The sequence below is a fragment of the Rhodococcus sp. ACPA1 genome (assembly GCF_002300195.1).
Taxonomy (GTDB): domain Bacteria; phylum Actinomycetota; class Actinomycetes; order Mycobacteriales; family Mycobacteriaceae; genus Rhodococcus_F; species Rhodococcus_F opacus.
Window position 1 is genome coordinate 115344 of sequence record NZ_NSDX01000014.1, and the last position, 57671, is coordinate 173014.

The 57671-nt window shown below is 62.7% G+C and carries 50 protein-coding genes and 3 pseudogenes (2 of these 53 cut by a window edge); 36 read left to right on the forward strand and 17 right to left on the reverse strand.

Annotated features, from left to right (window positions below):
- From CJ177_RS43395 to CJ177_RS43410, 4 genes are all read right to left on the reverse strand, one after another.
- Positions 1 to 1781: the 5' portion of a bifunctional FO biosynthesis protein CofGH gene (locus tag CJ177_RS43395; RefSeq protein ID WP_257015000.1), read on the reverse strand. 751 nt of this gene lie to the left of the window's left edge; 1781 of the gene's 2532 nt are visible here — the first part of the coding sequence; its start codon is at positions 1779 to 1781; its stop codon lies beyond the left edge, outside the window.
- A 440-nt stretch (positions 1782 to 2221) separates the two neighbouring features.
- Positions 2222 to 3727 carry a class I adenylate-forming enzyme family protein gene (locus CJ177_RS43400; RefSeq protein WP_095870796.1) on the reverse strand — a complete coding sequence of 502 codons (1506 nt, stop codon included), beginning with the start codon at positions 3725 to 3727 and terminating at the stop codon, positions 2222 to 2224.
- 465 nt (positions 3728 to 4192) lie between these two features.
- The gene (npdG, locus tag CJ177_RS43405) at positions 4193 to 4855 is read right to left on the reverse strand and encodes an NADPH-dependent F420 reductase (RefSeq protein ID WP_095870797.1); all 663 of its coding nucleotides are present in this window, start codon (positions 4853 to 4855) and stop codon (positions 4193 to 4195) included.
- A gap of 55 nt (positions 4856 to 4910) precedes the next feature.
- Entirely contained in the window at positions 4911 to 5918 is a 1008-nt protein-coding gene (locus CJ177_RS43410) for an LLM class flavin-dependent oxidoreductase (protein ID WP_179443443.1), read from the reverse strand.
- Positions 5919 to 6380: 462 nt separating this feature from the next.
- Here CJ177_RS43410 and CJ177_RS43415 point away from each other — a divergent pair, with 462 nt between their 5' ends.
- From CJ177_RS43415 to CJ177_RS43440, 6 genes are all read left to right on the forward strand, one after another.
- Entirely contained in the window at positions 6381 to 7694 is a 1314-nt protein-coding gene (locus CJ177_RS43415; RefSeq protein WP_257015041.1) for an amidohydrolase family protein, read from the forward strand.
- A gap of 191 nt (positions 7695 to 7885) precedes the next feature.
- Positions 7886 to 8734, forward strand: a complete 849-nt coding sequence (locus CJ177_RS43420) for a fumarylacetoacetate hydrolase family protein (protein ID WP_095870800.1) — start codon at positions 7886 to 7888, stop codon at positions 8732 to 8734.
- Positions 8735 to 8886: 152 nt separating this feature from the next.
- On the forward strand, positions 8887 to 9552 hold the full coding sequence (locus CJ177_RS43425; RefSeq protein ID WP_095870801.1) for a GntR family transcriptional regulator: 666 nt from the start codon (positions 8887 to 8889) through the stop codon (positions 9550 to 9552).
- Positions 9553 to 9733: 181 nt separating this feature from the next.
- Positions 9734 to 10726, forward strand: coding sequence for a zinc-binding alcohol dehydrogenase family protein (locus tag CJ177_RS43430; RefSeq protein ID WP_095870802.1), 993 nt, complete (start codon positions 9734 to 9736; stop codon positions 10724 to 10726).
- Positions 10727 to 10963: 237 nt separating this feature from the next.
- The gene (locus CJ177_RS49645; RefSeq protein WP_095870803.1) at positions 10964 to 11269 is read left to right on the forward strand and encodes a Dabb family protein; all 306 of its coding nucleotides are present in this window, start codon (positions 10964 to 10966) and stop codon (positions 11267 to 11269) included.
- 232 nt (positions 11270 to 11501) lie between these two features.
- Positions 11502 to 11990, forward strand: a complete 489-nt coding sequence (locus CJ177_RS43440) for a hypothetical protein (RefSeq protein ID WP_095870804.1) — start codon at positions 11502 to 11504, stop codon at positions 11988 to 11990.
- 179 nt (positions 11991 to 12169) lie between these two features.
- On the opposite strand, the pseudogene CJ177_RS48955 reads toward CJ177_RS43440, so the two are convergent.
- The 8 genes and pseudogenes from CJ177_RS48955 to CJ177_RS43490 all read right to left on the reverse strand — a co-directional run.
- Positions 12170 to 12478 (reverse strand): annotated as a pseudogene (locus tag CJ177_RS48955) (transposase); the annotation flags it as partial.
- A 1132-nt stretch (positions 12479 to 13610) separates the two neighbouring features.
- Positions 13611 to 14261: a superoxide dismutase gene (locus CJ177_RS43465; protein ID WP_095870808.1), complete on the reverse strand. Its 651-nt coding sequence runs from the start codon at positions 14259 to 14261 to the stop codon at positions 13611 to 13613.
- A gap of 34 nt (positions 14262 to 14295) precedes the next feature.
- Positions 14296 to 14820 carry a flavin reductase family protein gene (locus tag CJ177_RS43470; RefSeq protein WP_095870809.1) on the reverse strand — a complete coding sequence of 175 codons (525 nt, stop codon included), beginning with the start codon at positions 14818 to 14820 and terminating at the stop codon, positions 14296 to 14298.
- 54 nt (positions 14821 to 14874) lie between these two features.
- Positions 14875 to 15327 (reverse strand): site-specific integrase, encoded by a 453-nt coding sequence (locus tag CJ177_RS48960; RefSeq protein ID WP_257015003.1) that lies wholly within the window; start codon positions 15325 to 15327, stop codon positions 14875 to 14877.
- Positions 15324 to 15761 (reverse strand): integrase, encoded by a 438-nt coding sequence (locus CJ177_RS48965; RefSeq protein ID WP_257015004.1) that lies wholly within the window; start codon positions 15759 to 15761, stop codon positions 15324 to 15326. Before CJ177_RS48965 ends, CJ177_RS48960 begins: the two co-directional genes overlap by 4 nt.
- Before the next feature lie 554 nt (positions 15762 to 16315).
- The gene (locus CJ177_RS43480; RefSeq protein WP_095870810.1) at positions 16316 to 16612 is read right to left on the reverse strand and encodes a hypothetical protein; all 297 of its coding nucleotides are present in this window, start codon (positions 16610 to 16612) and stop codon (positions 16316 to 16318) included.
- Between the two features lie 225 nt (positions 16613 to 16837).
- The gene (locus tag CJ177_RS43485) at positions 16838 to 17587 is read right to left on the reverse strand and encodes an IclR family transcriptional regulator (protein WP_095870811.1); all 750 of its coding nucleotides are present in this window, start codon (positions 17585 to 17587) and stop codon (positions 16838 to 16840) included.
- Positions 17584 to 19056: an APC family permease gene (locus CJ177_RS43490; protein WP_095870982.1), complete on the reverse strand. Its 1473-nt coding sequence runs from the start codon at positions 19054 to 19056 to the stop codon at positions 17584 to 17586. The genes CJ177_RS43485 and CJ177_RS43490 overlap by 4 nt, the downstream gene beginning before the upstream one ends.
- 457 nt (positions 19057 to 19513) lie before the next feature.
- On the opposite strand from CJ177_RS43490, the gene CJ177_RS43495 reads away from it, so the two are divergent.
- The 3 genes from CJ177_RS43495 (at position 19514) to CJ177_RS43505 (ending at position 23610) form a co-directional block, all read left to right on the forward strand.
- The gene (locus tag CJ177_RS43495) at positions 19514 to 21451 is read left to right on the forward strand and encodes a primary-amine oxidase (RefSeq protein WP_095870812.1); all 1938 of its coding nucleotides are present in this window, start codon (positions 19514 to 19516) and stop codon (positions 21449 to 21451) included.
- A gap of 2 nt (positions 21452 to 21453) precedes the next feature.
- A complete protein-coding gene (gene eat, locus CJ177_RS43500) occupies positions 21454 to 22941 on the forward strand; it encodes an ethanolamine permease (protein WP_095870813.1) in 1488 nt (495 codons plus the stop codon).
- A gap of 153 nt (positions 22942 to 23094) precedes the next feature.
- The gene (locus tag CJ177_RS43505; protein WP_095870814.1) at positions 23095 to 23610 is read left to right on the forward strand and encodes a hypothetical protein; all 516 of its coding nucleotides are present in this window, start codon (positions 23095 to 23097) and stop codon (positions 23608 to 23610) included.
- 982 nt (positions 23611 to 24592) lie between these two features.
- Here the strand turns inward: CJ177_RS43505 and CJ177_RS43510 are convergent.
- Complete coding sequence (locus CJ177_RS43510; RefSeq protein WP_095870815.1) at positions 24593 to 25525, reverse strand: LysR substrate-binding domain-containing protein; 933 nt, start codon at positions 25523 to 25525, stop codon at positions 24593 to 24595.
- A 544-nt stretch (positions 25526 to 26069) separates the two neighbouring features.
- Here CJ177_RS43510 and CJ177_RS43515 point away from each other — a divergent pair.
- From CJ177_RS43515 to CJ177_RS43545, 7 genes are all read left to right on the forward strand, one after another.
- Positions 26070 to 27509 (forward strand): APC family permease, encoded by a 1440-nt coding sequence (locus tag CJ177_RS43515; RefSeq protein ID WP_095870816.1) that lies wholly within the window; start codon positions 26070 to 26072, stop codon positions 27507 to 27509.
- 707 nt (positions 27510 to 28216) lie between these two features.
- Positions 28217 to 29023, forward strand: a complete 807-nt coding sequence (locus CJ177_RS43520; RefSeq protein WP_095870817.1) for an SDR family NAD(P)-dependent oxidoreductase — start codon at positions 28217 to 28219, stop codon at positions 29021 to 29023.
- 113 nt (positions 29024 to 29136) lie between these two features.
- Positions 29137 to 30291: an ATP-NAD kinase family protein gene (locus CJ177_RS43525; protein ID WP_095870818.1), complete on the forward strand. Its 1155-nt coding sequence runs from the start codon at positions 29137 to 29139 to the stop codon at positions 30289 to 30291.
- A 38-nt stretch (positions 30292 to 30329) separates the two neighbouring features.
- A complete protein-coding gene (gene gcvPA / locus CJ177_RS43530; protein WP_095870819.1) occupies positions 30330 to 31733 on the forward strand; it encodes an aminomethyl-transferring glycine dehydrogenase subunit GcvPA in 1404 nt (467 codons plus the stop codon).
- Complete coding sequence (gcvPB, locus tag CJ177_RS43535) at positions 31730 to 33286, forward strand: aminomethyl-transferring glycine dehydrogenase subunit GcvPB (RefSeq protein WP_095870820.1); 1557 nt, start codon at positions 31730 to 31732, stop codon at positions 33284 to 33286. The genes gcvPA and gcvPB overlap by 4 nt, the downstream gene beginning before the upstream one ends.
- Before the next feature lie 349 nt (positions 33287 to 33635).
- On the forward strand, positions 33636 to 35255 hold the full coding sequence (locus CJ177_RS43540) for an AMP-binding protein (protein WP_095870821.1): 1620 nt from the start codon (positions 33636 to 33638) through the stop codon (positions 35253 to 35255).
- Between the two features lie 125 nt (positions 35256 to 35380).
- The gene (locus CJ177_RS43545) at positions 35381 to 36688 is read left to right on the forward strand and encodes an ArgE/DapE family deacylase (protein WP_095870822.1); all 1308 of its coding nucleotides are present in this window, start codon (positions 35381 to 35383) and stop codon (positions 36686 to 36688) included.
- Between the two features lie 273 nt (positions 36689 to 36961).
- Here the strand turns inward: CJ177_RS43545 and CJ177_RS43555 are convergent, their stop codons facing one another.
- Positions 36962 to 37417: an N-formylglutamate amidohydrolase gene (locus CJ177_RS43555; RefSeq protein WP_095870983.1), complete on the reverse strand. Its 456-nt coding sequence runs from the start codon at positions 37415 to 37417 to the stop codon at positions 36962 to 36964.
- 161 nt (positions 37418 to 37578) lie between these two features.
- On the opposite strand from CJ177_RS43555, the gene CJ177_RS47805 reads away from it, so the two are divergent.
- The 11 genes and pseudogenes from CJ177_RS47805 to CJ177_RS43610 form a co-directional block, all read left to right on the forward strand.
- Positions 37579 to 37728 carry a hypothetical protein gene (locus tag CJ177_RS47805; protein WP_179443430.1) on the forward strand — a complete coding sequence of 50 codons (150 nt, stop codon included), beginning with the start codon at positions 37579 to 37581 and terminating at the stop codon, positions 37726 to 37728.
- Positions 37729 to 37972: 244 nt separating this feature from the next.
- Positions 37973 to 38437 carry a winged helix-turn-helix domain-containing protein gene (locus tag CJ177_RS48970; protein ID WP_257015006.1) on the forward strand — a complete coding sequence of 155 codons (465 nt, stop codon included), beginning with the start codon at positions 37973 to 37975 and terminating at the stop codon, positions 38435 to 38437.
- Positions 38438 to 38481: 44 nt separating this feature from the next.
- Positions 38482 to 39306, forward strand: coding sequence for a zeta toxin family protein (locus tag CJ177_RS43570; protein WP_179443445.1), 825 nt, complete (start codon positions 38482 to 38484; stop codon positions 39304 to 39306).
- Between the two features lie 389 nt (positions 39307 to 39695).
- Complete coding sequence (locus CJ177_RS43575) at positions 39696 to 40781, forward strand: serine/threonine protein kinase (RefSeq protein WP_179443446.1); 1086 nt, start codon at positions 39696 to 39698, stop codon at positions 40779 to 40781.
- Between the two features lie 53 nt (positions 40782 to 40834).
- Positions 40835 to 41404: an ABC-three component system middle component 2 gene (locus CJ177_RS43580; RefSeq protein ID WP_179443447.1), complete on the forward strand. Its 570-nt coding sequence runs from the start codon at positions 40835 to 40837 to the stop codon at positions 41402 to 41404.
- A complete protein-coding gene (locus tag CJ177_RS43585; protein WP_218835193.1) occupies positions 41389 to 43485 on the forward strand; it encodes a hypothetical protein in 2097 nt (698 codons plus the stop codon). The genes CJ177_RS43580 and CJ177_RS43585 overlap by 16 nt, the downstream gene beginning before the upstream one ends.
- Before the next feature lie 97 nt (positions 43486 to 43582).
- A complete protein-coding gene (locus tag CJ177_RS43590; protein WP_143548813.1) occupies positions 43583 to 43789 on the forward strand; it encodes a hypothetical protein in 207 nt (68 codons plus the stop codon).
- A gap of 148 nt (positions 43790 to 43937) precedes the next feature.
- Positions 43938 to 44594, forward strand: a complete 657-nt coding sequence (locus CJ177_RS43595; RefSeq protein WP_095869536.1) for a hypothetical protein — start codon at positions 43938 to 43940, stop codon at positions 44592 to 44594.
- Positions 44595 to 44648: 54 nt separating this feature from the next.
- Positions 44649 to 46142 (forward strand): DDE-type integrase/transposase/recombinase, encoded by a 1494-nt coding sequence (locus CJ177_RS43600; RefSeq protein WP_095869453.1) that lies wholly within the window; start codon positions 44649 to 44651, stop codon positions 46140 to 46142.
- Complete coding sequence (locus CJ177_RS43605; RefSeq protein WP_061700505.1) at positions 46139 to 46954, forward strand: ExeA family protein; 816 nt, start codon at positions 46139 to 46141, stop codon at positions 46952 to 46954. The genes CJ177_RS43600 and CJ177_RS43605 overlap by 4 nt, the downstream gene beginning before the upstream one ends.
- 172 nt (positions 46955 to 47126) lie before the next feature.
- Positions 47127 to 48122, forward strand: a pseudogene (locus CJ177_RS43610) (IS30 family transposase); the annotation flags it as partial.
- A 566-nt stretch (positions 48123 to 48688) separates the two neighbouring features.
- On the opposite strand, the gene CJ177_RS43615 reads toward CJ177_RS43610, so the two are convergent.
- Both CJ177_RS43615 and CJ177_RS47145 read right to left on the reverse strand, forming a co-directional pair.
- Positions 48689 to 49045, reverse strand: coding sequence for a hypothetical protein (locus CJ177_RS43615; protein WP_179443448.1), 357 nt, complete (start codon positions 49043 to 49045; stop codon positions 48689 to 48691).
- Between the two features lie 5 nt (positions 49046 to 49050).
- Positions 49051 to 49503: a hypothetical protein gene (locus CJ177_RS47145; protein WP_143548815.1), complete on the reverse strand. Its 453-nt coding sequence runs from the start codon at positions 49501 to 49503 to the stop codon at positions 49051 to 49053.
- Between the two features lie 931 nt (positions 49504 to 50434).
- Between CJ177_RS47145 and CJ177_RS43620 the strand changes: the two genes are divergently transcribed.
- The 9 genes and pseudogenes from CJ177_RS43620 (at position 50435) to phoU (ending at position 57497) form a co-directional block, all read left to right on the forward strand.
- Positions 50435 to 52768 (forward strand): SIR2 family protein, encoded by a 2334-nt coding sequence (locus CJ177_RS43620; protein WP_257015042.1) that lies wholly within the window; start codon positions 50435 to 50437, stop codon positions 52766 to 52768.
- Positions 52769 to 52872: 104 nt separating this feature from the next.
- Positions 52873 to 53020 (forward strand): annotated as a pseudogene (locus CJ177_RS43625) (phosphate transport system regulatory protein PhoU); the annotation flags it as partial.
- Positions 53006 to 53551 (forward strand): rhodanese-like domain-containing protein, encoded by a 546-nt coding sequence (locus CJ177_RS49650; protein ID WP_373560094.1) that lies wholly within the window; start codon positions 53006 to 53008, stop codon positions 53549 to 53551. The pseudogene CJ177_RS43625 and the gene CJ177_RS49650, both read left to right, overlap by 15 nt.
- 54 nt (positions 53552 to 53605) lie before the next feature.
- Positions 53606 to 53842 (forward strand): hypothetical protein, encoded by a 237-nt coding sequence (locus CJ177_RS49265; RefSeq protein WP_095870829.1) that lies wholly within the window; start codon positions 53606 to 53608, stop codon positions 53840 to 53842.
- A 208-nt stretch (positions 53843 to 54050) separates the two neighbouring features.
- The gene (locus CJ177_RS43645; protein ID WP_095870830.1) at positions 54051 to 54506 is read left to right on the forward strand and encodes an SRPBCC family protein; all 456 of its coding nucleotides are present in this window, start codon (positions 54051 to 54053) and stop codon (positions 54504 to 54506) included.
- Positions 54507 to 54764: 258 nt separating this feature from the next.
- On the forward strand, positions 54765 to 55466 hold the full coding sequence (locus tag CJ177_RS43650) for a hypothetical protein (protein WP_095870831.1): 702 nt from the start codon (positions 54765 to 54767) through the stop codon (positions 55464 to 55466).
- Positions 55453 to 56241 (forward strand): hypothetical protein, encoded by a 789-nt coding sequence (locus tag CJ177_RS43655; protein ID WP_257015008.1) that lies wholly within the window; start codon positions 55453 to 55455, stop codon positions 56239 to 56241. Before CJ177_RS43650 ends, CJ177_RS43655 begins: the two co-directional genes overlap by 14 nt.
- A gap of 474 nt (positions 56242 to 56715) precedes the next feature.
- On the forward strand, positions 56716 to 56844 hold the full coding sequence (locus CJ177_RS48975; RefSeq protein ID WP_257015043.1) for a hypothetical protein: 129 nt from the start codon (positions 56716 to 56718) through the stop codon (positions 56842 to 56844).
- A gap of 5 nt (positions 56845 to 56849) precedes the next feature.
- Positions 56850 to 57497, forward strand: a complete 648-nt coding sequence (phoU, locus tag CJ177_RS43660) for a phosphate signaling complex protein PhoU (protein WP_095870833.1) — start codon at positions 56850 to 56852, stop codon at positions 57495 to 57497.
- A gap of 172 nt (positions 57498 to 57669) precedes the next feature.
- Here phoU and CJ177_RS43665 read toward each other — a convergent pair whose 3' ends face one another.
- On the reverse strand, positions 57670 to 57671 hold a 2-nt sliver of the coding sequence (locus CJ177_RS43665; RefSeq protein WP_095870834.1) for an NADP-dependent malic enzyme. Its footprint extends 1192 nt past the window's final position; a 2-nt sliver of its 1194-nt coding sequence is all that appears in the window; its start codon lies off the right edge, out of view; its stop codon straddles the right edge of the window (only 2 of its three bases are visible, at positions 57670 to 57671).

Sequence of the window (57671 nt, forward strand, 5' to 3'; positions counted from 1 at the left end):
TACCCGGTGACCGGGAGCTCCGGGTCGATGCCCCCCTGCATGCAGACCTCGGTCGCGCCCGCGACGTGCGCCTCCCAGGCCCGGTCCGCGACCTCGCCGGTGGACAGGGTGAACGCGTCCGCATCGCCCTTGCGCTGCGCGAACGCGCAGAAACGGCAGCCGGTGTAGCAGATGTTGGTGAAGTTGATGTTCCGGTTCACCACATAGGTCACCTCGTCGCCGACGGCGTCCTTGCGGAGCGCATCGGCCAGCGCCACCATCGCCTCGAGCCCCGGACCCTCGGCCGTCGCCAACGCCAGGTATTCGTCGTCGGTGCAGCCCGCCGGGTCACGTTCGGCGCTGCGCAGCGCCGCGAGGACGTCCGTGTCCACCCGCACCGGGCCGCTCAACTCCAGCACCTGCTCGCGGACGGTCTCCCAGTCCCCGAACGCGCTGCCGAGGTCGCTGCGCGTCTCGGTGTTGCGGCCCTCGGTGTCGATCTCGGTGTTCAGATCCACCCGGCCCGCCGACTCCCAGGACTCGTCCGGCTCCTGCCACGGCAACCCGACCGGCGTGGTGTCGAGCTTCGCCAGCCCGGTGTGCGGGTCCGCGAGGGCCTGCACGTGCCCGGTGATCCGCGGATCGATCCAGGGCGAGCCGGCCAGCACGAACTGCGGCTGCGCCGCCGTGCGCTCGGTGAGCTCGAACCCGGCCTCCGCCGTGATCTCGGCCAGGGTGTCCAGGTTCGGCCACGGCCGCTCCGGGTTCACGTGGTCCGGGGTCAGCGGCGACACGCCGCCCCAGTCGTCGACACCCGCACCCAGCAGCGCCAGGCACTCGGTGTTCGACACCAGGTTGGGCGGCGACTGGATGCGCATCCCGGGGCCGAGCAGCAACCGGGACACGGCGATGGTCGCGGCGAATTCCTCGAGGCCCGCGTCCGGGGTGTCGCGCATCGCGGTGTCGGGCTTGGCGAGGAAGTTCTGGACGATCACTTCCTGGACGTGCCCGAACGCCTTGTGCGACTTGCGGATCGCCATGATCGATTCCGCCCGTTCCCGGACGGTCTCGCCGATACCCACCAGAATGCCCGTCGTGAACGGCACACTCAGCCGTCCGGCGTCGGTGAGCGTGCGCAACCGCACCGCCGGATCCTTGTCGGGGCTGCCGTAGTGGCACTCACCCTTGTCGGTGAACAACCGGGTGGACGTCGTCTCGAGCATCATGCCCATCGACGGGGCCACCGGCTTGAGGCGGGAGATCTCCTCCCAGCTCATCACACCCGGGTTCAGGTGTGGCAGCAGCCCGGTCTCCTCGAGGACCCGGATCGACATCGCACGCAGGTAGTCGAGCGTCGAATCGTAGCCGCGCTCGTCCAGCCACTGCTTGGCCTCCGGCCACCGATCCTCGGGACGGTCGCCCAGTGTGAAGAGGGCTTCCTTGCAGCCCAATTCGGCACCCTGCCGGGCGATCTCCAGCACCTCGTCCGGTTCCAGATACGCGCCGCGCCCCTCGGCCCGCAACTTGCCGGGCACGGTGACGAACGTGCAGTAATGGCACTTGTCCCGGCACAACCGCGTCAGCGGAATGAACACCTTACGCGAATACGTGACAGCCTTGGGTCTGCCCGCCGCCAGCAACCCGGCGTCCCGGACCTTCGCCGCCGACGAACACAGGTCGGTCAGGTCGTCGCCGCGGGCCTGCAGCAGGGTCGTCGCCTCGTCCACGTTCAGAGTGGCGCCGTCACGGGCACGTCGCAGCACCCGCCGCATCCCCGACGGGGGTCGAGCCTGGGTGGTCATCAAACGGTCTACTGTCAACTGGAGTCCTGTCATGTTCAGTTCGGATCGTAGGCAACTTCGTACGCCCGTTGTTACATCCGTTCGGATATCCACCGCCAGTGGCGAGATAGAGAACCGAAATGCGTAAGTTGTCTATCTTATGGATCGACCCGCTACTCAGTAGATCCGAACAGCCCCGTGGGTGGGTAGTCGAAGCTTGGAGACATATCGTGCTGGTCGACTTGTGGATAGAAGTCGTTGTACATGTCAATCCATTGGATTTGTCGCCAAGACGCCACGCTCGCTATGAGGTTCGTGATCGTTCGCAGAGGACCGCCTTGTACTAAGAACTTAATCCAGGAAAGGGGTGCGAGGAGAAGTATCAGAGGCACAGAACCATTTCCAATCTCGAGTGCCGGCGCCTCGAACCGCTGCGTCAAGTCCCGGTGGGACGCCCCCTATCAAACTTTGAGCTGTCGCTTGAGGATCTTGCCGGTGGCGTTCTTTGGCAACTCCGTGCGGAACTCTATGCTTCGGGGCTTCTTGAAGGAGGCGAGACGGTCGCGCACGTGCGCAATAAGTTCCTGTTCGTTCACCGTGATGCCGTCTTCCGGAACAACGAAGGCGCGAATGGACTCCCCCCACTCTGGATCCGGAGTTCCAATCACTGCGACCTCTCGTACCGCCGGATGGGTTAAGAGTGCCTCTTCGACCTCGCGTGGATACACGTTCGACCCGCCTGTGATGATGACGTCCTTCGCCCGATCGGTGAGATACAGGTACCCGTTTGCGTCGAGGTGCCCTATGTCGCCGGTACGGAGCCATCCGTCGTGCACAGTCTTGTGCGTCGCCTCCGGGTTTTCCCAGTATCCACGCATGACTACGTCACCCTGCACCCAAACCTCGCCGTCCTGATTTTCAGGTGCAGACTCGTCGCGGTCGTCGACTACACGCACTTGAACACCGGTGAAGGGACGTCCGCACGCCCCTCGTTCGGCACGCCCACGCCCTTCCTTACCGACTAGTTCCGATGCGGGCATTACCGTAATCGACATGGGAGCCTCACCCTGACCGTATATTTGGGTGATGATCGGGCCGAATGCCTCGATCGCGACAGATAGGTCAGCACGGTACATCGGCGCACCTCCGACGACGATGCTTCGCAGGGTAGAACCCTCACGCGGGGCACGACCCGAAGACGTAATCAATCGTCGCAGCATTGTCGGCGCCAAGAAGGCTGCGTGGGTCACCTTCTCACGTTCGATCAGGTCGAGAAACTTCGCCGCGTCGAAGCTCGGCTCGGAGTAGATCACATTAGTTGCTCCGCGTGCCAGCGCCGGGAGCATATACAATCCACTTCCGTGCGTCAGGGGAGCTGCATGCACGAAGACGCTTCCTCGCTCCACTGAGTCGACATCGGCCAGATAGTGCAAGGTCATGGCCAACAGGTTTCGGTGGGTAAGCGTGGCCCCCTTGGGGCGTCCGGTGGTTCCGGACGTATAGAATAACCAAGCCGGGTCAGTCGGGGCGGCCTCTGCCGGCATTTGCGGGTACCGGGGGAGAAGAAGCGATTCGATTAGCCCCTCCGCGTGCAGGACTGCGATACCGGCGTCGGTTGTATCAATATTGTCAAGGACGCTCGCGGTCTCCGACGAAACCAGGATGGCGCGTGCCCCGGAGTCGTTGAGCGCATACCTGACCTCGTCGCGGTGTAGATGCGAATTCAATGGGACAGTGACCATTCCCGCCCACAACGTGGCCCACAGAACGGTCAGCAGCTCGGGCCGATTCGGCACGCACAGGAGCACTCGATCTCCGGGTGTGAGTCCAAGTTCGCGCAACCGATCGGCGAGTGCACTGATCTGAAGGACGAACTGACTGTAGCTGGCTTCACGATCCGCGTACTTCCACGCGATGGCGTCGGGGTCCCGCCGCGCCGCATCTGCAAGCAGCTGCGCGATGCTCATGCGAGCACCCCTGTGGCGCTGTCGCAATCCATGAGACGAGCGTACGGACCATGCACCGTGGGGACGCGTTTGTTCGCTCGCGCATCTTCGTGTGCAGGAATTCGAACCGACGCTTTCCGCTCGATGAGCGCGTGCACGACGTGGGGTCGGGCAACACCTATGGGACCTATGCGAAGTACGGACATTGGCTTCTCCTGAACGAGTGAATCTATTGATACCCCGCAGCGGGGGCTACGGCCTCGAGACGTTTTGCGCAAGGTCGCGGATTGGTGAGATGGCCTGCGATGTTCGGCGACTCGCGACCAAATCTGGCTGCGCCCTGCGCCATTCGTGACCGCCTGATGGATTGGAGCCAGCATTCGGGGACGTGACCATGTGGGAGAGCCTTTTTCGGAAACTGGTTTACGGATCATCACCCATTACTTCGTATCCTCCTCCTGCGGTGCGAGTGGACCGGGGGATCGGTTAGGAGGCGACTCCCGAGATCGCGAGGCCGGAACGGATCTTGTACCGCTTGTTCACGCTGATCATCACCGCGGTCCATGGTTCTAGTTGGCGGGCCAACCGCAACGCTCCCACGTCGATTCCCGGCTTCCCGGTTACGGACGTTGCCAGATCCATCACCACGTGTTTTGCTGCGACATCATCACCACAAACGAGGACATCTTCATGCTCTAGAGGGCCCGCATGCTTCCACAGCGACATCGCCGCGACGTGGTGGAAAGCGCCCACGACGCGCGCTCCCGGAACTGAGCGCTGGAGCTCTTGCGCGGCGCTTTCGTCGAGTTCGAGTCCGAAAGGACCCTGGGCGTCGAAGCCAAGGGGGTTCACGCAAGAGATCACGATCTTGCCGGTCATGACGTCGGCGAGTTCAGCAACCAGATCCGTATGTGCGTCCCATGGAATGGCCAGCAGGATAATGTCTGCTCGGGAGGCAGCGTCAAGATTGTCTGTGCCTTCGACGTGGACGTCGGGTCCAGCGATCTCGCGTATAGAGGTGACACATTCTAGGGCGCGCACTGCGTTTCGGGACCCGAGCAGTACGGTATGGCCTGCGAGAGCGAATCGAAGAGCAAGGCCGCGGCCTTGAGGGCCGGTACCACCAATGACGGCAATGTTGTGTGTCATGAGTTCCTTTGCGGCAGTTGGAATCGAAGGTCTAGCGGCTGTGCCGAATAGTGCTTCAGTTGGTTTCGGGCATGACCTCGCGGGCGAAAGTCTCCATCATCTTGAGCAATTCGGGAATGCTGCGATAGATGGGCTTCATATCGAGAGTCGTGACGCCGCTTTCGCTGTACTCGCGGATTCGGGAGATCACATCAGCGGGATTGCCGATCAAATTCCGCGCGCCGAGCTCGGCGCCTAGCGATTCTTTGAGAACTCGAGGAAAAGCGTCCTCGGCCGCCGCGGTCGAGTCGTCGAGACGCATGAACAGGTCGAGGACAACGTCTCCGGAGAAGTTGGTGCCGTAGTCGTTGTGAAGTTGCTTGAGGGCGACAATCCCGCCGGCAATCTCCTCCGGCTTGGCATGGTTCGGAAGCCAGGTGAACCCACCGCGGGCGATTCGTTTGAGCGCCGCCGGCGAGTTTCCGGCGATGAGGATTGGGGGCCCGCCCGGTTGAGTCGGCTTGGGGTACATGGCGACGTCCGTGAAGGACAGAAACTCACCGACATAGGACGCCTCGTCCTCAGTCCACAGAGCCTGCATCGCCGCGATGCGCTCGTCGGTCAGCTTGCCGCGCCGGCGTACTGGAACGTCGAGTGCCGCCCATTCCCGGGTGGCGTTGGCAGACAGCACGCTGAGGAATGCGGGGTCGGAATCATTGCCGGCGAGACCAACACCGATCCCCAGGGAAACTCGGCCACCGCTGAGCTGATCGAGCGTAGCTAACTGTTTCGCCGTCATGATCGGCTCTCGGGCAGGTAGCAGCATGATCGAGAACAGAAACCTGACCCGCTTGGTGATTGCCGAGACGTGGGCGTAGGTGACCAGCGGCTCGTATACGTTCCGCAGGTCTTCGACTCCCTCGTCGTCGTCGGTGCCACACGCGATCCATTTGCCGTCGAAAGTGACGTGATCGTGCATCGAAAGCGCCCAGAAACCGAGTTCGTCCGCGGCTTGAGCCACGTCACGGATCGCAGCCGGGTCGCTCACACGATTGGACTGGGGTAGAGCAACGGTGTACTTCATGATTCTCCTCCGTGCAGGCCGCTGCGCGGGCCGTGTGGGCGGTGCGGGCATGCGCGTCTGGTCGTAGAGCGCAACGCTCGATGTCCACGGTGTCGGCGTCCCGTCGCTACGGCGTGGCCATCGTCACATCAAACGCCGATTTATTTAGGAATGTCAAGATGATTGTCGAGTATTTTTGGTTACCCGCGCTCCACCGGGGGCACCCGCGGTCCGGTCGGGACTCGCTGGCCGGGGGTTGTGGAGCGGACGCCCCGATCCTCGCTCGTGAAGATCTTGCGTCGGCGGTCGGATGATCGAACATTTGAAATATATTCGACAATCTATTGACCTAGAGCACGAGACCCGTCATCGTGTGAACAGGCACACATCACAGTCGGTCGGCTGCGACGGGCGATCGCCGAGTAGGAGAACTAGAGAAACATGTCTTCCAGAAAGCTCATCAAGGGTGGCTTCGTCGTCTCGATGGACGATTCGATCGGCAACCGTGCGGACACCGACATCCTCGTTGTCGACGGCCGAATCGTCCAGATCGACCGAGGGATCAGTCCGGACGGCTCCGAGGTCATCGATGCGACCGGATGCATTGTCATTCCTGGGTTCGTCGACACTCACCGCCACACGTGGGAGTCTGCTCTCAGGGGGAGCATGCCCTCCTGCACCCTCGACGACTATTTGGCCACCGTGATCGGCGCCTTCGGACCCGCTTACAGGCCTGAGGACGTCTATGTGGGCAATCTTCTGGGTTCGTTGGAGGCGCTCAACGCCGGCATTACGACTCTTGTTGATTGGTCGCACTGCAACAACACCCCGGATCACGCTGACGAGGGCATCCGAGCGCTCCGCGAATCCGGTATTCGCGCGATGTATGCCCACGGTGTGCCTGCAGGGGCCGAATGGTGGTTCGACAGCCAACTCAATCACCCGGACGACGCACGTCGCGTGCGCGAGCGCTACTTCGCCTCGGACGACGGACTGCTCACTTTCGCTCTCGCGGTGCGCGGCCCCGGAGTGAGCAGGCGTGAGGTTGTCGCTCACGATTGGGCGCTGGCTCGTGAGCTAGAGGCGAGGATCAGCGTTCACGTCGGTATGCGTATCACGGGTGTACACGGGCACGCGATCCGTGAGCTCGCCGACGCAGGTCTGCTCGGCGCCGACACCACGTACGTGCACGCAACCACTAATGCCGACGACGAACTGAAGTTGGTGGCTGAGAGCGGCGGTTCAGTGTCACTTGCCCCATATGTGGAGCTACTGATGGGTCATGGCCACCCGCCGATCGGAAGACTCCAGGATGTCGGCGTGGATCCGTCATTGAGTATCGATGTGGTGACCTCGGTGCCGGGAGACATGTTCACGCAGATGCGGACAGCTTTGGCGTATCAGCGCATCCAGGATTTCGGTGACGATATCGACACCGCATTCGCTCCCGCCCTCCAACATCGCGACGTTCTTCGATTCGCGACTATCTCTGGTGCGCAGGCGTGCGGCCTCGACTCCCGGACCGGCACACTTTCGCCGGGAAAGGATGCCGACATCGTTCTCGTTCGAGGTGATGCGATCAATACCATGCCGGTCATTGATCCAATCGCGACCGTCGTTACCAGCGCAGACGTATCCAACATCGACACCGTCCTGGTGCGTGGCGAGGTGCGCAAGCGTCACGGGGCACTCGTCGGTGTTGACTTGACGCGCCTGCGCAACCTCGCGGAATCGTCTCGGGATCGGATTCTGCACGCCTCGGGAATCGATCCGCAGCGCAACTCCGCGGGTCACTAACGACGCGCTTGTTCGAATATTGATAAAATACTCGAATAATCTTCGAGTAGAAGCCTCCACGCCGTGCTCTAGCTGCACCGTGGGCAGGTATTGCGCAATCCCCTCAGGCGACCATTCGTCGTCGCGAGCACAGAATCGTCCTCCGCAGGAACCGTGGGACCAGTGGAGCACCGAGCAAAGGAATCCAACGTATGCGAATCGCCAATATCGACGGCAGGGCAACGATCGTCGTCGACGATCATCGCGGAATCGACATCGCCCGCGCGAGCGCGGGCAGGTTCGGCCCTGGCCTTCCGCAGCTGTACACCGACTGGTCGGACTTTCTCGGATGGCAACAAACCGCGGTCTTGCCTGAAGCCGACGTGGCATTCGATGCAGCGGACCTCGGTTGCCCATCGCCGGCTCCGCAGCAAGTGATCGCAGTCGGCTTGAACTACAGCGCCCACGCCTCCGAGTCTGGGTTCGACCTACCAGAGGACCTCCCGCCAACCTTCACGAAATTTCGCAGCTGCCTCGCCGGCCCGGAAGCCACCGTCCAGCTGCCGAGGGGAGGAAATACGGACTGGGAAGTTGAGCTGGTCGTCGTCATGGGACGTGAGGCGCATCATGTGTCGGATGCAGATTCATGGGAGTACGTCGCGGGGCTCTCTGTCGGACAGGATATTTCGGAACGTATCTCGCAGCTGGCAGGCCCCGCACCCCAGTTCAGCCTCGGTAAGTCGTTCCCCAATTTCGGACCCGTGGGTCCCTGGCTTGTGACACCGGACGAGCTCGCCGATCGCGACAATCTCGAACTCGGCTGCGCAATCGACGGCGAAACAGTTCAATTGGGCAGGACGAAAGATCTCATCTTCCCTGTGTCGACGCTCATCGCACGGCTTTCGCAGACCATCACGCTGTACCCGGGCGATGTGATCTTCTCGGGGACCCCTGACGGCGTAGGTCTCGCTCGTACACCGCAACGTTTTCTTCGGCCAGGTGAGAAGTTGGTGAGCTGGATTGAGGGCATCGGGTCGATCCACCAAACGTTTGTCGAATAGCACACCAGCCTGGCCCGGCCGGTATCGAGTCATGCGACCAGGCGTCGGCGGGGCCTTCCTCGCTCGCGTCGAGGTGCAACTACAAAGGTCAACCGGGCGGCACACCAGCATCGGCTACCCATCAAGCGCCAATCACGGCTATTTTCGATGATATGACTGAAACTCGAGTAAAGGCGACGCGTGCCGACTTCGTGCACGAAAAGCTCCGGGCCGACATCCTGGCCGGACGTGTCGAGCCGGGGGAACGCCTCAAGTCGGCCGAGTTGTGCCGCCGGTACGAGACCAGCGTCGGTGCCGCGCGCGAAGCGCTGAATCGGCTCCAGGCGGAGGGGCTGGTCCAGTCGCGGCCACACGTTGGATACATCGTCACTCCGCTGTCGGAACGTGATCTCTCTGAACTCACCCAAGCGCGCGTCGAGATCGAGTCCCTCGTGCTCGGTCTATCGATCCAGAACGGGGACGTGGCTTGGGAGGGACAGGTCATCGCAGCTTTTCACGTCATGGAGCGGACGCCGTTCATGGACGCTGATGACCCCGGGCGCATAAGCGATCAGTGGGCCGCTGCCCATGCCGATTTTCACTTTGCCTTGCTTGCCGCTTGCCCGAACGCTCGTCTGGCCAAGCTCGCCCGCTCACTGCGTGAAGAATCCAGCCTGTACCAACTGTGGTCGGTTTCGTTCAAAAGGGAACCCGCTCGTGATGGGCTCGGCGAACATCGCGCCATCTTGAAGGCCGCCGTCGATCGCAACGTTCCGCTGGCTGGGGAACTGCTGCGCGATCACATCCAACACACAACCCGGCTACTCATCATCGAGTAGATGCTCGACTATTGTCTAAATATTCGATAATCCGCTAAAGTGAGAACCGTCCTGATGTGGGTTTCTCGGGGATGAACACAGACACCAGGCCGACACTGCTCGGCCAGCAAAACTCATGGAGCAAGAGTGAACTTCGGACGATCAGACGCAACAACCGCCTGGTGTCAGTCAAGGCCGCAGCATGGCTGACACGATGCGCGCCCTCCTGGCTCACAACGCCGGCGATCCGAAGGACCTAAGGATCGAAGAAGCGCCGATTCCGACCCCGGAGGCGGGTGAGGTGCTAATCCGGATCACGGCCGCGGCGGTGAACCGCAGCGACGCTCTCTCGTGTCGCGGAATCCTTCCAGGTCCGTTTCCGCGAATCCTCGGGCGCGATTTCGCCGGCGTCGTCGTGGCAGGCTCCACGGAATTGGAGGGCGTGCGTGTGTGGGGCAGCGGCGGCCGCGATCTCGGACTGGCAATGAATGGAAGCCACGCCGAATACATGGTTGCTCCGGTGAGTGGCGTAACCCCGATTCCCGATCGGCTTTCCGATATCGAAGCTGGAGCATCTGGTCTGGCATATTTCACTGCGGCAGAGGCGATCGCAAGGGCGGGCGGGATGCGACCGGGCAAGACATGCATCGTGACGGGCGCCGCTGGGGGTGTCGGCGGAGCGGTGGCAGCACTGGCTCACTGGCAAGGAATGCGAGTCGTCGGCGTCGTGAAGAGTGACGCCGAGTCGGAAAGGCTACGGCGTAGTCATTTCAGTGAGGTTGTGCCGGCGGACGCACCGAACTTCGTAACCCTACTCGCGGACGCCGCCGAGGAAGCGGTTCTGGCAGTCGATGTGGTCGGTGGCAGCATGATCGCTGCCATACTTCCTGCGCTCGCAGTGGGGGGTGGCCTGTGCATACTGGGAGCCCCTGCGGCCAACCCTCTGGCGGCAGTGGATACGCTCCACTTCTACCGGCAAGAACTGCGCCTGGTCGGGCTGCACACGGGCCGTCTGACGTCTACCGATTCGGCGCGAGTTCTGGCCTCGCTCGCCGACGGGTTCGCCTCTGGCGCATTGGTGGGTGCACCGATCTTCGCCACTTACCCATTGGATTCCGCGCAGCAGGCTTACCACGATGTCGAGAGCGGCGTTGCCGGCAGGCCCGTACTTGTACCGGCCGGAACGCTCCCATGATTGCCGCACCCTTGGTGACGCTCCCTATGCGCATGCGCGCTTTCAGTCGTCCCGCTCTCGGCCCACGGGAAGAGACGGCTTGATGAGGCCTACCACGCGCTCTCTGCAACCAGGCCATTCCGGCGGGATCAGTGATCGCTGATTTCCTTGACTGGCCCCACTTTGGGACTGGCCCCACTTTGGCCAGTGGTGACTCCACACTTGCCCACACGACGACGTGAAGGACGGATTCTCGAAATGATCGCACACATAGTCAACTTCACCTGGAAGCCTGCTACATCCGCCACAGATCTGAAGCAGATCGGCCGCGCGATCGACGCTCTGCCCGAACAAATTCCGGCCCTGCGGAGACTCATTCACGGACCCGACCTGCGGATGCGAAACGGCAACGGGGATTACGGCGTTATGGCTGTGATCGAAGGATCGGACCCGAGCGCATACCTCGACCATCCTGCGCACGTGGCAGTCGCGAGAGACATAGTAGCACCTCACGTTACGGCGAAACTCGCGGTCCAGTTCGAAATGAGCGACGACATGGCGTGATCCCTCCGCTCGCCGCATCGATGTTCGGCGCAGCAACCACAAATCCCTACGAACTCGCAAACAGCACCTTCCCTCCCAAACACAGCCCGAAGCACGATCGATGGCGTGAATCGGCTCTGAGCTGGGTCGGTGCCGATTCCTCCCCACAGCCGCACGCGAGGACTTCTACGGAGAACCTGGGAAGTGCGGATCATCTCAAAGTCAGTTCTCTCGAACTAGCAGGAGAATCCGCATGCCTGGCGACGTCGAACTCGAAAGCATCTCCCTCCGCCTGCTCTTCATCGAGCGCATTGTCGGAGTCCTCGTCACGGAACCACCATTCGAAGCAGGACGGCATGCGTCAAGTCCTCCGCTCGAATTGTCGCTGCAACTCCAGCTGATCACCTCGGCGCGTCAGCTGGCGGAGCTCCTGGTGCCCGCCGAAACCCTCGGACGACGAGGAGCCGTCCTGTTCGAAGCGGAGATGGCGTGCCGGCGATTGATAGATTGCGGTGGCGTCCGCAGCCTCTGCATCGACAGTGTCGACGACATGTGCCGCGACCTAGCCACGGCACTGCACACGGCCCCGACGGACGACCAAGTCCTGGAAGCCCTTCATCGCCATTTGGTGATTCTGAAGGAGATGTGCGTTCTTCCGGTTCCCATCGATGAACTGTTCTTGGAGCGAGTGCGTGCGTTCCTGTCCGAACAGCCGTTGTACCCGCCCGCGACGCTCAGATGACTAACCGCCACTGCGCGAGTATGCCCCAACAGGTCGCGGCATCAAGCCCTCGCCGCAGCAAAAGCAGCACTGTCCAGACAAACAGGTTGAAGATGCCGGGTCCCCCGCAGCACGGTTCGTACGAAAGGTTCTTGACCTACATCAACGACACGCCCCCGGCGGTGTCCCTATGGTTTCCGTCAAGCAGCGGCGGTTGCCGGAGTTTGGTGAAAGGGCTTGTCCTTGAGCTTGGTGTAGAGGACGTCGCGTCGGCGTCGGGCGAGGCAAATGAGTGCGGCGTTGCGCTTCTCGCCTTCGGCGCGCTATCGGTCGAAGTAGGCGCTGCCGGTCACGTCGTGCACTGCGGTGAACGCGGGCTGAAACGGGGCGCGTTTAAGTTTTCGGTTGCCCGACCGGGCGGGGTGTTCGCCGCGGATCGAGGAGCCGGATCAGTGGGTGACTGGGGCAATGCCCGCGGGAGCGGCGAGGAGCCCGACGGACTTGAAGGCCAGGAGATGCAGTGAGCGCGTCAGAACACGAAGACCAAACGTCGCGAGTAAGTTCCGTTTCATCCGACGATGCCCGACTCGTCGACTTCGCGCTGCGGTGGGCGGAGTATGGCGGAGTCGACGAATACATACTTCCCGAATTCGGGATCCAACCTGCAACGTATTACCGCAGGCTGCTGCGACTGCTGCAGCCGGTCCTCACGCCGCGGCTCGAATCTAGCGACCGGGCAAGGCTTGTCACCCTGTGCCGATCCAAGCTTGGCTATCCGCCGCACCGGCGCCATAAGCGATCGACCAAATGATCGAGTTCTGTGCACTACGTTTCGTTAGCTGTGGTCGCACACCGCATCGCTGAAACTCAATCTTCGCCCTCGACAACATCGACGAGGTGATTCTCGATGATCGATGCGGCTATCTGTGTTCGTGAGGTGAATCCGAGCTTGGAGAGAATGTGCTCGAGTGCCCCTCGGCCGTGCGCTGGGAGACGACCAGCTTTGCGGATTGCCGTGTTGGTGAGGCCTTTCGACGTGATCGGCGGCGTGCCGATCACGGCGGCTCAGGGTGGTCTCGGCTGAGGGGGTCGCGGGTGTGTGGGGTTGTTGACCGAGGGCGTCGCCGACGGCGTCGCTGAGGATCAATGCGGTGCCATGCTGGAACCGTTTCTCGAATTGACGGTCACCGAGTGCGTACCGGGTCTGTTTTTCGCATTCCTGATGGTAGATCGGCTGATCGAGGTAACTGGCGGTAGGGGCCACCTACCTCTCGCCAGGCGCCGGCGGTCGCAAGGATGGCGGCGCGGTCGGCGTGGCTCTGGTGGGCGGTCGGCTTCGATCCACGCCAGGGTTCGGATGTTGCGGCCGATGCCGACGGGGTCGTGCGCGCAGTTCGAACGTGTGATGCCGCCACGTGTCGAACGGTGTGGCCTGTCCGGGCAGGTCCTGGTGAGCGTTCACACGCCGCACGATCAGACGCCCGGGGATGTGGTCGGCCTGGCGGCGGCCGGTGAACGCGATGAAGGGTGTTCCGGCGCCCTCGGCGTCCGCTGATCCACCGGCGGCTGTCGGCGGGTGGATCAGCGGATCAGACGATCTTCCCACGCCGGATAGGTGATGTGGCTCGTGCCCACCCAGCCCTAGGTCCTTGCTGCCTCGTATCCGGCTGGGGTCACGAGGGCAGCAGTCTTGGCTGTGGCGTTCGCGAACCGTTCAGCGACGTCCTCCCAATTGACGACGTTCCAATACGCTTTGACGTAGTCCGCTTTCACATTCTTGTATTGCAGATAGAAGGCGTGCTCCCACATGTCGAGCATCAGTAGCGGGACAATTCCGAGGCTGATGTTCCCTTGCTGATCAGTGAGCTGCTCAATGACTAAGCGAAGTCCAACGGTGTCATAGGCGAGTACTGCCCAACCGGACCCCTGCAAGGTGGTCGCCACGGCGGAGAAGTGTCGGATGAAAGCGTCGAATGACCCGAAGTCGACGTCGATCGCCGCGGCAAGTTCGCCCGTGGGCTTGTCCCCGCCATTAGGGGACAGGTTCTTCCAGAAGATCGAATGATTAGTGTGTCCTCCCAGGTGGAAAGCCAGGTTCTTGCTGAGGGCAGTCGCGTTCGCCGTAATGGTGGCATTCTCCCGGGCCTCGGCGAGCTGCTCGATTGCGGCATTGGCTCCGGCGACGTAAGTGGCATGGTGCTTGCTGTGATGTAATTCCATAATTTCTCCGGAGATATGCGGCTCGAGCGCCGAATAGTCGTAGTCAAGCTCCGGTAGCACATAGATAGCCATCTGTAGGTCCTCTCATCATGCGTGCGGGTCGATTTCAGGCGGGGAGTGCGGACAGGGAAGACGTGGAGTGGAATGCTCGCTCGTGATAGACCAATGAACTCGCGGTGAACCCCGACGAGCGGACCGCGAGGATGCTCGCGGTCAGTACAACAGCGGTACCCGCGGGCGTAGCCGTCAGAGGCGTGCACCTAAGCACACGGTCTACGTCGTGAAGCAATGGTTCGCCCGTATCCGCTCGCGCCCAAGAAGTTCCATCCTTGAATCGGTTGACTCCATGTGCGAAGTTCTGTGCGAGTGTGAGATTCGGTGTGTCCAGGAGGTGAACCAGAAAGCTCGGTGCCGATCGGATGACGGCAGCTGCTCCCTCCTCTGATTGGAGTGAGAATCCAAGGATCGGAGGGCTAGCGGACACCGAGAACACAGATGAAATAGTCATGCCCACAGGACCGTCAATGCCCTGCGTCGTCACGATCGCAACGCCGGCCGGATGTCTGCGGAAGGCTCTGCGAAATTCATCGCTGAGGGCGAAACTTTCCGCTGCGATAGCTGAGGCTGTCATTGATGCTCCTTTCGTTTCCGGGGGTGCCCGATCCGCTACGGAAAACGTATGACCTCAACCACAGTTGAGGTCAATGTATGTGTCGATCATCACTGTTCGGGACGAAGTGTTTAGCGAAACGCGAAGAGCAGAAGCAGGACCAGCAGTCCTGATCACACACCGCCACGCAACGGCTGGGCTGATTGCGGCGGGACTCCGACAGGAACAGCGGTCCGCGAGCTCTGCTGAGTCTCGCCCGGCGCGGAGATAGCCCGACAGCAACACGCCGGTCGGAGTCGAGTAGGGCACGACCCACTCGAGCCGGTTCGTCGTCGTCTCCGCTCTGATCCGCAGGGTGCGGTGGGCGGGGTCGAGATCGTCGGTGCGCAGCGCGCGCAGCTCCTCACGGCGCAGCGCGGCATCGTAGGCCAGGGTGAGCATCAGGCGGTTGCGGACATGCTCCTCGGCGGCGACGGTCAGGATGTCCGCCCACTGCCGCTCGGTGGGGATCCAGGGCAGCCTCGTCAACCGGGGCACCAACTCGCGCTGATGCCCGCGACCGCGTCGGCCGGGCGTGAAGCGGCTCTCGGCCAACGGGATTGGACTCGCGCAGGCCCTCTTCCAATGAGGTGGTCGTAGAACAGCCGCACCGGCACCACCCGCTGCTGAATGGTGGCATTCGCGAGACCGGATCCGGAGTCGAGGGACACCACGCTCGCGCCTCGGCGGCTGGGCCGTTCGGTCAACTCCCGCACATAAATACCGATATGGGCACGGCTGGCGGTGAGCGGGTCGACACCCTCCCGCTCGCACATCTCCAGGTACTCGGCAAGCTCCCGGGCGTAGGCGTCGATGGCCCGAGGCGCCCTCCCGAGATCGGTCCACACCCGCAGCCACCCGGCCGCCTGCATATGCCGGTCCAGCACCGGCCACTTCTCTTCCAACACCACCGTGCCGCTCAAGCCATCTCCTCAGTTCGTGGTCAACACCGACGAGACATGATCATCTCCACGGCCAGATTCCACGTAACTTTTAAAGTGCTCAAACGTCAGATGTACGGACGCGCAAACCTGGACCTGCTCCGCAAGCGCGTCATCCACACCATCACGAAAGGTGCACCAGATCTGGTGGTCGGTGTGGCAGGGGAGTGCGCGACCGAAGCGGTGCGTTCGAGTTCTAGGATGGACAAGGCGTTCTCGTTTCGATGTCGGCTGGGCAGCCCGTGCTCGGTGCGCGGACGGCCAGCAGAAGAAGGCACGGTTGGGCGCGACGAGCGAAAGCGTCAGTGTCAGATAGCTTTCGGACGCGCCGCGGTTGGGAACGTCCCGAGGTGCGGTCGCCTACGGGCGAAGGAAGGACAGCGGGGTCAGGAGCCGCGCGGCCGCCTATGCGGCAGCGGTGTGGAGCAGGTCCTGCGGCGGTGGCGGGCCGCGGGTACTGGTCGCCTCGGTGAAGAGCCGCGGCGACAAGTTCGTATGGTAGTCGCATACCGGCTTCGTCTTCTCCGGTCCGATCTTCAGCGCAGGAGGGGGATCGGGGCGATCCGCGCCACGGCCGCCGCGGCGAGCATCGAACCCTCGGCGCCGTGAATGGCTGCCGCGGTCACCGCGATCGCGGTGATGTGGGCGGCCAGCATCGTCACGGACATGCTCGGGCCGTGATCGTGATCGGCTAGGATCGCCAGTGCAGTGTGTGCGATCGGTAGGCCCACGGAGAGCATCGCCATCAGAAACAGCGTTGTGTGGCGGGGCGTCGGGACGGCGCCGACGACGGCAGCCACGGCGGCACACGCGGCAATGAGTAGAACCATCATCAGCTCGCTCGGGTGTAGGCCACCACCGAGTGTGTGCGCGGCGATGGTGATCGCTCCGGGCCCGCCCCCACAGCAGCTCCGCGCATTCGAACCACCAGGTGATCCGGCCGCGGCCGGGACCCACCGCAGGAGCGTGACCTCCTCGTGGGCGGTCGCGCCGCTGGGATGGCTCGGTGCACGGTGGATGTCCTCATACGGTGGTGGGTGACGGCGACTAGGCTTCTCTCAGAAGAGCAAGGGCGCGAGCACACCCGCGCACTGTTGCAGCGAGTCGGCACGCCCGAGGAGAGCGTCAATGCGGGTGGACGGGCCGGCGAGGCAGAGGGCACCGGCGGTGTCGCCGTCCGGGTCGCGCAGCGGCACCGCCAGACAGGCCAGGTCCTGTTCGAGTTGGTCGACCTGAACAGCGAACTGCTGATCGCGGATGGTGCGCAGCTCGGTGTCGAGAGCGGCGAGATCAATGACGGTGGCCGAGGTCAGCTGCCGCAGCGGAGTCGAGGGCAACGCTGCCTGCCAGATGGTGCGGTCGGCGAGTAAGAGTTTTCCGGCGGCCGAGGCGTGCAGGTAACGCACCAGCTCACGTTCGGCGCGCACGGGGTGGTCGGGGTCGGCGTCGAGGACCCGCAGCGTCGTGTTGTGGAAGGCCATGACGTGGACGGCGAACCGCACGCTGTCGCGGAGGTCGTCGAGTTGCCGGCGCGCGGCGGTAGGAACGGTGGGGGAGACGGCGGCGGTGACCAGCCCGTTGAGGCGCGCGCCGAGCCCGAATCCGCGCAGATCCGAGGTCCGCACCAGATACTCCTCGGCGACGAGCGAGTTGATGAGCCGGTAGGCGGTGGCCTGGGGAAGGTGCAGGGCGCCGGCGATCTCCCTGGCGGTGACCCCGAGGCCGAGGGTGGCGACCACCTCCAGGATGTCGAGAGAGTTCGAGACGGTGCTGGGGTGGTGTCGGGACGGGTCGCTGCGTGGGCTCATCTGAACGCGGCCGTGGGCAGCAGGTCGGCGCGCTGGGTCTCGTCGTAGATACCGACCGAGGCGAGCCGGTGCGGGGCCAGACGCCGAAGCGCAAGGGTGTAGAGCACCGCCGCCGCCATGATGACGGCATAGACAGCGATGAGCACAATCCCGTCCGCAATGGCGAAGACCACGGCGTTGACGACCAGGAACAACAGGATGACGGTGGTCACGGTGCCGAGCACCCAGACCGCGGGGGTCGACTCTCCGATGCGCCGCAACAGGATCGGCGCGGACAAGCACCCGGCGAGATAACTGCCGATATAGCCGCAGGCGCTGAGGGTGAGGAAGATGCGCAAACCCTGATCGGGCGAGACACCGGCGAGTAAAGCCGCGATCGGCACAGCGGTCACCGCGACCATCGCCGCGGCAATGGCAGGGGCGGGCGTCTGAAAACGCGGGTGAGTGCGGCCGAGGGCGGACGGGGCGACGCCCTCGCGGCCCATGCAGAACAGCACGCGTACGAGCGCATTGACCGACGCCAGGGTGCAGGCGAAGAACGAGGCGGCGATTCCCAGGTCGAGGATCGCCGACAAACCGGTCGAGCCCTCCGAGACCAGCAGTGCCACCAGGGGTGTCGCGCTCTCGCGCACCGAGTCGGGGGCGTTGGCGAGGGCGATCGCCTGCACCGGCAGGGCGATCAGATACAACGCGGCGGCGGCGACCGGGGTCCACCGGATCACGCGAGGCACCGACAGGAATGGTTGGCGGGCCTCCCCGCTCAGTGTCGTGGAACTTTCGAAGCCGACGAAGGCGCTGACGGCGACGATGACGGATAGTGCCATGCTCTGCGCGTTGCCCTCCCAGCTCATGGCGGCGGCGACCGGGGCGCCGGTGCGAGTCGTGGTGACCAGCAACAAGATCAGCAGGGCACCGACGAGGCCGATGGAGACGCACTCGACGAGCAGGGTGATCCGGGCCGAGATCCGGATGCCGCGGATCATCACCAGGGTGGCCACCACGGCGGCCACCACCGTGACGGCGACGATCGCACCGGTGGGGGTGCCCCGCGCCAAACCGGTGGTGACGGCGATGTGCGAGAGGTAGGTGCCGACGGCGAGCAGGCCGGCCATGCCGACCGTCGCATATCCGACGATCGCGGACCAGCCGGTCGGCACGGCGGCGGTCGGACCGAGGCCGCGGGCGGTATAGCTGTAGATTCCGCCGACCGAGGCCATCCGCTGGGCCATCGGCCGCAAACACGCCGAGACGAGCAGGATGACCACGGCTGCGCACACGAACGCGGCGAGCGCGCCGCCCCCGCCGGCGGTGCCGATCACCAGCACCGGGATCACCGCTGCCGCACCCGACGGCGCGATCGCTGCGACGGACTGGGCGAACACCGGTATGAAAGGCAGCTGACGGCGCGGCAACCCCTGTACGGGGGACCGCGCCGCGACCAGCGCCCGCTTGTGCGGTGAAGTCGTCATGTTCCGCACGCTCATCTCTGAAAGAAGCAGCGAAGTCGCCTGGTCAGCAGGCTGCACGCGGCCCTGGGTGGTGATCGATGTCACGCCCAGCGTCGAATCCAACCATTTCCGATGCATGACGAGAATGTTTCATCCATGTTAACCAGGTCGAGAATTTTCCGGCGTGAAGTTCTCACCGTTGTTCCCTTCGACGTGTGCTCCCGATCACAAAGCAGCGTTACGGTTCTTGCTGTGAACGGTTGACCGCACCCCGTGAGGTTCCTCTTCAGGGACACCTCGAAAAGTGTCGACGGCCGATCACATCGCTAAGCGAAAAGCCCGTGATCTACGCAGACATCTCCACCGATCGATTCATGAACCGGCCCGGCCGCCGTGCCACCCGGAAAGCCCACCATCGAGGGCGCCACTTCGTGATGTCGACGCGTGGAAAGAACCATGCCCAAGGAGCGAGACACCCATGTCCATTCAGGAAATCGATCGCACGGTCGCCGCACCGGGAACACATCCCCTCGACCCCCTCAGCCGCGACGAAATCTCGAAGGCAGTGTCGGTGCTGAAGTGCACGCAGGCACAGGCGGACAGCTTCCGGTTCGTGCAGGTGGAGTTGAAGGAACCGTCGAAGAAGGCACTGCGCGGTGACCTCTCGCAGATTCGCCGCGAGGCCAGCGCCGTGCTGATCGACCGGTCCACCGGATACGGCTACGAGGCCACCGTCGACCTCGAGAACGAAAGCCTCGAGCGGTGGGTGGAGCTGCCGTCCGGCGCCCAGCCGCCGATCATGCTCGACGAGTTCGAGGAATGTGAGGTCAACTGCAAACGCGATCCCCGCGTCGTCGAAGCCCTGGCCACCCGCGGGCTGACCGACCTGGACCTGGTGTGCATCGAGCCGTGGTCGGCCGGCTACTTCGGCAAGGACGACCAGGGTCGCCGCCTGATGCGCGCCCTTGTCTTTACCCGGCTCGACCAGGACGACAGCCCCTACGCGCACCCGGCCGAGGGCCTGATCATCATCTACGACCTCAACAACGGTGAGGTCGTCGAGATCGAGGACAACGGCCTCATCCCCGTCCCTCAGCAAACCGGCAACTACCTGCCCCAGCACGTCGGTCCCGCCCGCACCGACATCAAGCCCCTCGAGATCACCTCACCCCAGGGCCGCTCCTTCCAGGTCGACGGCCAGCACGTGACCTGGGGTGACTGGAGCTTCCGCGTCGGCTTCACCCCTCGCGAGGGTCTGGTGTTGCATCAGCTGAAGTTCCGGGACGGCAACCGCGACCGGTCGGTGATCAACCGCGCCTCACTGGTGGAGATGGTGGTGCCCTACGGTGACCCGTCCCCGGTGCAGCACAAGAAGAACGCCTTCGACGCCGGCGAATACAACATCGGTGCCCTGGCGAACTCCCTGGCACTCGGCTGCGACTGCCTCGGCGAAATCCAGTACTTCGACGGCATCGTCAGCGACAGCCACGGCAACCCGATGACCATCAAGAACGCCGTCTGCATGCACGAAGAAGACGACTCGATCATGTGGAAGCACTACGACTACCGGCAGGACACCGCCGAGGTCCGGCGCTCACGCAAACTGATCATCTCCTTCATCGCCACCGTCGCCAACTACGAATACGGCTTCTACTGGCACCTCTACCTCGACGGCACCATCGAGTTCCTGGTCAAGGCCACCGGCATCCTCTCCACCGCAGGCCAGCAGCCGGGCACCAAGTCGCTGTACGGGCAGACCCTCAACAACGACGGCCTCTACGCCCCCATCCACCAGCACATCTTCAACGTGCGCATGGACTTCGAGCTCGACGGCACCAAAAACGCGGTCTACGAGGTCGACACCGAGGTGCCCGGCACCAACCCGACACAGAGCTGCTTCTACACCGTCGACCGCCTCCTCGAACGAGAACAGGACGCCGCCCGCCTCGCCGACGCCCGCAAACACCGATTCTGGAAGATCGTCAACCACGACCGCCGCAACATCGTCGACGAACCGGTCGCCTACCGGCTCCAGCCCACCGACGCGATCACCCTCTCCGCCACCCCCGACTCCTGGGTAGCCAAGCGAGCCGGGTTCGCCACCAACAACTTCTGGGTCACCGCCTACGACCAGACCGAGCGCTTCCCCGCAGGGGAGTACCCGAACCAGTCCCGCGGCGGCGACGGCCTTCCCGCCTACATCGAGGGCAACCGCAACATCGTCGACGAGGACATCGTGGTCTGGTACACCTTCGGCATGCACCACGTGGTGCGCCTCGAAGACTGGCCGGTCATGCCCCGCCAGCACGTCGGCTTCATCCTCCAACCCCACGGATTCTTCGACCAGAACCCCACCCTGAACCTGCCCCGCCCCGAGCGGCAGGCCGAGGGGTCGCACTGCGGATGCGAGGACTAGCCATGAGCACCGATCCGGTGGCGCCCCCCGCACGCCACACACACGCGGGCACCACCGGTGCCCACGCCGCGGGCGGAGTCGACTACGACAACGTCGCCGACGACTACATGCTCCGCCGTCAGCTGCGCCGCGGCACCGCAGGACCAGTCCTGCTGATCGGACTCGGCGTCGGCTACGTCGTCGCCGGTGACTACGCCGGCTGGAACTTCGGAATCGGCCACGCCGGCTGGGGTGGCATGCTCATCGCGGTCGGACTCATGGGCCTGATGTACACCGCGATGTGCCTGGCCCTGGCCGAGATGGCCTCGATCATCCCCACCGCCGGCGGCGGCTACGGCTTCGCCCGCCGCGCGATGGGACCGTGGGGCGGCTTCCTGACCGGCACCGCCGTGCTCCTCGAATTCGTCCTCGCCCCGGCCGCCGTGGTCACGTTCATCAGCGCCTATGTCGACAGCCTCTTCGGGATCAGCGGACCCTTGGTGTATGCGGTGTTCTACATCGCCTTCATCGGTCTGCACCTGTACGGCGTCTCGCAGGTGCTCAAGCTGATGTTCGGCATCGCCATCGTCGCCGTGATCGGGTTGCTGGCCTTCTCGATCGGAATGATCCCGCATTTCGATGTCAGCAACCTCATCGACATCGCCCCCACCAATGCTGTCGGCGCCAGCAGCTTCCTTCCATTCGGCATCGTCGGAGTCTGGGCCGCCCTGCCCTACGCGATGTGGTTCTTCCTCGCGGTCGAAGGCGTCCCCCTCGCCTCCGAGGAAGCCCGCAACCCGGTGCGCGACATCCCCAAGGGACTGATCGGTGGTGTGCTGGTGCTGCTCACCCTCGCCGCGCTGCTGCTGACCCTCGGACCCGGCGGATCGGGCGCATCGACCCTGCAGGACTCCGACAACCCGTTGATCGACGCCATGGAGGCCGCCAACGGCGGCACCACCTGGCTGAGCCAGTTCGTCAACGTCATCGGCCTGGTGGGTCTGGTGTCGAGCTTCTTCACCATCACCTACGCCTACTCGCGGCAGACGTTCGCGCTCTCGCGGGCCGGCTACCTGCCCAAGGTGCTGTCGCTGACCAACGGGCGCAAGACCCCGTTCCTGGCGCTGATCGTGCCCGGGGTGATCGGATTCATTCTGTCCCTCACCAGTTCCGGGGACCTGCTCATCCTGATCTCGGTGTTCGGGGCCACCGTCTCCTACATCTTGATGATGATCTCGCACATCGTCCTGCGGATCCGGGAGCCGCACCTGCACCGCCCCTACCGCACCCCCGGTGGGATGCTCACCTCCGGAATCGCCCTGGTCCTGGCCGTCGCCGCCCTGGCAGCCGGGTTCATGGTCGACCCCTCGGTGGTGTTGTACGCGGCCGCCGCGTACGCGGTGATGATCGCGTACTTCGCCTTCTACAGCCGACACCACCTCGTCGCGAAGGCACCCGAAGAAGAATTCGCCGCCCTCGAGGAGGCCGAATCCGAACTCGACAACAGATGACCGTGACCCGCGCCCAGCAGGGTGCGGGCCGGCCACATACTTCTGGCAAACCCGCCGCACTGCACCAGCGCCGAAAACCTGTGCGCCCCCTTTCCGTACCAGCTCAGGGCGCGTCCTTGCCGGGAACCACGAGTGAACCCAAGGAGAGAACTCATGGCCACCTCCGCCGCCGCCACCGTTTGGCGGCCCACCCTGCCGGTCAATCCCGTGCGGGCGACCGCCGCCGGGAAGGTCGCTGCCCTCTTGGTTCTGGCCTGCGTCGCAGCACACATTCCGGTGCTGCTCACCCACCTGCCCCACTTTCCCGGCACCAGCCTGCTGATGCTCGCCCTCTCCTGCGCCTGCCTGTTCTGCGTCGGGCATCTGTGGACCAAGCCGACCATCCGCGACTGGTCCACCACGGGGGCATTGGCAGCCGGGATGCTCGTCTTTCACGCGATGATGATGGTCTCGATGACGAACACCCTCACCGGCGCGGCGAACACCGCGCCCCCCGGACACCGTCACCGCTCGGCCCCCCACACCATGGACGCCGCCCCTACGCCGAGCGGTACGCTCGAGTTGCTGTTCTATGGTGCGAGCGCACTCGCACTGATCCAGGCTTTTCTGGCAGTCGTGATAGTCCTGCCCACCATGCTTCGGAGCCGAAGCCAGCGCACCGCCGTCTGATGCCTCGTGATGCTTGATGGCTCGTGATGTCGGAGAGTGTTCCGCGCTTTTCGGAGGTAGGGATGCGGCGCAACCTTAATTCACCCTCGGGCAGCAGCCGTGCGTTGTCGGCGTCGTTGCGGTGGAATTCTCGAGTGGCGCGTGTGCGGTGCTAATCGATGTAGGGCAGACCGGGGCCGGTCGCGGTGCCGATCGACCGGTGTGGCCGCCATCTGCCGCTGCCCGTCGCGGCGATGATTGGTGCCGAGATTCGGGCGGTCATCGCCGGGCACCGCACCGGCATTTGCGCCGCAGCACCCCCCGCGCCGTCGAATCAGGCGACTGCGCGACGACGACGCCGCGGATTACAGCACGACCGTCGCTGCACAGGAGACGCCGGCGATTGACCTCGGCTCCGAGTGCTACCGCACGGGGGTCGAGGCGCGTCGCCGCGCTCACGCCGCCTTGACCGACGTCCCCGACCTGGTCGAACAACGTCGAGGACCGGATCGAGCAGCTCTCGCAACGCACCCTCGACCTACTCGACGCCGAGAGCCGTGTCTGAGGTGCATCGAAGGGGAGCTGCGAGCTATTTGTCAAGATGTCTTGACGGTCCAGCTGGCATCGCACCGAATTATCGGTCGCAGCGGACGCGACCTGAGACGCCACCTGGGGGATCAACGACTCGGCCAGTAGATGGTCGAGGCCTTTCGGCATCGCTCTACGAAAAATTCTTGCTCACCGGTTCCGGCGAATCGGTGTTCCCGTCTTCTAGATGAGCTTCGAGGTCCGCCTACTGCGCATGAGGTGGTTCACGGGCTGTGCAGGTCGATGACGGCGGGTCGGTGCGCCGCGGCGGACGAGTGCGTCTCGTGTGGTTAGTCTAGCCGTGATCACGCGTATTCAGCAGTTCGGGAATAGCTGTGCCGGTGAGCTTTCCGGCGTGAACTGCGGCTCGAGTGGTTGCTACTGAGTCGGGTTCATTGCAAGTAAGAAGTACCCATCAGTCGGCGCTACCGCTTTCAATTCGGGCCACGAGGTCGCGGTGCTCGTCGCGGACTTTTCGCGAGACGGCTATGAATGCTTGGACCAGTGGAGTTGGTTGTCCGCGCCATCCGACGCATAGCGTCGATCCCGGTACTTGACCCAGCGTTCGGTACACCAGCGACGCCCGATGTGCGAATCGGTCCATGCTGGGCACAGACACCGACAAAGTGAGACCCGCCGCTACGTTGTCCAGCTCTTCATCCATCGTTGCGGTTTCCCTGCTGATGCGGGGCAGATTGTCATCGTCGACCCCGAGATCACGCAGTGTCCAAAACGCGCGCCAACGTGCGTCGTCGGTACGCGGTGCTGAAATTACCTGATCCTGCAAATCAGACAACAGCACCACCTTCTGCGCTGCAAGAGGGTGCGAGTTCGTCATCCCAATTGCAAGCGGTTCAGTGAACAAAACTTCAGAGTTCAGGTCGGCCAGATCGATCGGTAACCGCAAGAACGCCACATCCGTCTCTCCGGACCGCAGACCACAGGAGGGATCTGTGAGGTCGTAGCTTTCGATCCGAGGGCTGACGGACGGGTGACGAGTTCTGAACTCCGAAATAATCAACGGTGTCAGCTCCAGTGCTGACGCGGCAAAGAACCCGATGCGCAGAACACCGGACATTTTGGAATGCGCTCGGTGCGCGTCTGCCACGCCCGCGTCCAGAACTGCCAACGCCTCACGCGCTGAACGGAGAAAGGCCTTGCCAGCGTCGGTCAGTTCGACTGCTCTCGTTGTCCTTTTAAGCAGCGGTACGCCTACATCGTGTTCGAGTTCAGTGATGCTGCGACTCAAACCCTGCTGCGAAACGTACAGACTCTCTGCTGCACGGGTGAAGTGAAGGGTCTCTGCAACTGCCACGAAATGCCGTAGACGACGCGTATGAACGTCCATCGAACTCGCTCTCGGTATCTAAAAATGCAACGCCAACCATCATGGCCCCCGGATCTCCGATTCACAACAGATCAGCGTAAATAGAGTCAAAAATTTTGTTTCCCTCACCTCAGTCTCGTGCGGCACACTCGCAGATGGATGTGATGCGCGTCTCTGAGATCCGCCGATTCGACCGAAAGGAGCGAGTATGCAGCGAACGCTTCTGACGCTGGGACGCTCCTTGGTGAACTCCGCTGCGGGGCGATCACGTCGACGGCCATAAGTCCAAAGCCGTGAGGTCACAATCACCAGCAGACTGCAAACGAGCGGTGCGTCGACAACCGAGGCAATCGATACCCTAATCGGTCGTATTTCCAGGCTGACACGGCGGCCGATCTGCTGGTCCGCGACCCGTTATCAATCGTCGACCATCCGACAGGACGCGCCGAGGAATCAACGCAGCAAGACCGCTCACGGCGATGCAAAACCTAGCAAGAATCTCTACTTTCATCATCTCGCACTAGACCGATCGGCGAGATCGACCACCCACGTCAGGCAGGCAGGCATGTCTCAAAAATCGTCCTCGACATCCTCTGGTTCAGTCGTCAGTACTGAGACCGGCACCGCCACGGTCCCCATGGGTAAAGGCATCGGCGTCCGAGGCGTCGTATTTTTGGTAGCTGCCGGTGCTGCCCCGCTGGCGGCCGCAGTAGCGGTGTTTCCAGTTGTCGTCAGTGCCAGCGAAAGTCCCGTGTCACCCCTGTTCTTCGTTGTTGCAGCGCTGGCTTTGGCTGTATTCGCCGTCGGCTTCACTCGAATGGCCCATGAAGTCACAGACGCCGGCGCATTCTACGACTTCATTCGTGCCGGCCTGGGCCACGTCTGCGGACGTGGGGCAGCCACACTGGCGCTGGTGTCGTATGCGCTGCTGTTCGTCGCGCTCGTCGGATATTTGGGCGCTTCCACTGCAAGTGCCATTGAGTACTTCACCGGTGCCGTGATTCCGTGGTGGGCGTGGAGCACGGTGTCGCTCTTCATCACTGGGGTGTTGGCTTACCGCGACATCGCATTGAGCACCAAGGTTCTCGGTGTTTCGTTGGTCCTCGAACTTGCGATCATGCTGGTGCTCGATTTCGTCGTGGTGTTTCGTGGTGGGCCCGAGGGAACCACCGCATCGGCCCTGAACCCACTACACTTCACCGACGGCACGCCATCGCTCGGCCTGATGTTCGCCTTCTTCGGGTTCGTGGGCTTCGAGGCCACTGTGATTTTCCGGAGCGAGGCGCGTAATCCACATCGAACAATTCCCCGAGCGACATACGTGTCCATCGTCGCCATCGGATTGTTCTATGCATTCAGTCTTTTTGCCGTCGCAGTAGGTACCGGCCCCAACAGTCTCGTCGCGAAAGCAACCGAGAACCCTCAGACCCTGGTCACCGAACTGGCATGGACGTTCCTAGGCGTCTTCGGACAGGATGGCGTTCAGATACTTGTTCTGGTAAGTCTCTTCGGTTGCTTTCTGACCTTCCACAACGTGCTCGCCCGGTTCACCTTCAACTTCGGCGCGGCGGGTCTGCTTCCCTCGGCATTGGGTCGGGCCCATCCCCGTCATCACGCGCCGTCGCGGGCATCGCTGGCAGTCACCGCGTACTGCCTCCTCGCCATCGCAGGATCCGTCATGCTGGGATTGGATCCAGTGCTCGATCTGTACACGTGGTTCTCCGGCGCAGCCACTCTGGGAATCATCGTGTTGATGGCTTTGACCTCGTTGGCGGTCATCGTGTTCTTCCGCGGACACGAACGAGGATCCTGGCTGACGACGTTCATTGCGCCGACTGTGTCGCTCGTGGCGTTCGGGGCACTGGTATTTTTGGTGGTGAAGAATTTTCCGCTGCTGGTCGGCGGTTACGGCGTAGCAGTGGCTCTGATCGCAGTGCTGGCAATCGCATTGGCGGGTGGAGCAGCAAGCAGCTTTATCAGCAGGTCGTCGGCGAGAAATCTTTAGTGCCCTGTCCTGGGATTCTCGACTTGCTAGAGCCCCAAACGGCGCGCAGAGATCCGGGCAGTCGACGTCAACCCCGTCCTTGCTCCGCAATTAATAGACAGTCTTGGTGTCCGAGTCGCAGACGGCTAATGCCGTCCGCCCACAAGATTGTCGCAAAACCACACAACCTCACCAGACCTCGACGATCCGCCGATGTTGCGGCAAGCAATCGGGTCGCAGCGTCTCACTTCCACGCCAACCGACGCGCCAAAGTGCGTATGAGACACAGATCGATCGTCTCGTTCCGTACCGTCCCAACTCGCGGTGCTAGGAGACGACTATCTCCCACGCGCTGTGCACCGTAGGGAAATCGGCCTCGTTACTTCGATATCGACTTGGCGACCGAGGCCACTCTCACTCAACGGTGGGGGTCACGACAGCTCCCGCACTGGACGTCCAGTTGAAATGTGCGAGACCTGCCCCACGGACATCCGATCAAACAATCCACAACAGAAGTGCGTAAATCTGAATGGACTCGTTGTTTCTCTCGTCGGTAAAACTTCGGCAGAATCAGAGGCGACAACAGATGTGATGTGGACCTCTCGAAGGGTCTCGCGGCCGGGGAACCACACAGCAACCTCTGAGACTCTCCTCGCACACTCGCGCTTGCATGCCGTCTTCAGCTCGCCGCTTGGTGAGTGGCGCCGTTCTACAGAAAGAGAAACACCATGGCCGGCCAATTAGAGAACAGAAGTATCGTCATCACGGGGGTCGCCGATCCTCAGGGCATCGGCTTCGGGAGCGCCCGGGTGCTGGCGCAGAAAGGTGCATTGCTGACTCTGGTGGACATCTCCGAGCAGGTCCACGAGCGACGAGATGATCTCGAGCGGGAGGGGTTCGACGTCCGATCCAACACAGTGGATCTGACGAATCATTCGGATGTCGTCGACCTGATCGACCAGGTAGTGAAAGACGCCGGTGTCATCGACGGCCTGGTGAATCTCGCAGGAATCGCAGCGCGGGCGAAGAAGGGTGACGATGTCGATTTCGAGGTACCGATACTTGCCACGACTTCGATCGAATCATGGGAGCGCACTCTCGCCATTAACCTCACCACTCAATTCAATTGTGTGCGGGCTGTTTTACCGCACATGATTGAAAGGAGGTACGGCCGCATCGTCAACTTCTCCTCTGTGACCGGTCCTGTCGGCGCGATCGCTGGGTTGGGCGCCTACGCGGCAGCCAAAGCGGGTGTTGTCGGTCTCACCAAGTCCATCGCACTGGAGAACGGCCAGTTCGGAATCACAGCGAACGCGATCGCGCCCGGATACGTCAACACCGCAGCATTGACGCCCGGAATGCATATCGGTGGCGAAAACACCCCACTCAGGCGAAGTGGTGAACCTCGTGAAATTGGTGCTCTCGTTGGCTTTCTCGCATCGGAAGAGTCTTCGTACGTGACGGGTCAACTCATCACCATCGATGGTGGAAACATGATTCAGGAATACAAGGGCCCGGGTGAACTGGTTCTCTAATTGGCGGACCGGCACCAACCCACTCCATGCAATCGAGCAACTACCGTTCTCACCGCTCCCCGATTCGCACCGTAGCAGTCGAGTGCGGCCTGCCGCCCGGATAGGAGATAGACGTGCACGAGATCTCCGCACAGGCTGACGACGCGACGCTGCCCACACTAGGACTGATCGTCAATCCCGTGGCAGGGATGGGCGGCGCCGTGGGTCTTAAAGGCACCGACGGAGCCGACATACTCCGCGAAGCGCAATCGCGTGGCGCCCGGCCCACCTCGCAGGCCCGAGCCAGCCTCGCGTTGACACAACTCGCTGCTACCACAGCTTCTTTCCGACTCCTCACCGGTCCTGCCGAGATGGGCGAACGTTCTGCGCGCGCAGCAGGTCTGACGCCAGAAGTGGTGTACGAATTCGCGGCTGGTTGCTCAACCGCTGCCGACACCCGAGCGACCGCAGCCATCATGACCGCTCGACCGGTTGACCTGATCCTGTTCGTCGGCGGCGATGGCACTGCACGAGACATATTTTCGTCAGCAGGGGATCGTGTCCCCATCGTCGGAGTGCCCGCCGGTGTGAAGATGCACTCGGCACTGTTCGGCACGAACCCAGCGAACGCTGGCCGTCTAGCCGGTCTGTACTTGTCCCGAAATCCTGTGGCCAGGTTACGCGAGGCAGAGATCATGGATCTCGACGAGGCAGCGATCCGCAACGACACGATGTCCGCGCACCTCTACGGCTACGCGCGCAGCCCTTTCGAGCGTCATCTCGTCCAGAACGCAAAGTCCGGCTCGCGGCCGGGGAGCGAACAAGATCTGGACGCCGCCGCTCACCAGCTGGCACGCGGGATGAGTCCCGACTGCCTATATATCCTTGGCCCAGGAACGACTACACAACGCATAGCCAGTGCTTTGAATCTGCACTCGACCCTATTGGGCGTCGATGCCGTCCTCGACGGCAAAATGGTCGGAACCGACGTCGATGAAAGCACTCTACTTCGGCTGATGAGTGGTCGAGAGACTCGAATAGTCGTCGGCGTTCTTGGTGGCCAAGGCAGCCTCTTCGGGCGCGGCAACCAGCAAATCAGTCCAAGAGTAATTCGCGAAGCTGGGCTCGACCACATTATGGTGCTCTCATCTATCGAAAAACTGATTGCGCTCGGCAATGCGCCGCTCCGTGTCGACACCGGCGATCCCGAATTGGACGAGAGGCTTACCGGTTATATCCGTGTTCAGACGGGAAATGATCGCAGTGTGATTCATAAAGTCGCCTCATGAACAAACTTCAATTACAAAAGCATAAGGAGGCATCAATAATGAGTAACAGCACAGCGCATCCGTACATGGCAAATTCGGTGCCCGCGCTTCAGCAGGAGATGCTCGACGCAATAGGCGTCTCCACCATCGCGGAACTCTTCCAGCAAATTCCCACCGACCATCGCACCACTCGGACACTCGATCTGCCGCCGACCCTGGGTGAAGCCGAACTCCGACGGCATCTCGTGAACACCCTCGCGAAGAACCGCACGTGCGAGCAGAACTTGAACTTCCTCGGAGCCGGCCTGTGGCAACACCATGTCCCCGCAGCGTGCGACGAGGTGGTTCGCCGAAACGAATGGCTTACCTCAGTCTTTGGCGAGCCCAGCTCGGATCACGGCCGCAATCAGGCATGGTTTGAGTTCTGCAGCCAGCTGGGCGAGCTGCTGAAACTCGACCTGGTCGGACTACCCGTCCGAAGTTGGGGTTCCGCCGCGGGCCATGCCCTACGAATGGCTGCCCGCATTACACAACGCACGGAGGTCGCGGTTGTCCGCGCGATCGATCCCGAGCGGTTGTCCGTGATCCGCAACTATTGTGAGCCAACGGAGATGGAGAGCCACATCGCAGTCCGGCTGATCGACTATGATCCTGCCAGCGGGCGGATCGACCTGGACGATCTTCGGGCAGCGGTAGGTGAGCACACAGCGGCGGTGTACTTCGAAACGCCATCGTATCTTGGCGTAATAGAGCAGCAAGGAACCGAGATCGCGGCCATTGCGCGTGCCGCAGGTGCGGAAACCATCGTCGGTGTCGACCCCATTTCGCTCGGAATTCTCTCATCACCAGTGGATTTCGGCGCGGACATCGTTGTCGGAACGATCCAGCCGCTTGGCATCCATATGCACACCGGCGGGGGAGTCGGCGGTTTCATAGCCTCACGCGACGAGGATCGCTACGCTCATCAGTATCCCACCCTGTTCATCAGTATTGCCGAAACGATCAAGCCTGGGGAATACGGATTCGGTCTCAGTCTTTTCGAGCAATCGTCTTATGGTCTGCGAGACAAGGGAAATGACTGGACCGGCCATTCGGTGTACATGTGGGCCATCGCTGCAACCACATACATGGCGTTGATGGGGCCGCAAGGGTTCGAGGACGTCGGGGGCGTGATCCTGCAGCGCGCGCACTATGCGGCACAGTTGTTGTCGGAGATCGAGGGTGTCCGAGCCACCTTTCCATCGGGTTTTTTCAAAGAATTCGTCATCAACTTCGATAACACAGGTAAGACCGTCGAAGAGATCAACGCTGCATTATTGAATAACGGGATCTTCGGCGGGAAAGACTTGACGGGCGATTTCCCTGAATTAGGTGCCAGTGCACTCTATTGTGTCACCGAGATTCACACAAAAACCGATATTGACCGCCTGGTGGACGCTCTCATAGAGGTGACTGCAAAATGAGCACTAGGGTAAACGAAATCCAGGCGCCGGTTTGGAACGAACCGATCATCATGGAGATGGGCTACCCGGGCCGTCGAGGTGCAGTGGTCTGTCACGCCGAGGACGACATCGAAGCACGGGTCGGCGCAGCGGTCGACCTGATCCCCACCGCCGTCCGCCGACGCGACCGTCCCGCGTTGCCCGAGATGTCCGAGCCCGAGGTGCTGTACCACTACCTGCGCTTGTCACAACAAACGCTGGGAATGATGGGTGTCAGCCTTTTCGGAACATGCACGATGAAATACAATCCGCAAGTCAACGAAGCACTTGCCTGGCGGCCGGAAGTCACCGAAGTACATCCGCTGCAGCACGAGGGCACACTGCAGGGAACACTGGAAATTGTGCACGGGATGGATCTCATTCTGCGTGAGCTTTCCGGAATGGACCAGTTCGTGTTTCAAGCTGGTGGTGGGGCGGAAGCTGCATTCGTCAACGCCTCGGTGACCCGCGCCTACCATGCCTCCCGGGGCGAGCTGGAACAACGAAACGAAGTCATCACGACTATTCAAACTCACCCCTGCAACGCCGCGACAGCCGCCGCCGCGGGGTTCAAGGTGATTACGTTGATGCTCGACGAGAACGGATACCCATCCCTCGACGCACTCAAGGCTGCTGTGTCGAATCGGACCGCGGCCTTGATGGTCGGCAATCCCGACGACATGGGCGTCTACAACCCGGAGATGAAGGAGTGGGTGGAGATAGTCCACGAAGCGGGCGGCCTCTGTTTCTACGACAGCGCCAACTTCAACGGAACGATGTCGAAGATACGACCCCGTGAAATCGGCTTTGACGCATGTATGTTCATGCTTCACAAAACCTTCGGCGCACCTAAGAGCGGCGTCGGAGGACCCGCTACTGGCGCCTACGGGTGTTCGGCTGAGCTCGCCCCGTTCTTACCCGCTCCGCTTGTCACCTTCGACGGTGAGCGTTACCACCTCGATCACGACCGCCCCGACAGTGTCGGAAAAATACGCGAATTCTGGGGCAACGTGCCTGTCATCCTCAAAGCGTACGCATGGGTACGAGCAATGGGCGCTGAGGGTATCTCCCAGGCGTCCGACATTTCTGTATTGGGAAACAATTACATGGAAAAAGGGCTACTCGCAATCCGCGGCGTGACTCGGTCGCACCCTGAGAGTACGACCCCCCGCCTCGAAATGACGCGTTACAGCATGCAGACCCTCAAGGAAGACACCGGCGTCGACGTGCACGATGTGCAGAACCGTATGACTGACTTCGGTATTGACGCGATGTGGACCAGCCATGAACCGTGGCTAATTCCTGAGCCCTTCACACCAGAGGCCGGCGAGATGTACGGCAAGGAGTCCTTGGATCGATGGATCGCGGTACTCGCCCAGATTTCGGACGAGGCATATTCGAATCCCGATATTGTGAAATCCGCCCCACACAACCAGGCAATTCATCGATTGAAGCCCGGTGTTACCGATGACCCCAGTACTCGCGCTATGACCTGGCGCGCTTTCCAACGAACGCGCGCGCAGATCCGCTCGTAAGCACTCCCAGTCGGCGGCTATTGAACATACTAAAGTAGCGAGTCTGCAGTAGCGCTGGATGACACATCATGGATTGCGTAGGGAGCGCCACTCGCAAGGTTGCCAGCATGTTAGTTGGGGCAAGTCCAACATCTTCCTTCCCGATGTGGATTCAAGAAATCGGTGCGCTTTGTCGATCAATCTGACGCGCGGACAGCCCCACGCGTCGGGCACGTGTGAGATGCCACGCATGGAACTTCAGAAGCCTTGGAAGCGTGCACACGGGCGTTGACCTGGGAACAGCGATCGACTGAACACGCTGAACTCGCAACGACAATGACCAAACCGTTTCAAAATTGAAGGAGCCTTCGTGGCAGGACTGGACACACCGATAACGCCTTTGAAATTCCTCGAGCGCTCGGCCCAGGTACATCCGAACAAGACCGCGGTCGTAGACGGGGAGCGGCGCATATCGTATTCCGACCTCGCATCCATAGTCACACGCCTTGCGCACGGTCTTCGCCAGTCAGGAGTCGGATCCGGTGACCGAGTTGCCTATCTGGCAACCAACTCGGCTGAGCTATTGGCGGCCCACTATGCCGTCCCTCTTATCGGCGCGGCACTGGTCGCAATTAACACGCGATTGTCGCCACCGGAAATCGAGTACATATGTAACCACTCTGAGGCTGTCCTTCTCCTCGGCGAACCCGTCTTGCTCGAACAGCTGCATAATACGTCGCTACTGACAGTTAAGGAGACGGTACAACTACCGCAGCAGGACGGTAGCTACCCGGACACCGGGCGCTCACCCCTCACCTATGACGCACTCATGGCACGCGGATCGGAAGAGCCTCTGCCCTGGGAGGTCGACGACGAGACCCGAACCATCTCGATCAACTACACGTCGGGCACCACCGGTCGCCCAAAGGGGGTGATGTACACCCATCGCGGCGCGTACCTCAACTCTCTCAGTCAGATTCACCATCAGCGCTTCGACACTGACACCAAATACCTGTGGACACTGCCGATGTTCCACTGCAACGGCTGGTGCGGCCCCTGGGCAGTCACAGCCGCATCCGGAACTCACGTATGCATCCGTGCGGTTCGCGGTGACGCGATGTGGTCACTCATCGACAGCGAAAAGATCGACCACATGAGTGGTGCACCGACGGTCCTCGCGACGCTCGCCACTGCCGATGCAGCGCATCCGCTCGACCGCAGTATGACCATCACTACAGCAGGAGCTCCACCCAGCCCAACCACAATCCGGGCGGTTAGAGCACTCGGAGCCGAAATCGTGCATGTGTACGGCCTGACCGAGACGTACGGCCCGTGTGCAGTCTGCGAACCTCAGGCAGACTGGGCCGCGCTCGATGAGGACACACTAGCGAAGCTGCTGGCGCGTCAGGGAGTGGGAATGCTCGCCTCCGGCCCAGTGCGGGTAGTCCGCACTCAACGCGGTCCGCATGGCGAACTCGTCGACGTCGCCAGCAACGGTACCGAGATGGGCGAGATCGTCATGCGCGGAAATATAGTCATGAAAGGGTACTTCGGCGACGATTCGGCCACCGCGGAGGCCTTCTCCGGGGGCTGGTTCCACTCCGGCGACCTGGGAGTCATGCACCCAGATGGCTACATACAGCTCATGGACCGCGCCAAAGACATCGTCATATCCGGCGGTGAGAACATCTCGACAATCGAGGTCGAGCAAGTTCTCATGTCCCACCCATCGGTGTTGGACGTCGCGGTGATCGGCGTTCCGGACACGAAATGGGGAGAACGACCCAAAGCGTTCGTGGTTCTGAAGACGGATTCCACCGTCTCCGACTCCGACCTGACGCAGTTCGTACGAGACCACATTGCGGCGTTCAAGGCGCCACGAGAAATCGTGTTCCTACCCGAGCTACCGAAGACCTCGACCGGAAAGATTCGCAAGAACGAGTTACGCGACCGCGAATGGCATGGAGAGCGCGAGCGGATCCGGGGCTGATCGCTTCTGCACAAGCGGCATGCCCACCCAGACGACTGCAGATCGACGGTTCCGTCGACCAACCGGGCCAGGCTCCACTCAGCCAATGGCTCCAATGATCACGACAATCTCGAAAGGACGCGGACATGACAGAAGATGCAGTTCGGCGGGTACTCGCCGCGATCGAGGACTCGCGTCAACGAATTATCGACGACGTGAAACGTCTGGTCGAGGTGCCCAGCGTGAATCCGAACTATCCTGGCGTCCGGTCCGAAGACTATCTCGGTCAGGAATCCGAGGCGAACCTCTTGCTCCGCGACAGATTCGGCTATCTCTTCGACAGGTCCCAACTCGTCAAGAGCCAAGAAAAGCGCGAGAACCTCGCTGGTGTCGTGAAGGGCGGTGGCACAGGTCGGTCGCTGTTGCTCAACGGCCACATCGACGTCGTACCGGCGGGGAATCTCGATACATGGACAGGTGACCCCTTCGTCGCGAGCGAAGTGTCCGGCCGAATACATGGCCGAGGGGCAAGCGACATGAAGGGCGGGATGGTCGCTGCCTTCAGTGCGATCGAAGCGATCCGAACGTCAGGTATCGAGCTTGCCGGCGACCTGGTCGTTCATGCCGTGGCAGGTGAAGAATTGGGCGAGCATGAAGTCGGGACAGGTTGCGTGCTGCAGAACGGATACATTGCGGACGCGGCGATAGTCGTCGAGCCATCCGCTAGTTTCGATTCCCCGCTGACGATAAATCCAACTGCTGCGAGCTTGTTGTGGGGTCGAGTTCGAGTCGAGGGACTCGCCGGGCATCCAGGGCTTCGTCGTGAGCTGGTACGGGCCGGCGGGGCCGGTGCACGTGCGGGCGTGAACGCGATTGACAAAGGCTACTTGGTTCTGCAAGCGCTGTACGGGATCGAAGAGCAATGGGGGCTGAGCAAGCAACGCCCACTGTTCAAGGCGGGACATTTCGTCGTCATGCCCGGAACGATTCACGGACGTGGGAAGGACATCGACATTCCATTTGTCTTTGCTGAGTACTGTGAGATCGATTTCATCGTTTGGTATCCACCGGAGGACGACTCCGACGCAGTGAAGCTCGAGATCGAGAGTTTCGTCAATCGGTCGGTCTCCTTGGACCCTTGGTTGGCGGAGCACCCACCCACCTACGAGTGGCTGGTCGAGTTTCCGGGCTTCAACACCCGAGATGATCACGAAATCGTCCGCACTCTCGGTAACGCTCACGAACAGGGGACCGGCAGCACAGCAATAGTCGAAGCGTTCCCCGCCGCCTGTGACGCGACTTGGATTGCGCGAACAGATATTCCGGTTGTGAATTATGGGCCGGGCCATCTGGCAAACGCCCACAAGCCGAACGAATACTGTGACGTAGACGAAATCATCTCCGCAACCAAGAGTTTGGCGCTCACTGCACTCGATTGGTGCGGCGTGAAGTGACCGTTGCAGACATTTCTCGTCGAGCTGAACACGAAGAGGGAGGCCGAGTTCGACGGACTTCATCAAGTGGTTCTTGACGAGGAGGGCTGCGGTCGCCACACCTGGCTTTACTTCATGCTCCTGTCGTCAATGATCCGAGGGACGGGGTCGCCGGGTGCGGTGACGCTGGGAACCCTGAGCAACAACCGACCAGCCCAGTCAAGGCAACATCCGACCAGCCCAGTCAAGGCTTGTGTGGCGGCATTCACCTTCAACATCGACGGGCTTTTGTTTTCAGTTCTGCCGCGGGTCAGGCCGTGATGGTGATCTCGGCTCCGCCGTTGAGGCGTAGTGCGGGCAGGTGACCAGCTGCCGTGGCACGGGTACGACCTGTCGGTCGGTGTCGAGGTAGAGCTGGTAGGCGAGCTGCCCGCGTCGGTGGGTGCCGGTGTTCGGGTCGACGGCGCCGAGGAAGTATCCGTGCGTGGCGCCGGCGGTGGTGAAGAGCGCCCGCGCCCACTCGGCGGGTTCGGCGGGCGGCAAATACCGTAGGCTGCCGGTCGCCGCGTCGAGGGTGTGCACGATGGCCGTGAGAATGAAGCCGGCCGCATCGGGGAACCACTGTTCGGCGGTGACGTCGAACGGGGTGATGGATGTGTGGATCCGCATTTCGATGTCCGTTTCGGTACGGGCAGGCACCGCGAAGATGTGGGGATTCGCTGCGGTGTCGCCGGTGGCCAGGGACGGCAGCGCGGCGTCGGTGTTGAGGTTGGGCGGGGCATCTGACCCGCGGTGACAGCATGTCCCCCGAAGCAGAATTTGGCCCACAAATGCCGTGCTGCCGGCGTTCTTCTCGGCGCCATCCGGGTGGCGCGATTCTGATCGCTTCCGGCTCGGGGCGGGATGGGTTCGTGAGCGACCGCATCGCAGCCGACCTCGAGCGTGAACTCGCTATGCTCGTCTCCGTGCGCGACCGCCTCCGGGCATCGGAGATGCCGGCGGTTCCCGGCGTGGGTGGCAGGCCGTCCCGCTGCCGGTCCCGGGAGGGCGGCAGGTCGTAGTAGTTCGTCGCGGTTTCTCGCCTGGCGCGTCGAGGGCTGAGGCGCAATCGCGTGCGGACGGTGGCGTGCGTGCCGCATCGCGGACGTGTCCCGGTGGGCCGGGCTACCCGCCGCCGGCGTGCGAAACCGTGTGGCGAGCCGTCGCGGTCCGAATCGGACGGGGCGGTACCGCTCCGATCACCAGCAGGTCAGAGTTTCCACATTGGTGTTACAATTTGGGACAAGAGTTCGGGAAGGGGTGGATATGACCATCACCGATACCAGAAGTGCTCTCGCTGCCAATTCCGCGCGAGAACACCTCCTGCGGCTGGACCGACTGCGGCTGATCGACAAGGCGCAGAACGAGGGTTTCACGCTGCGCCAGATCGCTGATCTCCTGGAAATCTCGGCAACGCAGGTCCACCGGCTCGCGCAACGGGTCCTGCAGCAGCCCGGCGAACTCGAGCGAACCCCGCAGGAGGTGATTTACCAGCGCTCGGCCGGGGTGATCACCGATGACGAGATGATGGACACGCTGGTGCACTGGAACTACACCTACGGCTATGTACCCACCGTAGGCGACCAGCCGATGGACGCCTACGCCAAGGGCAGCTGGGACGACGTCCGGCGGGCATACCGGCGGGGCCTACTCAGCGACGACGAGTGGGACGTCCTGTTCGACAGCACCCGCACGCCACGGCAGGCGCACCGCGCCGCGGCCCGAGGGTGAGCGTGACCGGAGAACCACTGCGCGAGGCAGTTTCTCGGTAATTGGTGCACCTGGGTCAACACTGGCAGCCGCTGCACCCTGACAGCGGCCGGAGCACCCTCGACCTGTACGCGAATGATCGCCGGCGAGACCGGACGCTGCAGGAGGTCATCGAGTGGTACCTCGACCTCGCCGAGCCCGACCGCGACGGGCGCTGCGCCGCGATAATTTCTGCGGGGCCACCGGGGGCCGGCAAGTCGACGGCGCTGCGTGAGCGTCACCTGTTCGATACCAGCTACCGATATCTGGACGCGGACATCGTCAAGGACGAACTCCTGCGCCGCGCCATCGCGGACGGTCACTACGCGGACCTGCTGTCGACGACACTCGCCGATGCACACCCCATAGCCCCCCGGGAACTCGCGGCCCTGGTCCACGCCGAATCCACCGAAGTCATCGACGACGTCCGCGAGGTGTGCCTGCAACGACGCGAGAACGTCGTCATCGAAGGCACCCTGCAATGGGGTCCGCTCGGGGACATCCTCATGGCCCAGCTCAGTGAGCACGACTACACCGACGTGCGCATCGTCGACGTCGAAGTACCGGAGTCGATCGCCCATGAGCAGGCGGTGCGTCGGTGGTGGGAGGGCCGGCTCCGGGGGATCAGCGGGCAGGACCGGATGGGCGGGCGGTTCACACCGCCGGCGGCGATCGCGCGGCTCTATGAGAAGGGTTCGGTGAGCCGGTGCGCAGCCCACGCCCGCGCGGCGTTCGAAAGCTCGCTCGCAGCGGCGATCACCCAGGTCACCCTCATCCACATCGACCGCAGACTCGGCGCCGAGCCGTTGGTCTCGCGGCGTGTCGACGGCAAACTGGTCGAAGGACGATAACCACCGGCCCACACCGCAAGGCCGGGGCATGCGCCTGGACGCCGAGTGCGCGAGAAATGCTGTTGAGAGTGGCCGACGCGGAGTGAAGGAGTGAGTTTCCGTTCCAGGGACATGCATTACGACAGGCCTGCTCTTCCTATTCCCTTCGATCGAATGACATCGATCTGAGCGGACACGCGCCGGATGAGGTCGAGTGCGCGGAGGGCGTACGTGGACAACGGGGCCGTGGGTAAACCACCGGCGGTGCGGTGGATGTATGTCAGATGAACGACACCACGGTTTCCGGACACGCCCTGATTGCGTCTAGGTTCACGGAGTAGGACATCATTGACGCCAAGGTCCAGCAGGGATAGCGCTGTGCAAGGGCGGTTGTCGAGGGGGAGTGCGAGGTGACGCAGACAGCAGGCTCGGCAGGAGCGCGGGTGGGGGTGGAGGCGGGGGAGTCGCCTATCAGTTTTGCGACGCATATTGTGCGGGCGGGTGGCGAGATGGGTGCCCGCGACGACTTCGAAACTATGATCGGCCAACTCGTCACAGCTATCCATCCCGGAGCCAGAATGATCGCGGCCAATCCTGGGGACTGGGGGATTGACGCCTTCGCGGGTGACATGGGCGGGGAAATAGTTGTGTGGCAGTCGAAGTTCTTCTACCCAGTTGTGGCAGAGAAGCATCATCAAGAGATACGGGACTCGTTCAAATCGGTCTGTAGACAGGCCGGCAAGCAGGGGCATGTGCTGAAGCAGTGGATTCTGTGTGTCCCGTCCGATATGGATGGCCCGACCACAAAATGGTGGGATGGGTGGAAACTGCGCACTCAAAAGGCCCAGGGGCTGTCGATCGATCTGTGGGATGCCAATCGGTTGCGTTCGTATCTGATCTCCCCCGATGCGGCGAACGTGCAGCGACATTACTACGGCCGCGTCGGCCAGCTAGCGGGGACACGGGAGGTAGTGTCGCCGGCTGAGGAACGGGTCGAGGAGATGGAATCGGCCTTGTTCGTCCGTCAGCTCAAAGCTGCCGGGCACGTCGAGGTGGGATCGGCGAAGAGGCAGTTCTTCAATGCCGATCTGATGGCGCGGGAGATCGCTGACAAGGCGGTTCCGTCGGAGGTTGCTGCGCTGTCGGAGGCAGATGCCCACGTGCACATGCTGTGGGAGGACCGCTTCAACGATGCCTGTCTTGAGGCCGGGGACGCTGCCCTCGCTGGTCTGCATAAGTCGGTGATGAACGACATCCGCGACGCACACGACACGATCACAAGCAGGATCAAGGCCAGTCGTGTCCACGCCCGTGGTTTGATGCATCGCGTCGTAGATGACCGCCGAGCCGGATGGGTCAAGGATTGGCGTTCGGTCGCCGAGCAGCATCCCGCGAGTTCACAATCTCCGAGTGCTCCGCGCCCCAGCAACGCGGGCACCACGACAGCGGTCCCGCACCCGGCCTCCGATTCGTCTGACACATCGGTCGGGCCCTGATGCCGGCGAAAGACCGTACGAACGCGGAATCGCCCGCACTCCCACCGGTTGCCATGCCCGAAGACGACGTCGTTTTCCGTCTGGCCCAGCTCTTGCTACTTCTGGAATCGATGGCCGAGCAGGGCCGTCCGGACGTCACCATCGAGCGGTTGAGCTACTACGACTTCCTCGTTGCCAATCCTCTCCTTGTTGTTACAGAGGACGACCCCGACAGAATGGCCTTGCTGATGGCGGGCTTCGACCGCCGTGCCTTGCACTATGCAAGCCCGACACACCGATTCACCACACGACGTGAACGACTTCAACACGATCTGGCGCTTCTCGTTTCCTACGGGCTCGTGGTCCCGACGGTGGAAAAAGCGGTGCGGTACTCGGTCACCGCCTTTGGGCGTGAACTCGCCGGCCGATTCACGGCGATCTACGCTCGCGCGTATCGCACCTCCGCTGAGATCCTGATTCGGCGATTGCACAGGATGAGCGACACACGACTGCGTGAGCAGGCACGAACATGGACCACGCTCGCCGCAGCATCTGTGGGGGAGCCAGATGGTGCTCTTTTCGAGCTCGAATTGCTCGGAACAGACGACCCCGACAGCGATATCGACGAATGGCCGACACGATGACCTCTCCTGACCAGCGCGCAGTGGCCGCGGACGATTTCCAGATCGCAGACTCCGACCGCGGAATCCGGATCCGGAAACTCCGCCTGAACGGGGTCGACAGACCCTACGAAATCGACTTCACCGACACGAGTAACTACCCGCGAGCGTTGTCGGTTGTAGCGGGAGCGTTCAGCACCGGGAAGACATCGGTGCTCGAATTCATCGACTACTGCCTCGGCGCGAAGAACCATCCGCCTCATCCCGAAGTCAGGCGCAAGGTGCGCTCCGCTTCTCTTGAAGTGACCCTATCGGGCGCATCGCACGTCATCGAACGATCCGTCGGCGAGCAACCGTCAACCCACGCCTTTGTCCGCGCCGGCCAACTAGGTGACATCGACATTCCCCCAGTCGAACGCCGCATATTGAGGCCACCGGGCGACCCACGCAGTCTGTCGAGCCTGCTCTTGTCCCACTGCGGGCTCGAAGGGGTTGAACTACGTGAAGCCCCCACCCAAGCGGACTCTGCGACCGATCCACTGAGTTTCCGAGATCTGATGAGCCTCTGCTTCCTACCGAACGAGCGGCTTGACGACAAGAATCTTCTGTTCGAGAACACACATATGAAACGGCTCAAACTGGGCCAGGTAGTCGACGTCGTATTCGGCGTACATGACGACAAGGCCGTCGAACTTGGACGCCGCATAGGAGAACTCGAAAAGCGGCTCAGCCGTGCCCGCACGGAATACTCGTCGGCAGAGGAGTTCCTATTCGAGAACAGCTTCGGCAACCGAATCGACATTGAAGGTCAGTTTCATCAGGCCCGTGCGAGGATGCGCAGCATCGACATCGAACTGCGCGATCTCGATGGCCAAATCCTCGGCGCCTCCACCTTCGCCGAACGCTTACGGGTGCGCCATCGCGGTGCGAGCGAGCGCGCACGGCGGGCCTCGATGGTGTTGCGTGACCGAGAGACCCAGGTCCGCAGGCTGGTACCGCTCCGCGCGCAGTATGCCGACGACGTCTCCAAACTGATCATGCTCACCGAGGCGCACGAACTGTTTGACCCCCTGCGCGTGCAGGTGTGTCCCGCATGCATGAACACAATGAATAACGCGGTGAGCATCGACGACGGACACTGCTCGCTCTGCCGCAGCGCCATACCGACGCACTCGGCACACCGCAACCTAAATGTCGAGGACCAACCGGCACCGGATCGACCCGACCAGGACACCTCGACCGTGCACACCCACGGTCCAGTGACCGCCAAGTTCGACGTCTCCACCGAGTTGCGGGCCACCAAGGCGCGCCTGCGTGAGATCACCGGGTATATCGACGATCTCGAATTAGAGATCGAGGACCGACGAGCAGAACATGAGCAGGCGAAGGAACAAGAGAGGCAACTTGCGGCTCAGCTCGACGAGTCGACGCACCATGCCGTCACCCCGTTCCTCAGCCAACGGGACGACCTTATGCGGCGCAAGCAAGAGTCCGCCGCGGTGATCGAGCGCACCCAGACCGGCATTCGCATGCTCGACAGTTTGGATCGCCGTGGAACGGCAGTTACCAGGCTGCAGACGCAGGTCGAGGCGCTCCGCCGCGAGCGCGACGAATCGAGCATCGAACCCGACCGCGACCGACTGATACACCTGATCAGTGACCGGTATCGCGAGATTCTCACTGCGTGGCGCTACCCGAAGATCGACCAGGCATTCATCGATACCAAATTGGTGCCCCACATGCGAGGAACGAGCTACCGGGATGCGTCCTCGGGCGGCAGAACACTCATATCAATGGCATGGGCGCTTGCCATCTTCGAAATCGCATGGGAGACGGGCGCATCCCATCCAGGATTCATGATGATCGACAGCCCACAAAAGAACCTCGGTCAAGGCAAGGATCGAGATGCCGAGTTTGCGGACAGCGTCGCGGTCGACGGGGTATACAAACACCTCAACGCCTGGCTCAGCGGGTCCGGCGCCGGCGCGCAGATCCTCATCGTCGACAACGCGCCACCCACCATGGCGGACGGGGATGTGGTCATACGGTTCAGCGGCCGAGCCGAACATCCCCCGTACGGTCTCATCAGTGACGAGGTCTCGTGACTTAGTGTGAGAGTGCAGAAAGCGGCCTTCTGGTGTGCTACCGGTCGGCGTATTCAGTCGGTCGACGCAACATCCCTGGTAAGGAAGGGTGTTGTGGATGGTGTTCAAGGGGCGGCCGCCGATCGAGCGGCGAGTGCGGGAGCAGTTCTGGGAATGTTTGCGGGCGGGGCAGGACACAGTCAGCGCGGCGTGTGAGGTGCAGGTCTCGCTGACCCAGATGCGGCGGTGGCTGGTGCAGGTCGGTGGGGTGCGTCTGTTGAGCGTCGCTCGGGGTGCCGAGCAGCGGGTAGGTGTTCGTCAGTGACGTTGCCGATCTGGGTGGCGGCGTGAGTGTGGGGTTGATCTTGGTGGTCTGCACCGTCAGTGTGACGAGGAACTGATGGGTGCACGGCGCCCCCGCTGAATTCTTGGCGGAGCTCACGGGGGCACCGTGCGTAGTGCGGAAGGCACTGATGGTCACGGTAGAGGTCGATCCTGTCCGCGTCGAGTCCCGGCTGTCGAGCGGAGAGATGTCCTGCCCGTCGTGCTCGGACGGGGTGTTGGCGGGGTGGGGTTTCGCCCGGTCCCGCCCGGTGGTGGGCGTAGTCACCCCGGTGCGCCCGCGACGAGCTCGCTGCCGGGGGTGCGCGGTGACGCACGTGCTGCTGCCGGTGACGTTGTTGCTGCGCAGGGCGTATCTCGCGGAGTTGATCTGGACGGCGTTGGTGGCGAAGGCCCGCGGGAGCGGGCATCGCCCGATCGCGCAGCGGTTGGGCATCCCGGGGTCGACGGTGCGCGGCTGGTTGCGGGCGGCGGCGGCCCGCGCGGATGCGGTGCGCATCTGGTTCCTCACGGTCGCGGTCACGGCGGGTGTCGATGTCACGGTGCCGAGGGCATCGGATTCCGTGTGGGGCGACGTCCTCGCCGCGGTGGACGCGGCGCGGACCGCGATCACCGCGCGCTTCGGGAGTGCCGCGGTCCTCGGCGCGGTGACGGCCGCGCAGGTCGCGGTCGCGGCCAGTGCTGGTCGGCTTCTCTCACCAGGATGGCCGCCGGCCCCGAGATCGGATTCTGCAACACCAGTTGACCCTGCCACAGAGGAGGGTGATGCGTCATCGTCGCGGGTGTGACTGCCCGGCAACAGGTTCGGGCAGCATGAGCACCGGACGAAGGGGAGAAACTCGTTGCCTACCGACGATGAGAAACGACGTGATCGAAGCCATGCGGTCGGGTTGTTCCGCTACCAACTGATCTGCCCGGCCCTCGATACCGGGTTGTCGACGAAGGCCCGGGGCCGGCTGGTGCGAGAGATCGCAAGCCGCGAACACACCGACCCGTTCGGGGCGAAGGTGAGGTATTCGCGGGACACCCTCGACCGCTGGATCCGCCGCTACCGGGCCGGCGGCTTCGAAGAATTGATTCCCTCCCCGCGGGCGCGGTCGCCGCGGACCGACACCGCCACCCTCGAGTTGGCTGCCGCGCTGAAACGGGAGAACCCGGCCCGCACCGCCGCCCAGGTCGGGCGGATTATGCGGGCCTCGGCCGGCTGGGCGCCGTCGGAATCGACGCTGCTGCGCCACTTTCACCGGCTGGAGTTGATCGGCCCCGCCGCCGGGGACTCCCCGCCGGTGTTCGGGCGGTTCGAGGCGGAGAACCCGAACGATCGGTGGACAGGGGACGCGCTGCACGGACCGAGGATCGGCGGCCGCAAAACGTATCTGTTCGCGTTCCTCGACGATCATTCCCGGTTGATCACCGGCTACCGGTTCGGGTTCTCCGAGGACACCGTCCGTCTCGGGGTCGCGTTGGAACCGGCGCTGGCGGCGCGCGGTGTCCCGGCATCGGTCTACGTCGACAACGGATCGGCGTTCGTCGATGCGTGGCTGCTGCGGGCATGCGCGAAACTCGGCATCCGGTTGGTGCATTCGACCCCGCACCGCCCGCAGGGCCGCGGGAAGATCGAACGGTTCTTCCGCACCATCCGGGAGCAGTTCCTCGTCGAGGTCGCCGACACCACCGCCGAGGACCTCACCGCCGCGGGTATCAATCACCGAACCGCATTGTTGGAGCTCAATCGGTTGCTGACCGGGTGGATCGAAACCGAATACCACCGGCGGACGCACTCGGAAACCGGGCAGAGTCCACTCGTGCGGTGGGAGGCCGGCTGGTCCCGGCTGGGGCGGACACCGGCGATGCCGACGGCCGCCGATCTGACCGAGGCGTTCCTGTGGTCGGAATATCGGACGGTGACCAAAACGGCGACGGTGTCGTTGCACGGCAACACCTACCAGGTCGATCATGCCCTGGTCGGGCGGAAGGTGGAGTTGGTGTTCTCTCCGTTCGACATGGAGACCGTCGAGGTCCGCTACCGCGACGCCTCCCACGGGCGGGCGGTGCCGCACACCATCACCCGGCACGTGCACCCGAAAGCCCGGCCCGAAACACCGGAACCGCCGGCACCGGTTGTCACGGGTATCGACTATCTGGCGTTGACGGCGCACCTGCACCACGAGCAGGTGCGCAGCGATCGGCGGATCGGGTATCACGCCCTATACGGACCCACCGACAACGACAACGACAACGGTGGCGGTGGGCAGATTCCCGGGCAGCTGAGCATCGACGACCTCACCGATAGTCTCGCCGACGGGTCCACCGATCACCACGGGCGGCCGGCATGAGTATCCAACGCCTGCAGTCGTACTACGGGTTCACGAGGATGCCGTTCGGCCGCGGTCTGGCACCGGCGATGTTGCACCGGCACCCCGGCCACGCCGAAGCCGTCGCTCGCATCTCCTGGTGCGTCGATCAACACGCGCTCGGGGTGATCACCGGGGAGGTCGGCGCCGGGAAAACCGTCGCCATCCGCGCCGCGACCTCCGCGTTGGACCCGGCCCGACACGTCGTGATCTACCTGCCGAACCCGTCGGTGGGGGTGCGGGGAATGCTGCATCACATCGTCACCGCACTGGGCCGGGTGCCGAGTTTCTACACCGCGACACTTGCGCCGCAAGCCGCCGAAGCACTGGCCGCCGAATACGCCGAGCGGGGCCGCACGCCCGTGGTCGTGATAGACGAGGCACATCTGCTCGACAACGCGCAGATGGAAGCGATCCGGATGCTGACCAACCACGACATGGATTCGGGATCGCCGTTCGCGGCACTGCTGGTCGGGCAGCCGACGCTACGGCACCGACTGCGGCTCGGAGTACTCGCCGCGCTGGACCAGCGGATCGCGGTGCGCTACGCGCTGGCCGGGATGAGCCCGCCGGATTCGGCGGACTACATCACCCATCACTGCAAGATCGCCGGCCGCACGGATCCGTTGTTCTCCGACGACGCGGTCACCCTAATTCACAATGCGGCACGGGGATATCCGCGGGCGGTGAACAACCTGGCGGTGCAGGCATTGACGGCGGCGTTCGCCGCGAAAGCATCCATCGTCGACGAGAAGTCCGCACGGGTGGCCGTCACCGAAAGTGGCCACGATTGAGTCACTGATCGTGCGACGTCACCACGCCGACGATGCCGTCACCATTCCGACGAAGGCCCTCCCCGCAACCGCGGGCAGGGCCCTTCTCATATCGGCATCACCGTCGTCGACAGTGACGCCATCGTCGGCACGTTCAGCGACGGACAACATGCGTCCCCGCCGACCTGTTCCCCCGTCGGGGCGGTATCTGTCGCTGTCCGAGCGGGAGCAGATCGACGAATACCGCCGGGACGGGTGGACGATCCGGGCGATCGCCCACGCACTGGGCCGCAGCCCGTCCACGATCAGCCGGGAACTGCGGCGGGCGTTGTCCTATCGCGGGAAGTATCTGGCCTCACGGGCCCAGCGGGACGCCGAGGCCCGCGCCCGGCGCCCCAAGACCGCCAAGCTCGCCGCCCACGCCGAGTTGAGGGAGCAGGTGCAGGGGTGGCTGGGTGAGGACTTGTCACCGCAGCAGATCTCGCACAAGCTCAGGCGGGAGTATCCGAGCCGGCCGGAGATGTGGGTGTCACACGAATCGATCTATCAGGCGTTGTTCGTCCAGTCCCGGGGAGCGTTGACGCGGGAGCTGACCGCCCATCTGCGGACCGGCCGCTACCTGCGTAAACACCGAAGCACGGTCGGTGAGCGGCGGGGGAAGTTCCCGGACATGGTGATGATTTCCGAGCGTCCCGCCGAGGTCGAGGACCGGGCGGTGCCCGGGCACTGGGAGGGCGATCTGATCATCGGGGCGAACAACAAGTCGGCGATCGGGACGTTGGTGGAGCGGTCGACCCGGTTCGTGATGCTGTTGCACCTGCCGGATGGGCATTCCGCCGAGCAGGTGCGGTCGGCGATGACCCGCAAGATCACCGAGCTTCCCGAGCACCTTGCCAAGTCGATCACCTGGGATCAGGGTGCGGAGATGAGTCAGCACGCCCGGTTCACTGTCGAGACGGGGGTGCCGGTGTATTTCTGTGATCCGCGTTCGCCGTGGCAGCGCGGGACGAACGAGAACACCAACGGCTTGCTGCGCCAGTACTTCCCCAAGGGTATCGCGTTGGACGGGTTCGACGAGGTCTACCTCGACGTGGTGGCCGATAAACTCAATCGTCGTCCCCGTATGACGCTCGACTGGGACAGTCCAGCCGAGCGTCTCGGGAAACTCGTTGTTGCGACGGCCGCTTGAAAACGCCGTCCATCGCCGATTATGACCATCTCGCCCGACTCCGCGGACTTCCGCCGCTCGAGTTGGTGCAGGAGGCCTCCGACGACCTTGGCATGATCCGTCAAGGTGTGCGCTGAAGGCATCAAAGCCCAGGTGCTGCCGGCGACCCGCGGTACCTGGGTGCTACGAGTCGGTGATCGAGGGCGCCCGTACCCGCCGCGGCGCATAGCCAAGCACTGCGGTGTGTGTGGGACGGGCGGAAGGCGGCGCGGGCGTTCGACGCGCTCGGTGCGGGGCGTTCGGAGCGGTGACGTCGGTTCCTCCGTGGTGGTGGTGACGGCCCGCACGTTGTTGCCGATGGTACGTCTAGATCGGTACCGGCTTCGGCCGCTGGGGCATGAAGGACACCGCATGGCGGCATGCGGCGGAGGTGTATGCCGACCCGGAACTCGCCGCATTCTGTCGACGCCGTCCACGGGTGACTTCGGGGCCGTGCCGTTCCTGAGCCGTGAGCGTGAAGCGAGGCGAGCGGGTCGCGCCACCGGCTCATAGGCCACCAGCGTGTTCGCCAGCGTCTGTCGACACTGTTACTGGCTGCCGAGCGGATTCGCCGCCGCCAGCTCCTGGCGGTGCAGCTCCGCGGCAGCGGAGATCAGCTCCTCCATGGTTTCGGCCTGGACAGGAACAGGTTCCCAGGGTTTTCCGTGAACGAACAGAGGCTGGTGCCGACGTCCCTTGATGAATGCGGCGAAGGCACCGGGTGTGGTTCCGATTCCTGTCGCGAAGTGCTGGGTGAAGAATATCCCGTTTCCGGGCGTGGGCTCGAACGTGGCGGAGCCGTTGGGAACGTACCGGAATTCGTTGTCGACTGTCTGGACGTGGAGGACATGGCCTCCGACGGAAGGGTGCTGGGTTGACCACGGACCGTCGGTGAGGGCTTGCATGGAGCTCAGGAGGCGGAGGTCGACGGGGCAAGTGTCCGGCCACTCGGCGTAGAGTTCCATGAAGGTCTCGTACGGCTGTGAGTCCCTTCCCAAGTCTCGCCCCGTGCGGTCCGCTCGTAGACGACTCCGTTGGCGACTTTCCAGAGGCGTGCCGGGGAAAGGGCGGCGACCACGAACCCATTGTCGTTGCTGGTGGTGTAGTTCTTGAGCGCCTCGAGGACATCCTCAGCCGGTCCCTTGTGCCAATGCTTCGCGGCCGCAGTTAACGCTTCTGGTGGGGCGTCCCCGGCGACCCCGACCAGGAGGTCGGAGCGGACAATCGCCATTTTCAGAACCGGTGCGTCGTACTCGCGAAGGGACCGCCGGGATCCCGCCTCCCGAGTCGGGTGGACGGTTATTTTTGTGTCGGCGACGGCGGAGATCTTGTCTCCGTGCTTCCGGGCGACGATCAGGGTCATGCGACTCCTTCGGGCTAAAGGTGCGGTAGCCCGCATCCGGCGCCGAGGATGTCCCGGCGCGCCATCGAAGGTAAGCACAATCTTCAGTCTTCGCAACCCTTCAGGAAACTGGATTCTCACTGGTCAGGTCGTGTTTGACACTACGTCCGGCCCGTCTCAGCTACTCTGCGGCGCGACCTTTGGAGCAACTGAATAGTTGCAGTATGAGAGAACGTCGAGGAGTCCCTCAGCGCCGCCGCAGTCGCTCTCTGGGTTCGTTTGCGAGCCATCGACTCGATGTCGTTCGGGACGTCGGTGTGCTCCGTGCAGGAACCCTGTCGCCTGCCATGAGCATGGGACCGTCCTGACCTGATTCTTGCCACCTTCATGGGACCACTGGGATTGCCAGTTGTGGGACCACCCGGCGCGTCGCGCCGGAGTCCCGTCGGATCGCTCGTTTGATCGTCGTGTCGGTATCCCCGGTCGCGAAGGCGGACGGGCATGGCGTTTCGGTAGGTCAACGTGAACGAAGTCAAGGAAGTGCTCCGCGTCTGGCTCGGGGTGCCCGGGTCCCGGACACCGGGGTTACGCACGATCGCGGCGCACTGCGGGGTGGACCTGGCGCGACACCGCGTTGTCGATCGAATAGCCGACAGCCACACGCTTGAGACTCCAGTCCGCCTTGCCCGGGGATGAAAGATGTCCCTTCGAGCAACTCTGACTGCCGCGAACTTGTACGCCACGTGAATGCATTCGGGTCATGCTCTCCTCGAATCCGCATAAGAGACCGTATGGTACGACGGACAGATTGAGAGAGGGCAAGATGATCACACTAGACGACCTTGTGCATCAGATCCGGCCAGAAAGAGCAGTCTTGCTCCTGGGTGCAGGGGCGGCGATCACGTCGGGCGCTCCGAGTGGCGCCCAGTTGTCCTCACTCTTATTGTCTCGGATGAACCCGAAGCCCGACACCACGGACCTACAAGAGGTCTGCGGAATTTGGGAAGCGCGACAGGACCGTGCATCTCTCGTAGCAGAAATCCAAGCGATCTTGGGACACTTGTCACCCAGCAACGCCCTTCTCGCACTCCCGAAGTTTCGATGGCGCAATATATACTCGACAAATTTCGACCGCCTAATAGAAATGAGTTACCGAAATTCTGGGATTGAACTCAATATCGTAAGGTCGAACTTTGACTTTGCTGGAAAACGAGACGATGTCCCGACGTTGTACAAAATTCACGGATGCATAACCCAAGATATATCGACTGGTCACCAGGCTCGAATGATTCTGACCGAACGGGATTACGATGCGGTTGCAGACTATCGAGAAGCAGTTTTTAGGTCTCTATCGTTCGATCTCGTAACAGCGGACACTCTTGTAATCGGGCAATCTCTCAAAGATGCCCACCTCCGGCAGATGGCAAAAGACGCAGCGAAAAAAGCGATAAGCAGCGGCACGAGCGGCCGGGTGTACGTTCTATCGTTCGAACGTGACGACGACCGCGCGATGCTCATGGAGCAGTCGGGGATCCGTGTGTGCTTCGCCTCGCTAGAGGAATTCGTATACAAATTGAGCCTTGATTCGCCGGATCCGCTCGTCGCATCATCCACAAGCCCAATCAATGGTGTTTTGCCCACCAGGCTGGCAACGGCATGCGTAGACGTGTCGCACGCCTCCACGCTCCCCAGTAATCCTGTCCGCCTCTTCAATGGTGCCGCTGCTACATACTCAGATATAAAGTCGGGTTTCACGGCAGAGAGATCCGATGAAATCCGAGCCTTCAAGGCCCAGGACTCGGCGAAGGGTTTCTTCACAGTTTTCGCTGGAGTCGCTGGAGTTGGTAAGACGACCTTTGCTCGAAGAATCCTACATAAACGCGCGCAAGATGGATTCCTATGCTGGGAAGCCAACATGCAGTTCCCCCTCGACGTAGAGGGGTGGTTGACTGTGGACGAGAATCTGCGGGGATCCAACCGTCAAGGGTTTCTCCTAATTGACGATTGCACTACCCAGATGTCAGCGGTCAACGCGCTTGCGTCCAAGCTCGGGAGACTGGATCGGCCGCATTTGCGGCTGGTGCTCACAGCGAACTCCGGATTATGGCGAAGTCGTCAAAAATCGAGCGCCTTTTTCAAACGGGGTACGACTGTGTGGCTCTCACGTCTGAAGGAAGCAGATCTCGTCAACCTAATCAACCTGGTTGCATCGCAACCGAGAATTCACGAATTAGTCGATCCCGCTTTTCTGCTTCTGAGCGATAGGCAACGACTAGAACGCTTGAGGGACAGATGTAGCGCAGAGATGTTTGTATGTTTGAAGAATATCTTCGGGAATGATGAGCTTGATTATATTCTCTTGCACGAATACGCAGAGCTTGAGCAGGCTGAACAAGATGTCTACAGGCATGTTGCTGCTCTTCAAGCAATGGGTGCGCGGGTCCACCGTCAACTCGTACTGCGTTGTCTCGATATAGACGCTGGCCAACTCGAAGCAATGCTGGTGAAGCTCGACGGCATAGTCGAAGAATTTGATGTCAGTCGCGACAAGGGTTTGTATGGATGGTGCGTCCGTCACGACGTAGTCGCACACATAATTTCCTCATATAAGTTCGCGCGCGATGATGAGTTGTACGATCTTTTGGTTCGAATTATCGAGGGACTGAATCCTGGTGTGCACATGGAGATTGAAACTGCAAGAGCGATATGTGCGCAGGACTGGGGTATCGCAAAGCTCAACTCGGATACCGACCAGGTCGATTTGCTCCGACGGGTGATATCCGTACTCCCGGCGGAGCGGATACCCCGGCGTAGATTGGTAAAGAAGTTCTTGGACTCGGGCCACCTAGGTGAAGCTGCCCAAACCATAAAGTCGGCCCGTGCGGTATTTGCAAAAGACATGATTATCGATCGTTACGAAGTGAAGATGTTGCTTGCCCGAGCCCGAGCGGACAATTCGCTCCGGATAGAAGACCGCGAAGCGATACTGCAAGACGCGTTGAATAAGGCGCGGAAGCTCGTTGCAAATCATGATGTTGACGGACAAAATATCCGTACTCTGGCGGATGTAGCTGTCGAGCTTGCCCACATGACTGGAGAAGTCGACCTCCTCGGTGAGGCGCTTGGTCTATTCAGAGACGCTGAAGACGAACTGTTGGACCCCGAGATTGCGCGTTTGCGGATGCAGTACGAGCAGCAGGACCGCAACTTAAGGCGGGGGGATCCGCTGTCCACCCAAACATCAGACGAGCCGGACGATCAGACTATTGATCTTGCCCGGCATTAGTTCCTGGATAGACCGACCGAGCTGATGGCTCCTCGGGGGAGCCTTCTGACCGGGAAAGGTGACATATCCCGGTGTTGTCTTCGGCAGGCGGACGAGGATGATGCGTGCGGATGAAGTTTCACGAGCAGCTCGACGAGCTGACGGACCGTCTGGCGTTGATGTGTCACCTGGCCGGGGAGGCCGCCAGGGGCGGCGACCGACGCCTTGGTGCTGGCGGACCTGTCCCTTGCCGAGCGGGTGTTCGACCCGAACGCCCTCGACCCCGTTGGGGTCGGTCAGTGCCGTGGCGGCCACCTCGAGTTCGGCGGCGGTCCAGGCGGGGAGGCCACCGTCGAGTTCGCCGATCAGGTTGTCGTACCCGATTTTCACGCCCTGCCACACGATCTCGTTCACGTCCTGATCGGGGTCGCGGACAATGATCAGCGGCCGGTCGGTCGGGGCGAGCCAGCCCAGCCAGGTCCGGACACCGACCAGGTCAGCCGGGACCAGCTGTTCGAGCGGGCCCGGTTCGGGAAAGTGACGGTCCTCGACGTGCGTCCCCGCGAGGAATACGAGGCCGGGCACATCCCGGGCGCGGTGTCGGTTCCGTGGGACGAGTTGGCCGATCGTCTCGCGGACCTGCCCGAAGACCAGGAGATCGTCGCCTACTGCCGCGGCGCGTACTGCGTGCTCGCGCACGATGCGGTCCGGTTGCTGACCGACCACGGCCGCCGCGCCGCGCGGCTGGCCGACGGCATGCTCGAGTGGCGCCTGGCGGCCCTGCCGGTCGACTCCCTGGCCTGAGCCCAACCCGGCCGCGCCTGTGCGGGCCCACCCCCGAAACTTCCGAGGTGATCGATGAGTCCGCAGCAGATCCCGCAGCAGCGCCGCACACTGGCGGTCCTGGTCGGCGCCCGAATCCTCAGCGGTGCCGGGCCGGCCACCGGTATCGCGGTCGGGGCGATGCTGGAGAGGACCAGCCTCGCTGGTCTGCCCGGCGATGTTCACCCTTGGTGGCGCCCAGCCGCCGCGCAGACTGCGAATTGGAAGGCCCTGCACCGCGCACACCTGACCTCCCGGGCGACACGTCGCTGACGAGTACCGTCGTGATCTTCGTGCGGGAGCCCGCACACCAGCGACTGAGATCTCGGGTACGAACCGCGTCCACCGGTTGAGTCTGTCAATCACGTTGCGATACCACCGCCGGTTAATGTTGGGTGTTCGAGCTCATCGGACGCATTCGGCTCGGACTTTTGCAAACCCATCCCGCGGCCGGGCAGCTCCGGAACGGAGGAGGCCAAGTATGACAGGAGTGGTCGTCGAGACCGAGATCATCATCGCGCGGCCACGGCACGAGGTCGCCGACTATGCGTCGAATCCCGACAATGCGACCGCGTGGTACACGAATATCAAAGAGGTGCAGTGGAAGTCGTCGAGACCGGCAAAAATCGGCTCTCGCGTCGCCTTCATCGCAGAATTCCTCGGTCGCCGCCTGATCTATACCTATGAGGTCGTCGAACTGGTACCGGACCAGCGCTTCGTGATGCGCACTGCCGAAGGTCCGTTCCCGATGGAAACCACCTACGAGTGGACGGACGCACCAAACGAGACCACGAAAATGGTGCTGCGCAACCGCGGTGAACCGTCAGGATTCTCACGGATTGGGGCGCCGGTGATGTCCCGTGCCATGCGTCGAGCCAACAACAAGGACCTCTCTCGTCTGAAGGCCATCCTGGAAGCAGCAGCCACGAGCCGGTGACCACGACCGGGGCGCGCATCCCACGAGACGCCGCTCCCGCCAAGATCTCCCCGCGTGAGTGGCTGATGGTCACGCAGCGTCCTGCGGCGACGCGGTTCGAACTCGTCGGACAACGACGATGCAGGCGTATCGGCCGACCGAACGCGTCCCGATCGCCCCTGACCGGTCACTAGCGGTTCTGGAGACCCGACCACCGGCTCCTACCAGGTTTGAGGTGCATCTTTTGCGTTATATGGTCGCGGGTGCGACTATATGTGTATGGGTGAGATGTCGGTGTCGGCCGCAGCTGCCGAGCTGGGCGTGTCCGGTCGGCAGGTCACTCGTCTCGCGCGGGCGGGGGAGCTGGTGGTGACGCGGGAGGTGGGGAGGGCGTTGTTGTTGGATGCGGGGTCGGTGCATCGTGTGGCGCAGGCTGATCGTCAGCGGGGTCGGCCGTGGAATGGGGAGGTGGCGTGGGCGGGGTTGGCGATGTTGTCTGGTGTGGGGGTGGATTGGATTTCGCCGTCGCAGGCGACCCGGTTGAGGCATCGGCTGCGGCGGGCGAGCGCGACTGAGGTGGCGTTTCTTGCCCGCCGGCGCGCGCGGGTGCACCGGATGCGGGGATGGGGTGATGATCTGAACACTCTTGTCACCGGCGGGTACGTGGCGGCCACCGGTGTCAGTGCGCTGACCCATGTTCCGGGGGTGGTGGGCCGGTTCGGTTTGTCGGGAAGGGGTGGTGGTGCGGTGGACGGGTATGTGGTCGGCGACGACCTCGCCGGGGTGATCGATGCCTTCGGTTTGGTGGCGGACGTTGAGGGGGAGGTGACGTTGAGGGTGGTCACTGGGTTGGACCGGTTTTTCACGACGACGACGTTGCCGGTGGCGGCGGTTGCGGTGGATTTGATGGAGTCGCTCGACACCCGGGAGCGCAGCGCCGGGGCGCGGGTGCTGGGGGAGTTGCTCGATGATTTCCGGTGAGCGGCCGGAGTGGACGGTGCAGGCACCGGTCGGCGGGTGGGGGCCGCCGTGGCCGCAGGCCGCCGAGATCGCTCGGGTGATTCCGTCCGAGCAGTGGACGTTGATCGGTGGGTTGATGGTTCAGCTTCATGCGGTGCGCGCGGGTGTGCCGTTGACCCGGGCGACGGTCGATGTCGACATGATTTTGCATATGGAGACCGGTGCGGCGACGTTCGGTGGTGTCCGCGCCCGGCTCGAGCAGCTCGGATACGAGTTGCAGATGCCGGTGAGGGGGCGGGTGCACCGGTTTGTACGTTCGGGTGGTGTCGAGCAGGTCGATGTGATGGTCGCCGATCACCTGGCACCCCGGTTTCGGCCGAGGGTGTCGGGACGTGAGGTGTTCGCCGTTCCTGCGGGCACGTCCGCGTTGCGTAAGACGGTGGACTGCCTGATCGAGATCGATGGGGTGTCAATCAAGTTGAGTGTGCCCGACGTCCTGGGGGCGTTGGTGCTCAAGGGCGCGGCCTATCTCGAGGATCCCCGCGATCGGGGGCGTCATCTCGACGATGCCGTGGTGTTGGCGTGCGCCATCGAGAACCCCATGGCCGATCGGGCACGGATGAGGGGAAGTGATCGCGGCGGAGTCCGAGCCCTGGCCGAGGCGTTGGCCGATCCGGATCATCGGTCGTGGCTGTCGATGCCCGAGCAACGCCGGAGACGAGGACGTGATGCGTTGCTACTGCTAGTTCAGGAGCCGAGAACGAGAGTTCCTCAGCAGCAACGAAATACACGATAATGAGACACTTTGTCGTCTGCCGGGCGCGGACCTGGCGTAGATCGCAGGTCCCCCCGACGGCGGTGCGGGGCGATCCTGGACACCGAGGCGGAGGCGCTGAACGCTCTTCTGACGGTGGTAGGCCCGGATCGGAACCTGGTGTCGACGAACCGGTCCCGCTGACCCTTGGGTGGCCCGTCTGGGACCTGGAAACGGCCCTGTGGGCGTTGCCGGGGATGCCGCCGGCGGCGAGCAGACTCCCGAACGATCGTGTCGTAGCAAGTTCGGACATCGGCTCGGCCGGTATGAAGGCGACGAAGCTGATTGCCCGTTCACGTCCCCGGCTGTACCCGATCTTCGGTTTCGGTGGTCAGTGCGGTCCTGGGCACCGAGCGCGCACATCTGAACCCGGTCCGGGAGACGCTGCGGTCCGACGACTGGGCATTGCACCACTGACTGGAGTCGATCCGCGGGGAGGCCGGCCTCCCCGACGAGATCTCCGCATTGCGGGTGTTCGATGTGATCGCCTGGATGGACGGGGAAGAATCGCGGCCTGGGCGAGCCGTCGGACCAGGAAAGATGACACGTCCCGGTGTGTTGTCTTCGGCAGGTGCACGAGGATGATGGTTATGCGGATGAAGTTTCACGAGCAGCTCGACGAGCTGACGGACCGTCTGGCGTCGATGTGCCGGCTGGCCGGGGATGCGGTCCGGGCGGCGACCGACGCCCTGGTGCTGGCTGACCTACCCCTGGCCGAGCGGGTGTTCGACCTCAACGAACAGATCGAGGAGTTGCGCGGTCCGTGCGAGGACCTGGCGATGGCGCTGCTGGCGTTGCAGGGCCCGGTGGCGCGTGATCTCCGTCAGGTGGTCACCGGTGTGCACCTGGTAGCGGATCTGAGCCGGATGGGCGGGCTGGTGCAGCATGTGGCCGAAAGTGTCCGCCGGCGTCATCCCGAGCACGTCGCTTCCGGTGAGGCGGAGGAATTGCTCTCCCAGATGGGGCGGGTGGCGGCCGAGTTGGCCGGCCTCGCCGAACGGGTTCTGCGCACGCACGATCCCGAACTGGCCGCCGAGATCGGTAGACGCGACGACGAGCTCGACGACCTGCACCGCCGGCTGCTCACCCTGATCGAGGATCCGGCCTGGACCGGCAGCATCCCGGCCGCGGTCGATGTGACCTTGTTGGGGCGTTTCTACGAACGTTTCGGTGACCACACCGTCGTGGTCGGGCGCCGGGTGATTTTCCTCGTCACCGGGGAACAGATGACCCCGTAGGTGGTCGCCGTCACGGGCCGCATCGCTGCGGCCGATCCGAGCGTGGACTTCGCCCTGCCCGTTGGTGTGCGCGTTCCTGCCGTTGTGACGGAATCGTCAGCCGGATGCTTGAACACACGCCCCGCATACATCGTCGGGGTGACTGAGAAGCCGTGCGTTGACGAGATTCTCGCT

What these genes read in the sequence shown, in the direction of transcription:
- CJ177_RS43400 (WP_095870796.1), bottom strand. Translation starts at nt 3,727, where the DNA reads ATGAGCATCGCGCAGCTGCTTGCAGATGCGGCGCGGCGGGACCCCGAC.
- npdG (WP_095870797.1), bottom strand. Translation starts at nt 4,855, where the DNA reads ATGACACACAACATTGCCGTCATTGGTGGTACCGGCCCTCAAGGCCGC.
- CJ177_RS43410 (WP_179443443.1), bottom strand. Translation starts at nt 5,918, where the DNA reads ATGAAGTACACCGTTGCTCTACCCCAGTCCAATCGTGTGAGCGACCCG.
- CJ177_RS43415 (WP_257015041.1), top strand. Translation starts at nt 6,381, where the DNA reads ATGGACGATTCGATCGGCAACCGTGCGGACACCGACATCCTCGTTGTC.
- CJ177_RS43420 (WP_095870800.1), top strand. Translation starts at nt 7,886, where the DNA reads ATGCGAATCGCCAATATCGACGGCAGGGCAACGATCGTCGTCGACGAT.
- CJ177_RS43425 (WP_095870801.1), top strand. Translation starts at nt 8,887, where the DNA reads ATGACTGAAACTCGAGTAAAGGCGACGCGTGCCGACTTCGTGCACGAA.
- CJ177_RS43430 (WP_095870802.1), top strand. Translation starts at nt 9,734, where the DNA reads ATGGCTGACACGATGCGCGCCCTCCTGGCTCACAACGCCGGCGATCCG.
- CJ177_RS49645 (WP_095870803.1), top strand. Translation starts at nt 10,964, where the DNA reads ATGATCGCACACATAGTCAACTTCACCTGGAAGCCTGCTACATCCGCC.
- CJ177_RS43440 (WP_095870804.1), top strand. Translation starts at nt 11,502, where the DNA reads ATGCCTGGCGACGTCGAACTCGAAAGCATCTCCCTCCGCCTGCTCTTC.
- CJ177_RS43465 (WP_095870808.1), bottom strand. Translation starts at nt 14,261, where the DNA reads ATGGCTATCTATGTGCTACCGGAGCTTGACTACGACTATTCGGCGCTC.
- CJ177_RS43470 (WP_095870809.1), bottom strand. Translation starts at nt 14,820, where the DNA reads ATGACAGCCTCAGCTATCGCAGCGGAAAGTTTCGCCCTCAGCGATGAA.
- CJ177_RS43480 (WP_095870810.1), bottom strand. Translation starts at nt 16,612, where the DNA reads ATGATGGTTCTACTCATTGCCGCGTGTGCCGCCGTGGCTGCCGTCGTC.
- CJ177_RS43485 (WP_095870811.1), bottom strand. Translation starts at nt 17,587, where the DNA reads ATGAGCCCACGCAGCGACCCGTCCCGACACCACCCCAGCACCGTCTCG.
- CJ177_RS43490 (WP_095870982.1), bottom strand. Translation starts at nt 19,056, where the DNA reads ATGACGACTTCACCGCACAAGCGGGCGCTGGTCGCGGCGCGGTCCCCC.
- CJ177_RS43495 (WP_095870812.1), top strand. Translation starts at nt 19,514, where the DNA reads ATGTCCATTCAGGAAATCGATCGCACGGTCGCCGCACCGGGAACACAT.
- eat (WP_095870813.1), top strand. Translation starts at nt 21,454, where the DNA reads ATGAGCACCGATCCGGTGGCGCCCCCCGCACGCCACACACACGCGGGC.
- CJ177_RS43505 (WP_095870814.1), top strand. Translation starts at nt 23,095, where the DNA reads ATGGCCACCTCCGCCGCCGCCACCGTTTGGCGGCCCACCCTGCCGGTC.
- CJ177_RS43510 (WP_095870815.1), bottom strand. Translation starts at nt 25,525, where the DNA reads ATGGACGTTCATACGCGTCGTCTACGGCATTTCGTGGCAGTTGCAGAG.
- CJ177_RS43515 (WP_095870816.1), top strand. Translation starts at nt 26,070, where the DNA reads ATGTCTCAAAAATCGTCCTCGACATCCTCTGGTTCAGTCGTCAGTACT.
- CJ177_RS43520 (WP_095870817.1), top strand. Translation starts at nt 28,217, where the DNA reads ATGGCCGGCCAATTAGAGAACAGAAGTATCGTCATCACGGGGGTCGCC.
- gcvPA (WP_095870819.1), top strand. Translation starts at nt 30,330, where the DNA reads ATGAGTAACAGCACAGCGCATCCGTACATGGCAAATTCGGTGCCCGCG.
- gcvPB (WP_095870820.1), top strand. Translation starts at nt 31,730, where the DNA reads ATGAGCACTAGGGTAAACGAAATCCAGGCGCCGGTTTGGAACGAACCG.
- CJ177_RS43545 (WP_095870822.1), top strand. Translation starts at nt 35,381, where the DNA reads ATGACAGAAGATGCAGTTCGGCGGGTACTCGCCGCGATCGAGGACTCG.
- CJ177_RS48970 (WP_257015006.1), top strand. Translation starts at nt 37,973, where the DNA reads ATGACCATCACCGATACCAGAAGTGCTCTCGCTGCCAATTCCGCGCGA.
- CJ177_RS43580 (WP_179443447.1), top strand. Translation starts at nt 40,835, where the DNA reads ATGCCCGAAGACGACGTCGTTTTCCGTCTGGCCCAGCTCTTGCTACTT.
- CJ177_RS43585 (WP_218835193.1), top strand. Translation starts at nt 41,389, where the DNA reads ATGGCCGACACGATGACCTCTCCTGACCAGCGCGCAGTGGCCGCGGAC.
- CJ177_RS43590 (WP_143548813.1), top strand. Translation starts at nt 43,583, where the DNA reads ATGGTGTTCAAGGGGCGGCCGCCGATCGAGCGGCGAGTGCGGGAGCAG.
- CJ177_RS43595 (WP_095869536.1), top strand. Translation starts at nt 43,938, where the DNA reads ATGGTCACGGTAGAGGTCGATCCTGTCCGCGTCGAGTCCCGGCTGTCG.
- CJ177_RS43605 (WP_061700505.1), top strand. Translation starts at nt 46,139, where the DNA reads ATGAGTATCCAACGCCTGCAGTCGTACTACGGGTTCACGAGGATGCCG.
- CJ177_RS43615 (WP_179443448.1), bottom strand. Translation starts at nt 49,045, where the DNA reads ATGCAAGCCCTCACCGACGGTCCGTGGTCAACCCAGCACCCTTCCGTC.
- CJ177_RS47145 (WP_143548815.1), bottom strand. Translation starts at nt 49,503, where the DNA reads ATGACCCTGATCGTCGCCCGGAAGCACGGAGACAAGATCTCCGCCGTC.
- CJ177_RS43620 (WP_257015042.1), top strand. Translation starts at nt 50,435, where the DNA reads ATGAACCCGAAGCCCGACACCACGGACCTACAAGAGGTCTGCGGAATT.
- CJ177_RS49265 (WP_095870829.1), top strand. Translation starts at nt 53,606, where the DNA reads ATGAGTCCGCAGCAGATCCCGCAGCAGCGCCGCACACTGGCGGTCCTG.
- CJ177_RS43645 (WP_095870830.1), top strand. Translation starts at nt 54,051, where the DNA reads ATGACAGGAGTGGTCGTCGAGACCGAGATCATCATCGCGCGGCCACGG.
- CJ177_RS43650 (WP_095870831.1), top strand. Translation starts at nt 54,765, where the DNA reads ATGGGTGAGATGTCGGTGTCGGCCGCAGCTGCCGAGCTGGGCGTGTCC.
- CJ177_RS43655 (WP_257015008.1), top strand. Translation starts at nt 55,453, where the DNA reads ATGATTTCCGGTGAGCGGCCGGAGTGGACGGTGCAGGCACCGGTCGGC.
- phoU (WP_095870833.1), top strand. Translation starts at nt 56,850, where the DNA reads ATGCGGATGAAGTTTCACGAGCAGCTCGACGAGCTGACGGACCGTCTG.